At 63.7% G+C, this 54,494-nt stretch carries 61 protein-coding genes and 1 riboswitch (1 of these 62 running past the window's edge); of the genes, 30 read left to right on the top strand and 31 right to left on the bottom strand.

Features of this window, described 5'->3' with window-relative positions; translation table 11 throughout:
• The 3 genes in view from JQ609_RS12120 to JQ609_RS12110 are tightly spaced (at most 20 nt apart) and all read left to right on the top strand, a layout consistent with a single transcriptional unit that may run on beyond the window.
• On the top strand, positions 1-1,174 hold the 3' portion of the coding sequence (locus JQ609_RS12120) for a M20 family metallopeptidase (RefSeq protein WP_212273591.1). The gene continues 245 nt to the left of window position 1, outside the view; only the last 1,174 of its 1,419 coding nucleotides appear in the window; the start codon falls outside the window, past its left edge; it ends in the stop codon at positions 1,172-1,174.
• Positions 1,175-1,194: 20 nt separating this feature from the next.
• Positions 1,195-1,479, top strand: a complete 285-nt coding sequence (locus JQ609_RS12115) for a hypothetical protein (protein ID WP_212273590.1) — start codon at positions 1,195-1,197, stop codon at positions 1,477-1,479.
• 1 nt (position 1,480) lies between these two features.
• Positions 1,481-3,049 carry a GMC family oxidoreductase gene (locus JQ609_RS12110; RefSeq protein ID WP_212273589.1) on the top strand — a complete coding sequence of 523 codons (1,569 nt, stop codon included), beginning with the start codon at positions 1,481-1,483 and terminating at the stop codon, positions 3,047-3,049.
• A 16-nt stretch (positions 3,050-3,065) separates the two neighbouring features.
• On the opposite strand, the gene JQ609_RS12105 is transcribed toward JQ609_RS12110, so the two are convergent.
• The 9 genes from JQ609_RS12105 to JQ609_RS12065 form a co-directional block, all read right to left on the bottom strand.
• Entirely contained in the window at positions 3,066-3,266 is a 201-nt protein-coding gene (locus tag JQ609_RS12105; protein ID WP_212273588.1) for a hypothetical protein, read from the bottom strand.
• A gap of 40 nt (positions 3,267-3,306) precedes the next feature.
• A complete protein-coding gene (locus JQ609_RS12100) occupies positions 3,307-3,636 on the bottom strand; it encodes a hypothetical protein (RefSeq protein ID WP_212273587.1) in 330 nt (109 codons plus the stop codon).
• Positions 3,637-3,699: 63 nt separating this feature from the next.
• Positions 3,700-4,257: an HNH endonuclease gene (locus tag JQ609_RS12095; RefSeq protein ID WP_211994154.1), complete on the bottom strand. Its 558-nt coding sequence runs from the start codon at positions 4,255-4,257 to the stop codon at positions 3,700-3,702.
• A 228-nt stretch (positions 4,258-4,485) separates the two neighbouring features.
• Complete coding sequence (locus JQ609_RS12090) at positions 4,486-5,454, bottom strand: peptidyl-alpha-hydroxyglycine alpha-amidating lyase family protein (protein WP_212213461.1); 969 nt, start codon at positions 5,452-5,454, stop codon at positions 4,486-4,488.
• Positions 5,455-5,483: 29 nt separating this feature from the next.
• Positions 5,484-7,265 (bottom strand): NAD(P)/FAD-dependent oxidoreductase, encoded by a 1,782-nt coding sequence (locus JQ609_RS12085; RefSeq protein WP_212273586.1) that lies wholly within the window; start codon positions 7,263-7,265, stop codon positions 5,484-5,486.
• Between the two features lie 103 nt (positions 7,266-7,368).
• Positions 7,369-8,454 (bottom strand): DUF2855 family protein, encoded by a 1,086-nt coding sequence (locus tag JQ609_RS12080; protein ID WP_212273585.1) that lies wholly within the window; start codon positions 8,452-8,454, stop codon positions 7,369-7,371.
• A 133-nt stretch (positions 8,455-8,587) separates the two neighbouring features.
• Complete coding sequence (locus tag JQ609_RS12075; protein ID WP_212273687.1) at positions 8,588-10,114, bottom strand: acyl-CoA synthetase; 1,527 nt, start codon at positions 10,112-10,114, stop codon at positions 8,588-8,590.
• A 241-nt stretch (positions 10,115-10,355) separates the two neighbouring features.
• Positions 10,356-11,513 carry an ABC transporter substrate-binding protein gene (locus tag JQ609_RS12070; RefSeq protein WP_249127917.1) on the bottom strand — a complete coding sequence of 386 codons (1,158 nt, stop codon included), beginning with the start codon at positions 11,511-11,513 and terminating at the stop codon, positions 10,356-10,358.
• Between the two features lie 77 nt (positions 11,514-11,590).
• Positions 11,591-12,565 carry a nitronate monooxygenase family protein gene (locus JQ609_RS12065; RefSeq protein ID WP_212273583.1) on the bottom strand — a complete coding sequence of 325 codons (975 nt, stop codon included), beginning with the start codon at positions 12,563-12,565 and terminating at the stop codon, positions 11,591-11,593.
• 149 nt (positions 12,566-12,714) lie between these two features.
• Here JQ609_RS12065 and JQ609_RS12060 point away from each other — a divergent pair, with 149 nt between their 5' ends.
• Positions 12,715-13,602, top strand: coding sequence for a LysR family transcriptional regulator (locus JQ609_RS12060; RefSeq protein WP_212273582.1), 888 nt, complete (start codon positions 12,715-12,717; stop codon positions 13,600-13,602).
• A gap of 84 nt (positions 13,603-13,686) precedes the next feature.
• Here JQ609_RS12060 and JQ609_RS12055 read toward each other — a convergent pair whose 3' ends face one another.
• Complete coding sequence (locus JQ609_RS12055) at positions 13,687-14,334, bottom strand: DNA-3-methyladenine glycosylase (protein ID WP_212273581.1); 648 nt, start codon at positions 14,332-14,334, stop codon at positions 13,687-13,689.
• A gap of 37 nt (positions 14,335-14,371) precedes the next feature.
• Between JQ609_RS12055 and gluQRS the strand changes: the two genes are divergently transcribed.
• Together gluQRS and JQ609_RS12045 are read left to right on the top strand one after the other, a co-directional pair.
• Complete coding sequence (gene gluQRS / locus JQ609_RS12050; protein ID WP_212273580.1) at positions 14,372-15,256, top strand: tRNA glutamyl-Q(34) synthetase GluQRS; 885 nt, start codon at positions 14,372-14,374, stop codon at positions 15,254-15,256.
• 82 nt (positions 15,257-15,338) lie between these two features.
• On the top strand, positions 15,339-16,589 hold the full coding sequence (locus tag JQ609_RS12045; RefSeq protein ID WP_212273579.1) for an ATP-binding protein: 1,251 nt from the start codon (positions 15,339-15,341) through the stop codon (positions 16,587-16,589).
• Here JQ609_RS12045 and JQ609_RS12040 read toward each other — a convergent pair.
• Complete coding sequence (locus JQ609_RS12040; protein ID WP_212213503.1) at positions 16,525-17,409, bottom strand: YihY/virulence factor BrkB family protein; 885 nt, start codon at positions 17,407-17,409, stop codon at positions 16,525-16,527. The two genes, JQ609_RS12045 and JQ609_RS12040, sit on opposite strands and share 65 nt — an antisense overlap.
• Before the next feature lie 201 nt (positions 17,410-17,610).
• On the opposite strand from JQ609_RS12040, the gene JQ609_RS12035 reads away from it, so the two are divergent.
• The 6 genes from JQ609_RS12035 (at position 17,611) to JQ609_RS12010 (ending at position 21,545) form a co-directional block, all read left to right on the top strand.
• Entirely contained in the window at positions 17,611-17,805 is a 195-nt protein-coding gene (locus tag JQ609_RS12035; RefSeq protein ID WP_212213505.1) for a twin transmembrane helix small protein, read from the top strand.
• Positions 17,806-17,827: 22 nt separating this feature from the next.
• Entirely contained in the window at positions 17,828-18,400 is a 573-nt protein-coding gene (locus JQ609_RS12030; protein ID WP_212273578.1) for a cob(I)yrinic acid a,c-diamide adenosyltransferase, read from the top strand.
• 126 nt (positions 18,401-18,526) lie between these two features.
• On the top strand, positions 18,527-19,276 hold the full coding sequence (locus JQ609_RS12025; RefSeq protein WP_209840907.1) for an electron transfer flavoprotein subunit beta/FixA family protein: 750 nt from the start codon (positions 18,527-18,529) through the stop codon (positions 19,274-19,276).
• Positions 19,276-20,226 carry an electron transfer flavoprotein subunit alpha/FixB family protein gene (locus JQ609_RS12020; RefSeq protein ID WP_212033032.1) on the top strand — a complete coding sequence of 317 codons (951 nt, stop codon included), beginning with the start codon at positions 19,276-19,278 and terminating at the stop codon, positions 20,224-20,226. The genes JQ609_RS12025 and JQ609_RS12020 overlap by 1 nt, the downstream gene beginning before the upstream one ends.
• Before the next feature lie 188 nt (positions 20,227-20,414).
• Positions 20,415-21,296, top strand: a complete 882-nt coding sequence (locus JQ609_RS12015; protein WP_212213525.1) for a 3-hydroxybutyryl-CoA dehydrogenase — start codon at positions 20,415-20,417, stop codon at positions 21,294-21,296.
• A 60-nt stretch (positions 21,297-21,356) separates the two neighbouring features.
• On the top strand, positions 21,357-21,545 hold the full coding sequence (locus JQ609_RS12010) for a hypothetical protein (protein WP_212273577.1): 189 nt from the start codon (positions 21,357-21,359) through the stop codon (positions 21,543-21,545).
• Between the two features lie 155 nt (positions 21,546-21,700).
• On the opposite strand, the gene tlpA is transcribed toward JQ609_RS12010, so the two are convergent.
• Positions 21,701-22,390 carry a thiol:disulfide interchange protein TlpA gene (gene tlpA, locus JQ609_RS12005; protein WP_409411173.1) on the bottom strand — a complete coding sequence of 230 codons (690 nt, stop codon included), beginning with the start codon at positions 22,388-22,390 and terminating at the stop codon, positions 21,701-21,703.
• Between the two features lie 128 nt (positions 22,391-22,518).
• On the opposite strand from tlpA, the gene argH reads away from it, so the two are divergent.
• From argH to JQ609_RS11985, 4 genes are all read left to right on the top strand, one after another.
• Positions 22,519-23,916 carry an argininosuccinate lyase gene (gene argH, locus JQ609_RS12000; RefSeq protein WP_212273575.1) on the top strand — a complete coding sequence of 466 codons (1,398 nt, stop codon included), beginning with the start codon at positions 22,519-22,521 and terminating at the stop codon, positions 23,914-23,916.
• Positions 23,917-24,030: 114 nt separating this feature from the next.
• Positions 24,031-24,303, top strand: a complete 273-nt coding sequence (lptM, locus tag JQ609_RS11995; protein ID WP_192738311.1) for an LPS translocon maturation chaperone LptM — start codon at positions 24,031-24,033, stop codon at positions 24,301-24,303.
• A gap of 7 nt (positions 24,304-24,310) precedes the next feature.
• Positions 24,311-25,576 (top strand): diaminopimelate decarboxylase, encoded by a 1,266-nt coding sequence (gene lysA, locus JQ609_RS11990; RefSeq protein WP_212273574.1) that lies wholly within the window; start codon positions 24,311-24,313, stop codon positions 25,574-25,576.
• Between the two features lie 57 nt (positions 25,577-25,633).
• Positions 25,634-25,891 carry a DUF3551 domain-containing protein gene (locus JQ609_RS11985; RefSeq protein WP_212213537.1) on the top strand — a complete coding sequence of 86 codons (258 nt, stop codon included), beginning with the start codon at positions 25,634-25,636 and terminating at the stop codon, positions 25,889-25,891.
• Positions 25,892-25,948: 57 nt separating this feature from the next.
• Here the strand turns inward: JQ609_RS11985 and JQ609_RS11980 are convergent, their stop codons facing one another.
• Positions 25,949-26,860: an NAD(P)-dependent oxidoreductase gene (locus JQ609_RS11980; RefSeq protein ID WP_212213539.1), complete on the bottom strand. Its 912-nt coding sequence runs from the start codon at positions 26,858-26,860 to the stop codon at positions 25,949-25,951.
• Between the two features lie 141 nt (positions 26,861-27,001).
• Positions 27,002-27,382 carry a carboxymuconolactone decarboxylase family protein gene (locus tag JQ609_RS11975; protein ID WP_192738307.1) on the bottom strand — a complete coding sequence of 127 codons (381 nt, stop codon included), beginning with the start codon at positions 27,380-27,382 and terminating at the stop codon, positions 27,002-27,004.
• 175 nt (positions 27,383-27,557) lie between these two features.
• Between JQ609_RS11975 and JQ609_RS11970 the strand changes: the two genes are divergently transcribed.
• On the top strand, positions 27,558-30,206 hold the full coding sequence (locus JQ609_RS11970) for a TIGR02302 family protein (RefSeq protein WP_212273573.1): 2,649 nt from the start codon (positions 27,558-27,560) through the stop codon (positions 30,204-30,206).
• A gap of 130 nt (positions 30,207-30,336) precedes the next feature.
• Here JQ609_RS11970 and JQ609_RS11965 read toward each other — a convergent pair whose 3' ends face one another.
• A complete protein-coding gene (locus tag JQ609_RS11965; RefSeq protein WP_192738305.1) occupies positions 30,337-30,711 on the bottom strand; it encodes a response regulator in 375 nt (124 codons plus the stop codon).
• Positions 30,712-30,749: 38 nt separating this feature from the next.
• Complete coding sequence (locus JQ609_RS11960; protein ID WP_212273572.1) at positions 30,750-31,625, bottom strand: MJ0042-type zinc finger domain-containing protein; 876 nt, start codon at positions 31,623-31,625, stop codon at positions 30,750-30,752.
• 225 nt (positions 31,626-31,850) lie between these two features.
• On the opposite strand from JQ609_RS11960, the gene ftsE reads away from it, so the two are divergent.
• From ftsE to JQ609_RS11945, 3 genes are all read left to right on the top strand, one after another.
• Positions 31,851-32,510, top strand: a complete 660-nt coding sequence (gene ftsE, locus JQ609_RS11955) for a cell division ATP-binding protein FtsE (RefSeq protein ID WP_192738303.1) — start codon at positions 31,851-31,853, stop codon at positions 32,508-32,510.
• Positions 32,503-33,474 (top strand): ABC transporter permease, encoded by a 972-nt coding sequence (locus JQ609_RS11950; protein WP_212273571.1) that lies wholly within the window; start codon positions 32,503-32,505, stop codon positions 33,472-33,474. The genes ftsE and JQ609_RS11950 overlap by 8 nt, the downstream gene beginning before the upstream one ends.
• 116 nt (positions 33,475-33,590) lie before the next feature.
• The gene (locus JQ609_RS11945) at positions 33,591-34,304 is read left to right on the top strand and encodes a YdcF family protein (protein ID WP_212213551.1); all 714 of its coding nucleotides are present in this window, start codon (positions 33,591-33,593) and stop codon (positions 34,302-34,304) included.
• Positions 34,305-34,317: 13 nt separating this feature from the next.
• On the opposite strand, the gene JQ609_RS11940 is transcribed toward JQ609_RS11945, so the two are convergent.
• Together JQ609_RS11940 and JQ609_RS11935 are read right to left on the bottom strand one after the other, a co-directional pair.
• A complete protein-coding gene (locus tag JQ609_RS11940; RefSeq protein ID WP_212273570.1) occupies positions 34,318-35,040 on the bottom strand; it encodes a hypothetical protein in 723 nt (240 codons plus the stop codon).
• Between the two features lie 83 nt (positions 35,041-35,123).
• On the bottom strand, positions 35,124-35,720 hold the full coding sequence (locus JQ609_RS11935) for a gamma-glutamylcyclotransferase (RefSeq protein WP_212213573.1): 597 nt from the start codon (positions 35,718-35,720) through the stop codon (positions 35,124-35,126).
• A 186-nt stretch (positions 35,721-35,906) separates the two neighbouring features.
• Between JQ609_RS11935 and JQ609_RS11930 the strand changes: the two genes are divergently transcribed.
• The 4 genes from JQ609_RS11930 to JQ609_RS11915 all read left to right on the top strand — a co-directional run bounded on the left by JQ609_RS11930 (position 35,907) and on the right by JQ609_RS11915 (position 38,509).
• Complete coding sequence (locus tag JQ609_RS11930) at positions 35,907-37,094, top strand: DUF2125 domain-containing protein (RefSeq protein WP_212273569.1); 1,188 nt, start codon at positions 35,907-35,909, stop codon at positions 37,092-37,094.
• Between the two features lie 235 nt (positions 37,095-37,329).
• On the top strand, positions 37,330-37,554 hold the full coding sequence (locus JQ609_RS11925; protein ID WP_212213579.1) for a hypothetical protein: 225 nt from the start codon (positions 37,330-37,332) through the stop codon (positions 37,552-37,554).
• A gap of 429 nt (positions 37,555-37,983) precedes the next feature.
• On the top strand, positions 37,984-38,238 hold the full coding sequence (locus tag JQ609_RS11920) for a hypothetical protein (protein ID WP_212213582.1): 255 nt from the start codon (positions 37,984-37,986) through the stop codon (positions 38,236-38,238).
• Complete coding sequence (locus JQ609_RS11915; RefSeq protein WP_249119135.1) at positions 38,231-38,509, top strand: hypothetical protein; 279 nt, start codon at positions 38,231-38,233, stop codon at positions 38,507-38,509. Before JQ609_RS11920 ends, JQ609_RS11915 begins: the two co-directional genes overlap by 8 nt.
• Positions 38,510-39,517: 1,008 nt before the next feature.
• On the opposite strand, the gene JQ609_RS11910 is transcribed toward JQ609_RS11915, so the two are convergent.
• From JQ609_RS11910 to JQ609_RS11870, 9 genes are all read right to left on the bottom strand, one after another.
• Entirely contained in the window at positions 39,518-39,664 is a 147-nt protein-coding gene (locus JQ609_RS11910) for a hypothetical protein (RefSeq protein WP_212273568.1), read from the bottom strand.
• A gap of 81 nt (positions 39,665-39,745) precedes the next feature.
• Complete coding sequence (locus JQ609_RS11905; protein ID WP_212213587.1) at positions 39,746-39,904, bottom strand: hypothetical protein; 159 nt, start codon at positions 39,902-39,904, stop codon at positions 39,746-39,748.
• A gap of 131 nt (positions 39,905-40,035) precedes the next feature.
• A complete protein-coding gene (locus JQ609_RS11900; protein ID WP_212213590.1) occupies positions 40,036-40,932 on the bottom strand; it encodes a L,D-transpeptidase in 897 nt (298 codons plus the stop codon).
• Positions 40,933-40,950: 18 nt separating this feature from the next.
• A complete protein-coding gene (locus JQ609_RS11895) occupies positions 40,951-41,985 on the bottom strand; it encodes an amino acid ABC transporter substrate-binding protein (RefSeq protein WP_212273567.1) in 1,035 nt (344 codons plus the stop codon).
• Positions 41,986-42,139: 154 nt separating this feature from the next.
• Positions 42,140-42,757, bottom strand: coding sequence for a HutD family protein (locus JQ609_RS11890; protein ID WP_212273566.1), 618 nt, complete (start codon positions 42,755-42,757; stop codon positions 42,140-42,142).
• A gap of 21 nt (positions 42,758-42,778) precedes the next feature.
• Positions 42,779-43,828: a malate/lactate/ureidoglycolate dehydrogenase gene (locus tag JQ609_RS11885; RefSeq protein WP_212213599.1), complete on the bottom strand. Its 1,050-nt coding sequence runs from the start codon at positions 43,826-43,828 to the stop codon at positions 42,779-42,781.
• A 23-nt stretch (positions 43,829-43,851) separates the two neighbouring features.
• Positions 43,852-44,793: a prephenate/arogenate dehydrogenase family protein gene (locus JQ609_RS11880; protein WP_212273565.1), complete on the bottom strand. Its 942-nt coding sequence runs from the start codon at positions 44,791-44,793 to the stop codon at positions 43,852-43,854.
• Positions 44,794-44,800: 7 nt separating this feature from the next.
• On the bottom strand, positions 44,801-45,898 hold the full coding sequence (hisC, locus tag JQ609_RS11875) for a histidinol-phosphate transaminase (RefSeq protein WP_212273564.1): 1,098 nt from the start codon (positions 45,896-45,898) through the stop codon (positions 44,801-44,803).
• Positions 45,899-45,928: 30 nt separating this feature from the next.
• Complete coding sequence (locus JQ609_RS11870) at positions 45,929-46,777, bottom strand: chorismate mutase (protein ID WP_212273563.1); 849 nt, start codon at positions 46,775-46,777, stop codon at positions 45,929-45,931.
• 163 nt (positions 46,778-46,940) lie between these two features.
• Positions 46,941-47,020, top strand: a riboswitch (SAM riboswitch).
• Positions 47,021-47,107: 87 nt separating this feature from the next.
• Between JQ609_RS11870 and JQ609_RS11865 the strand changes: the two genes are divergently transcribed.
• The gene (locus JQ609_RS11865) at positions 47,108-48,310 is read left to right on the top strand and encodes a homoserine O-acetyltransferase (protein ID WP_212213626.1); all 1,203 of its coding nucleotides are present in this window, start codon (positions 47,108-47,110) and stop codon (positions 48,308-48,310) included.
• Position 48,311: 1 nt separating this feature from the next.
• Complete coding sequence (metW, locus tag JQ609_RS11860) at positions 48,312-48,980, top strand: methionine biosynthesis protein MetW (protein ID WP_212213628.1); 669 nt, start codon at positions 48,312-48,314, stop codon at positions 48,978-48,980.
• Between the two features lie 93 nt (positions 48,981-49,073).
• Here the strand turns inward: metW and JQ609_RS11855 are convergent, their stop codons facing one another.
• Positions 49,074-49,943 carry an alpha/beta fold hydrolase gene (locus JQ609_RS11855; protein ID WP_212273562.1) on the bottom strand — a complete coding sequence of 290 codons (870 nt, stop codon included), beginning with the start codon at positions 49,941-49,943 and terminating at the stop codon, positions 49,074-49,076.
• A gap of 241 nt (positions 49,944-50,184) precedes the next feature.
• Between JQ609_RS11855 and JQ609_RS11850 the strand changes: the two genes are divergently transcribed.
• The 3 genes from JQ609_RS11850 to JQ609_RS11840 all read left to right on the top strand — a co-directional run bounded on the left by JQ609_RS11850 (position 50,185) and on the right by JQ609_RS11840 (position 52,169).
• Positions 50,185-50,874: a TIGR02594 family protein gene (locus JQ609_RS11850; protein ID WP_212213632.1), complete on the top strand. Its 690-nt coding sequence runs from the start codon at positions 50,185-50,187 to the stop codon at positions 50,872-50,874.
• A 161-nt stretch (positions 50,875-51,035) separates the two neighbouring features.
• Positions 51,036-51,515 (top strand): Crp/Fnr family transcriptional regulator, encoded by a 480-nt coding sequence (locus JQ609_RS11845; protein ID WP_212273561.1) that lies wholly within the window; start codon positions 51,036-51,038, stop codon positions 51,513-51,515.
• 282 nt (positions 51,516-51,797) lie between these two features.
• Positions 51,798-52,169 carry a hypothetical protein gene (locus JQ609_RS11840; protein WP_212213636.1) on the top strand — a complete coding sequence of 124 codons (372 nt, stop codon included), beginning with the start codon at positions 51,798-51,800 and terminating at the stop codon, positions 52,167-52,169.
• Positions 52,170-52,362: 193 nt separating this feature from the next.
• On the opposite strand, the gene JQ609_RS11835 is transcribed toward JQ609_RS11840, so the two are convergent.
• Entirely contained in the window at positions 52,363-52,596 is a 234-nt protein-coding gene (locus JQ609_RS11835) for a hypothetical protein (RefSeq protein ID WP_212213638.1), read from the bottom strand.
• Between the two features lie 11 nt (positions 52,597-52,607).
• On the bottom strand, positions 52,608-52,910 hold the full coding sequence (locus JQ609_RS11830) for a plasmid stabilization protein (RefSeq protein ID WP_212213648.1): 303 nt from the start codon (positions 52,908-52,910) through the stop codon (positions 52,608-52,610).
• Between the two features lie 483 nt (positions 52,911-53,393).
• On the opposite strand from JQ609_RS11830, the gene JQ609_RS11825 reads away from it, so the two are divergent.
• Positions 53,394-53,609 carry a hypothetical protein gene (locus JQ609_RS11825; RefSeq protein ID WP_212273560.1) on the top strand — a complete coding sequence of 72 codons (216 nt, stop codon included), beginning with the start codon at positions 53,394-53,396 and terminating at the stop codon, positions 53,607-53,609.
• Between the two features lie 357 nt (positions 53,610-53,966).
• Here JQ609_RS11825 and JQ609_RS35525 read toward each other — a convergent pair whose 3' ends face one another.
• Complete coding sequence (locus tag JQ609_RS35525; protein ID WP_283813689.1) at positions 53,967-54,101, bottom strand: hypothetical protein; 135 nt, start codon at positions 54,099-54,101, stop codon at positions 53,967-53,969.
• Positions 54,102-54,494 lie beyond the last annotated feature (393 nt).

The following is a 54,494-nucleotide window of genomic DNA, read 5'->3' as shown; positions in this document are numbered from 1 at the left end:
TGCGCTGCCCGGCCTCAGCCAGGAGGCGGGCGTCGCGGAACACCGCCCCATCGAGGCCGGCGGCCATGGCCATGGCTGCGGCCACAACCTGTTGGGCTCGGCGGCACTGCTCGCCGCTACCGCCGTGAAGGATTGGCTTGCCGCGAGCAAGATTCCGGGCCGCGTGCGCTATTACGGCTGCCCCGCCGAAGAAGGTGGTGCGGCGAAAACCTTCATGGTGCGCTCGGGCGCCTTCGATGATGCCGACATCGCCATCACCTGGCACCCCAACAGTTTCTGGGAGGTCGCGGTGACGCCGTCGCTTGCCAACACGCGCGCCGATTTCATCTTCACCGGGCGCGCGTCGCATGCCGCGGTCTCGCCGCATCTTGGCCGCAGCGCGCTCGATGCGGTGGAACTGATGAATGTCGGCGTCAACTACATGCGCGAGCACATGCCGAGCGAAGCCCGCGTGCATTATGCGCTGCTCGACACCGGCGGCATTGCCCCCAACGTGGTGCAGGCCCACGCCCGCGTGCGCTATTCGATCCGCGACCGCGATCTGCCCGGGATGAACGCGTTGGTAGGGCGCGTGCACAAGATCGCGCAAGGCGCCGCGCTGATGACCGAAACGAGTGTGGAGATGCGGATCATTTCCGCCGTCTCCAATGTTCTGGACAACACCCCGCTCGAGCAAACCCTGCACCGCATCATGGAAGAACTTGGTCCCCCGCATTTCGACGAAGCGGACAAGGAATTCGCCACGAAGATCCGCGCCACTTTGACCGACAAGGACATCGCCTCCGTCTATCATTCGATCGGCATGGATCCGACCGACCGCCCACTGGCCGATTTCATCGTGCCGCTAAATGCAAAACGCAATCCGCAGATCGGCTCGACCGATGTCGGCGATGTCAGCTGGGTGGTCCCGACCGTTCAGGTCCATGCCCCCACGGTCGCCATCGGAACGCCGTTTCACACCTGGCAGATCGTCGCCCAGGGCAAGAGCCCGCATGCCCACAAGGCCATGGTGCAGGCCGCCAAGGCGATGGCCGCGCTCGGCGTCCAGGCGCTGGGCGAGCCGGAGCTGATCGCCGCCGCGAAAGCCGACCTCAAGAAGCGCACCGCCCGCACGCCCTATGTCTGTCCGTTGCCGGATAACGTCGCGCCGCCGCTGGATATGTCGCTGGGCTGAGTTGGGACGAGGTACAGCACATGGGTGAACTCGCGACCATCAATATTGACCGTGCGGTCGCGACGGCAGCCGCCAACCGCGCTAAACAGCAGGGTTTGACGACCGAAGAATATGTGTCGCAGCTCCTCCTTCGGGATATGGAACGCGAACCCGGCGAAATGAGCATTCTCGCCTACAATCATGTCGACCTCGAAGCTGAGTTCGTTCTCGATCGGGAGGAAGGGGAGAGCGACGTAAGCTACGACGACCGCTCAGCTCATTTCAGCAAATTGTTTAAGCGCGAAAAGATCGGAACAACCTCGTAGCATGATTGATTCCGAGTACGACACGATCATCATCGGCGGCGGCTCCGCCGGTGCCACGCTGGCCGCGCGCCTCAGCGAGGATCCCTTGCACCGCGTGCTGCTGCTCGAGGCCGGGCAGGATTTTCGCACCGCCGACACGCCGGAGCACATCCAGATCCCGAACCCGATGCGCGCCATCGGCGATGACAATTTCCGCTGGCCCAAGCTCTTGGCAAGGCGAACCGAGCGGCAGGCGCCGCGCCTGCTGTGGCGCGGGCGTGCCATGGGCGGCAGTTCCACGATCAACGGCCAGATCGCCATCCGCGCGGTGCCCGACGATCTCGACCGCTGGGAGAGAAGCGGCTGCGAGGGGTGGGGCTGGGACGCGATGCTGCCCTGGTTCTGCAAGCTCGAGACCGACAAGAATTTTCCCGACGCGCCCTATCACGGCGATCGCGGCCCGATCCCGGTGTATCGCGCGCCGGTGCCGGATTGGGGAAATGTGGACCGGGCGCTGCGCCAGTCCGCGCTCGGGCTCGGCTATGGCTGGTGCGACGACCACAACGCGCCTGATGGCACCGGTGTGTCGCCCTACGCCATCAACAGCGAGGCCGGGCGCCGCGTCTCCACCAATGACGGCTATCTGGAGCCGGCGCGCGGCCGCGAGAATCTGCGGATCGTCGGTGATGCCCTGGTCGAAGGAATCGAGTTCGAAGGCAACCGGCTGCACGCCCGCGCGGTCCGGGTGCGCATCGGCGGCAAATCATATGCACCCGCGGCGAAGCATGAGGTGATCCTCTGCGCCGGTGCCATTCACTCGCCCGCGATTCTGCAGCGCTCCGGCATCGGTCCTGCGCCATTGCTGGAAGGGTTGGGCATCCCTGTTCTGGCCGACCTGCCGGTGGGCGAAAACCTGCTCGATCATCCGATCATGGATGCGCTGCTGCACTTACGCGAGCACGGCCAGGTCAACACGCTGATGCACCGGCACACCAATTGCTGCCTGCGCTACAGCTCCGGCCTCGCAGACGCCGGTGAGAACGATATGATCATGATCGCCGGCAACCTCGCTCGCGACGTCAATCAGACGGCCAGCACCGCGCGCGGCCGCATCGCGGTGTCGGTCTATCAGGCGTTCAGCCAGGGCCACGTCCGCATCACCACGACAGACCCGACCATCGATCCGGCGGTGGAGGAGCGCATGCTGTCCGATCGCAGCGATCTCATTCGGATGCGCGACGGCGTGCGCCGCCTGCGCGAGATCTGCCTGCAGCCCGCCATCACCGACATCGCCCACCGGGTCGAGTATGGCGCGACCGGACGCTCGATGGACGAGGCGCTCAGCGCCACTGAGCTCGACGACTGGCTGTTCACTGAGTGCAGCGACGCCCAGCACGCCAGCGGCACCTGCCGCATGGGCGCCGCCGACGACCCTCGCGCCGTGGTTGATCCCGAATGCCGCGTGATCGGCTGCACTGGTTTGCGCGTCATCGACGCCTCCATCATGCCCGAAGTCCCGCGCGCCAACACGCATCTGACGACGGTCGCGATCGCCGAGCGAATGGCGGATCGGTTGAGGGCGCAGTGGTGAGGGAGGGCAGTCACTATCACCGCAGGCCGGGTTCGACACATAACCGTTTGGATTGGTCGATCAGCGGAGGACGGCTGAAATGCCGCGCGAGGCGCCTTTCGCTGCCCCAGCCATACTTCCTCGCGAGTGGCGCAAATGCCGAATGCAACACCCTGAGCCCAATCAGCGCCAGCAAAAGATGGAGGGCGAAGCGCACATAGAGGAACATCGCGGCCAAAAATACCACCGCACAGAGCAAGGATCGAACGGTTGGTCGGTTAGCTGCCATGGTTGTCGCTCGTAATGAAGCGATGAAACTCCCGCATCGTTGCATCGCGAGGTAAACCGAAGGTGCTGAGAAGCTGAACGCCGGTGTAGTAGAAGACGGCCGCCGCCAATGATGCGGTCATGAAAGCGATCAGCATCGCATCGGCTAAGCCCGTGCTCGCTGGCGCAAAGAGAAAGAGCGAACATAACGGGGTTAAGGTCGCGCCGATCAGGGCGAGCCCGCTCGGAAGCGTATATGCGTCGAACAACGGACTGATCTTGTGCATGCGGCCCAGCATATGGCGGCTTGCGTTGGAATCCGATGCCTGGAGCTCGCGCATGCCAAAGCAGGGTAAATTGAACATAAATCCGAAAGTTGTGATTCGATGCGCTGCCGCCCAATCCTACGGATCGAGCTCGGTGTCCCAATACAAATAATCCAGCCAGCTATCGTGCAGATAGTTCGGCGGGAACAGGCGGCCGTTGCGGTGCAGTTGATGCACGGTCGGCGCGAACGGGTGTTGCCGCGGGAACATCCGCGCCTGCTGTGGCGTCAGATTGCCCTTGCGCAGATTGCACGGCGAGCAGGCCGCGACGACGTTCTCCCAGGTGGTCTGGCCGCCCTTGCTGCGCGGGATGATGTGATCGAAGGTGAGGTCGTCATGCGCCAGGCAATATTGGCAGCTGAACCGGTCGCGCAGGAAGACGTTGAACCGGGTGAAGGCGGGATGCGTGGTCGGCTTGACGAAGGATTTGAGCGACACCACGCTCGGCAGCTGGATCTCGAAGCTCGGGCTGTGCACCGCGCGGTCGTAATGCTCGACGATGTTGACGCGGTCGAGGAACACCGCCTTGATCGCGTCCTGCCACGACCAGAGAGACAGCGGGTAGTAACTCAGCGGCCGGAAATCCGCGTTCAGCACCAGTACCGGCCATCCGCCTTGCGAGACGTGTGCGTTCAAGAAACGCTCCTGACTCCCATGTTAGCTGCGAAGCAGCATGCGCCCTGCATACTACAGGCAGCGTGACGGGATTGTGAAGAGCGTTCCGGGCCTTATCCAGCATATGCCGCCCACGAATCGCCATGATTTCGCGGGCCTCCAGGGCATCTCCAAGGCACCTGCAGGGGCGGGCATCCGCGGTCAATCCATCGTGATCGGGCGTGCCACCCCCGAGCCGCGCGGCCGCCGCTAAACCTTCTCCAGCTTCTGCAGACAGCGGCCGACACCGACCTCTGAGGGCATCGGCGTGTCGGGAAAGCTGGTCTTCCAGTTGGTGACGCCGACCTCGCCGACATAGATGTCGCCTCTGGAATCCAGCGCCAGGCCGTGGGGCGCGAGGAATTTGCCGGTGTCTATCCCCGGGCCGTCCTCGCCACCGAGCCGGGCGATCCGCTGGCCCTTGGCGTCGACGATGGAGAGCCGCGGCCCGAGATTCGGCACGTTCAGGTTGACCGGCATGCCCGGGCCGAGCTCGCCGACGATGAAATGCGGCTGCTTGCCGCCGCAGCAATGCAGCGCGCAGGGCCGGTGCAGATTGTTCCACTGGGTCTCGTATTTGCCGTTGCCGTCGAACACCTGCACGCGATGGTTCTCGCGGTCGGCGACGTAGACGAAGCCGTCGACATCGGTAGCGATATTGTGGACGATGTTGAACTGGCCGGGATCGGAACCCGGCTCGCCCCAGCTCTTCAGCAGCTTGCCGTCGGGCGTGTATTTATGGACGCAGGCATTGCCGTAGCCGTCCGAGACGTAGATCTCGCCCTTCGGCGACAGCGCGGTGTGGGTGCAGCGGTGGAACGGCTCGCCGCTCATATATGGCTTCGGGCGGTTCGGGATGCCGATCGTGAGCAGCACCTTGCCGTCGACCGAGCACTTGCGCACGGTGTGGTCGCCGTCATCGGTGCAATAGAGATTGTCGTCGGCGTCGATGTGCAGCCCATGGGCGCGGTTGAACAGGCCTTCGCCCCAGCTCCTGAGGAAATTCCCCTCGCGATCCAGCACCACCATCGGATGGGCGCCGCGGTTGAAGACGTAGATGCGGTCGCGGCTGTCGACCGCGACGGAAGCGACGTCGGAGAGGCTCCAGCCATCGGGCAGCTTCGCCCAGTTCTCCACCACGCGATAGCGATGTTCGCCCGAGCCGAGAATGGACGGCATGTTTATTCCCCCATGATGTTAGCTGTGATTCACGCGACGGCCGCCGCCGGCTTCGCGCCGCGCGGCAGCAACCCTTCCTCGATCGCCTTGATCTGCAGCGCCAGATGCTTCGATCCGATGCGGCATTGCGCAAGGCCGCCGGCGATGAACCACAGGCCGGGCTGGCCGGTGCGGGTGTACATGTTGCGCAGTTCCTGGCCCTCGCCAAAACCCCAGATGGTGCCGACGCGGTTCATGACGGCTTCGCCGAACAACAACCGCACCAGCTCTTCCTGTCGCTTGTAGCCGGTCGCCAGCACGACGAGATCGGCGGCGATGGTCTCGCCGTCCTTCATCTTGACACCGTCAGTTACAAAACCATCGACATCGGCGAATTGCTTCAGAGCGATATCGCCTTTGACGATCAAATCGGAGCAGCCGACGTTGAAGTAATAACCGCCGCCACGGGTGAGGTACTTGAACTGCCAGCCGGTATTGTCCTCGCCGAAATCGAGCTTGAAGCCGGCGCGTTGCAGCCCGTCGAGCAGGTCCTTGTCGAGCTCTTTCGACTTCGCGCAGGTCAGCGCGTGGCTCTTCCGCGCGACTTGCAACGGCATCGAGGTCGCGATCAGATCGTTGTCCTCGAGCGTGCCCTCATTATAGGGCGCGTACACCAGCTGCGCCGAGGGTTCGATGCTGACGACCAGCGTCGATGAGCGCTGAAACAGCGTGACATGGGCGCCGCTCGAATGCAGGTCTTGCGCGATGTCGTGGCCGCTGTTGCCGGTGCCGACCACGATCGCGCGCTTGCCCTTCCAGTTCTCGCCGTCGTCGTACTGGCTGGAGTGCATCACGCTGCCCTTGAAATCCTTCAGGCCGGCAATGTCGGGCTTGCTCGGAATGCCGCTGACGCCGGTCGCAAGCACCACGTGGCGCGGCTGCATGGTGCGCGTGCTGCCGTCGGCGCGGCGCAGCGTCACGGTCCAGCGCTGCTCCTTCTCGTCGTAGCTGCCGCCCTCGAATTCCGTCTCGGTCCAGAAGTTCAACTCCATGGCTTCGACATAGGCCTCGAACCAGTTGGCGAGCTTGTCCTTCGGGATGTAGGTCGGCCAGTTCGGCGGGAAAAGCATGTAGGGCAGGTGGTTGACCTGCACTTGATTATGCAGCGTCAGCGCGTGGTAGCGCTTGCGCCAGTTGTCGCCGATGCGTTTCTCGCGATCGACGATCAGCGTATCGACGTTCAATTGCTTCAGCCGCGCCGCGATCGAGAGGCCGGATTGTCCGCCGCCGATCACCAGCACGGTCGGATCGTGTTCGGCATAGCCGGCGGAGGCCTTGCGCAGGTCGAGCCAGTTGGGGCCGCGGAAATCGCGCGAATAGGCGTTGCCACGTGGCCGCGCGACGCCGATCTGCTCCTCAAAACCCTTGAGCTCGCCAAGCTCGGTCAGCAGCGTCCAGGCCTTCAGGACATTGTCGGCATCCGGAATCAGGCGGATGATGCCGCTGCCGCGCCCGACCCTGGTCTCGAACTTGAAGATTGCCTCGATTGCGTTGGTGCCCGCGCGCATCACCTTGCGGGGGGCGGCGCGGTTGGGATCGACCGCAAATCCAACAGGGCCAGCGGCCGGCGCGTGAAGCGCGAACTCTTTCAGGATCGCGTCCGCGCCGTTGACGGTCTGGATGTTCCAGCTCAACGCCAGCACGTCGCGCCAATGGCTGTCGGCATGGAACAGCGCCTTCAGCAGGCCGCTATCGGATTTCGCCAGCGCCTCTTCGAACTGCGCCAGCCAGTTGTCGGCGGCCACCGAAATATCGTCCGTCTTGTCGAGCATGCGCGTTTCTCGTCACCGGCCGTCTGTGCGGCGTTTCCCTGTTCCGCGAGCCTATACCCATTCGGGAGGCTGCAGAAAGGGCGCGAGGAGATAGCGGTTATCTCTAAATCGACAGGATATGCCCCTGGTCCGGCGGCACACGGCCGTTGAGGGTGTCGAGATAGACCCGTTGCACCGCCGCCGGGCCGCGGCCTTCGATCACGGTGAGCCACCCGTCCAGCTTCGGCGCAAAACCCGACCATGCCGCGCCGAACCGCGTGCCGACGCCGCCCGAGCCCCATTCCTTCGCGCGTTTGCGAATCTGGACGGGCGCGGAGTACCAGGTGGGCTTGGCGCCGGGCAATTCCGGCTCGTCGGGCGACGAACTGCGATGGGTAAGTCCGATGCGTCCGGAATATTTCATCTGGTCGCCGAAATGGTTATGCAGCGTCGCGCGCAATTCGCTGTTCCCCGCCATGTCCACCAACGCGACAGGTGAATCCGGCGGCAACGATGTCACGGCGTCATAGGTCACGACCTCGTCGTAACAGCCGAGCGATTTCACGAAGTCGACATTGGGTGCCGAGGTGAGCCCGATTACCTTGATTCCATTGCGCCTTGTGTGCAGCAGATGCGCAAGCCCGAACGCGGTCTTGCTGGAGGCCGAGGAGAGCATCACGCTCTGCGCGCCGAAGAAATCGTTCTCGGCGAGGAAATCATCGACCAGAAAGGACAGCATGAACAGCGGTCGTAGCAGCGCCTGAAAATCGCCCCGACGTCCGGCGAAGGAGGGATCGCCGCTGACACGGGCATAGGCGTTGTAGACCGGCGCAGCGACTTGTCGATGCGCGGCGGCATCGCGCAGGCCGTGCTTGCTAACGTCAGCCGCTTCGATCACCACGTGCGTCGCCATCGGGAAATAGCCGAACAGGCGTTCGCCCTCGGCAATATCAGGATGCTTCGACGCGATCACGTCGCCGAATCCCCACACCGGAATATTGCCGAAACCCTTTGGCGCAGGAAACAGCTGCCAGTAATTGAACTGGTCGCCAAGCACGGCGTAGGTGATGTTGTTGGCGGTGAAGGCGAAACTGACAACTTTGACCAGCAACGACTCACCCGGCAATGTGCCCGCGTTGGGTAGCTCTGTCTCGATCACTTTGTATTGCTGCAGATCATGGCGGGCGACGATAAAATCAGTGGCGTGCATGTGTCAGGTCCCTACGCTTGATATGCCCTGATCTTTGCGCTCTCCAATGACCATTTTGCAACAGCAAGTATGTTCAACAAGGACGTTTAAAACACTGTCCGTTTGAAACGCCGTTTGCTTTTCTGCGCCGCCGTCACCTGGCCGCGCGCAGGCGGCCTTCCGCATGCAGATCGCGCAGCTTGCGCTTGAAAATCTTGCCGGTGGCCTCGCGCGGCATCGCGTCCATGAACTGGATGTCCTTTGGCACCTTGAAATTGGCGAGGCGGGTGCGCAAGAATTCCCGCACTGCCGCCGGCGAAAGCGTGGCATCGGTGTCGGGCTCGATGCAGGCAAACAGCCGCTCGCCGAATTCGTCGTCGGGAATGCCGAACACCGCGCAGTCGCGCACGCCGTCCATGCCGATCAGCGCGTTCTCGATTTCGGCGGGATAGATGTTGACGCCGCCTGATATCACCATGTCGCGTTTGCGGTCGCACAGGAACAGATAGCCGTCTTCGTCGAGATAGCCGACGTCACCGACGCTGACGAGGCCGTCGCGCCCGGCCTCGGCGCGCGCCTCGGCCTTGCCGTGGTAATCGAAGTCCGGCACCGACATCTGTCGCATGAAGATCTCGCCGGGTTCGTTGACGCCGCACAGTTCGCCGTCGGGGCGGAAGATCTTGACGACGCCGCCTTCGATGGCGCGGCCGACGGTGCCGGGCTTGGCCAGCGCCTCCCCGGCCGAATGCCACACCGGGATTCCAGTTTCAGTCGAGCCGAAATATTCGCTGATGACCGGTCCCCACCAGTCGATCATGGCGCGCTTGACCTGCGGCGGGCAGGGGGCCGCGCCGTGGACGACGAAGCGCAGCGACGACAGGTCGTAACGTTGCTTCACCTCGTCCGGCAGGCGCAGCAGCCGCACGAACATCGTCGGCACCATATGCATGTGGGTGACGCGATGGCGCGCGATCAGTTGCAGCATGTCCTCGGGATCGAAACGCGGTTCGAGCACGATTGTGCAGCCGCTCCGAAACGCCAGCATGCCGTAGGAGCTTGGCGCCGAATGATACATCGGGCCGTTCATCAGGATGACTTGATCCTCGTTGGGTTTGACGCCATAGGCGATGCCACCGACTCGTGCCGAGGCCGCCTGCTGCTCCGGCTTCATCGGCTTGCGCCGCACGCCCTTGGGCAGGCCCGTGGTGCCTGACGTATAGAACATCGGCGCGCTCCCGATCGGCGGCTCCTGCGATGGCGCATGGGTGTCGCGCCAGACGTCCCAGTCGGTCATGCCGTCCGGAACCTTCGTCAGCGCAGCCGGAACATTGAACGCCGTGGCGATCTCCAGCGGTGTGGTTACGATCAGCAGCTTGATATGGGCTGGTAGCCCGTCCCTGATCTGCGGCAACAGGTCCGCATGGCAGACCAGGATCTCGGCGCCGCTGTCAGCGAGGATATAGGCGACCTCCTCGGCCTTCAGGTGCCAGTTGATCGGCACCACCGGGCTGCCAAGCGCCGCGGCTGCGCCGGTAACTTCGAACAACGCAAAATCATTGCGCAGCATCATCGCGACCGGCGTGCCGCCACCAAGGCCGAGGCTTTGAAATCCGGTCGCCGCGCGTGCGATGCGGTCATGGATTTCCGGATAGGTAATTGTGCGTTCGCCGCCGATGATCACCGTCACGTGCTCCCTAAAGCATGATGAGTTAGTTTGAAGCTGCCAGCTCGCACCCTATCGCGTCATCCTGAGGTGCGAGCCTCTTCGGCGAGCCTCGAAGGATGAGAAGCGCCCGTGGTCCATCCTTCGAGGCTCGCCCAGCGGTGCAAGTGCACCGCAAGGCTCGCACCTCCAGCGACAACGGCAAAGCCGTTACGCGGGGATGACGTCTGCCGATTTGGTTCGTACTCACCACACTCCCTTATCGGTCGTCCAGGATTTCACCGAAACCGACCCAGCTCTTGCCGTCGAAGCGCCGCAGCCGCAATTGCTGGAACGGCAGATAATCCTCGGCATCGGTCGACACCGTTATATCAGGCAACAGCAGCGGCAGCGAAACCTGGCGCAGCGAAGCGGCCTGCCGCATGATATTCTCCCGGCTGAGATCGTCCTTGCAGGCCGTCAGCACCTTCGTCATCAGGTTGGCATAATGATAGCTCGCCGCGTAATTCGAATTGTTCAGGTCGGCATTGGGCAGATACTTCTTCATGAACGCGAAATACTCCTTCACGCCGGCATCATTGGCCCATTGCGCGTCCATCGTGTCCTTCTGGTTGCTCGACGAAATCAGCCCGACCGCGTTTTCCAGTCCGCCGGGCTCCAGGAACGAGATCGATGACGCCGATGTCGGCACGAACAACAGGTCCGGCTTCCAGTTCAGTTCGGCAACGCCCTTGATCATCTGCGAGGTGAACTTCCCGAGCACGACGCCGAACATCACATTGGCGCCGGAGGCTTTCAGCGTCGCAAGCTGCGAAGCGATGGTCGGCGCGCTGGTCTCATAGCTCGCCTCGGAGACGATCATGGTCGCGGCCTTGTCTCCCAGCGCGCGCTTGAAGCCGGCGACATAGTCGCGGCCGAAATCATCGTTTTGCGCCAGGATGGCGATCTTCGCGTCCGGCTTGGTCTGCAAGATGTACTTGGCATAGACGACGCCCTCGGACTGATAGGTCGCCATGCCCGGCATGGTCCATGGGTAATGCTTCGGGTCGGCCCACTTGGTGGCGCCGCTCAGCACGAACAGCTGCGGAACCTTCTTGTTGTTAAGGTAGCGGTGCACGGCGTTGTTGGTTGCGGTGCCCAGCGAGCCGAACATGACAAGCACTTCTTCCTGCTCGACCAGCTTTCGGGTCTGCTCGACGGTCTTGGGCGGCGAGTAGGCATCGTCGAGAGTGATGAACTTGACCTTGCGGCCGTTGATGCCGCCGTCCGCGTTGACCTTGTCGAAATAGGCCTCTTGCGCCCGGCCGATGGTGCCGAAGCCGGACACCGGCCCGCTATAGGGCAGCGTCTGGCCGATGCGGATTTCGCCCTTGTCATCGGCGGCGACGGCTGCGGTCGCCATCAATGCGAACACCATGCTCAATGCAGTGCGTGACACGCTCATCGTTCCCATCTCTCTGTTTTCATTTGTTGTCGAAGCCGAGAGTGCGCCGCCTAAGCGCGCGCTCGCCTGAGAAAGTCGCTGCCGGCGTCGTCGAATTCGGCTTTCAGGCGCGTTACGAGTTCGGCGACCGGCGGTGCATCATTGATCTGGCCGATGCCCTGGCCCGAGCCCCAGATGTCGCGCCATGCCTTGGACTTGGTGTTGCCGCCGGAGCCGAAATTCATCTTGGTCTTGTCAGCGACCGGCAAATTGTCGGGATCGAGGCCCGCGGCCACGATCGACGGGCCGAGATAATTGCCGTGCACGCCGGTGAACAGGTTCGAATAGACGATGTCATGGGCGGCGTGCTCGGTCAGCGCCTTCTTGTAGGCGAGGTCGGCATTCGCCTCTTCGGTGGCGATGAAGCGCGTCCCCATGTAGGCGAGGTCGGCGCCGAGCGCGAGCGCGGAGGCAATGCTCCAGCCGTCGGAGATCGCACCCGACAGCAGGATGGTGCCCTTGAACCATTGCTTGACCTCGCGCAGCAGCGCGAACGGCGACAGCGTGCCGGCATGCCCGCCGGCGCCGGCGCAGACCAGAATGAGCCCGTCGACGCCCTGTTCGGCGGCCTTGCGTGCATGCTTGACGTTGATCACGTCGTGGAACACGACGCCGCCATAGGAATGCGCGGCTTCGACGATCTCCAGCGGCGGCCGCAGCGAGGTGATGATGATCGGAACCTGGTGCTTGACGCAGGTTTCCATGTCCTTCATCAGCCGGTCGTTGGAAGCGTGGCAGATCTGGTTGACCGCATAGGGCGCGACCTTCTTCGTGGGGTGCAGCGCCTTGTACTCGCCGAGTTCATTCTTGATCCGGCTCAGCCATTCGTCGAGTTTTTCGACCGGCCGCGCGTTCAGCGCCGGAAACGATCCGACGATGCCGGCCTTGCACTGGGCGATCACGAGTTCCGGCCCGGACACGATGAAGAGCGGCGAGCCGACCACGGGCAGTTCAAGCGAATTGGCAAGCGACGCGGGCAACGGCATTCAATCCTCCCTCTGGGTTTCGTGCCGGCGAGCGGTTCCGCTCCAGCCGGCTTGCTTATGCGCTGCATTATAGGGCTGGACGGGTCGTCTCCGACGTTCAATATTGAACAGCTGACTATTCAATAATGAACATACGGGCCTGATCGCCAATGGACTGGGACCTGTGCAAGACCTTCGTCGCGGTGGCCGAAACCGGCAGCTTCGCCGCGGCCGCGCGCCAGCTCCGCTCCAGCCATCCGACGGTCGGCCGCAAGATCGCCGAACTGGAAGGCCAGCTCGGCATACCCCTGTTCGCGCGCTCCAACGAAGGCCTGTCGCTGACCGCGCAGGGCCGCAAATTCCGTGAGCATGTCGACGCCATGGCGGCGGCGGCGCTGCGCGCCGAGGCCGCGGTCTCCGCGACCGGTGCGGACGCCCGCGGCGTGGTCAAGCTCTCGATCGGAGCGACCTTTGCCTCGCACTGGCTGATGCCGCGGCTGGGTCCGTTCCTGCGCGCGCACGACCACATCCAGATCGAGATCATCACCCATCCGTTTCCGGCCAGCGTGCGCCGCCGCGAGGCTGATGTCGTGCTGCGTCCGGTGGACAGTGGCGAGGAGAATTTGATCGGCCGCCGGATCGGCCGGCTCGGCACCGGCTTTTACGCTTCGCGCGCCTATGCGGCGCGGCGTCGTTTGCCGGAGCGGCGCGACGAATGGAAGGGGCACAGCGTGATCGGCTTTGCCGACCGGGCCTCGAACGAACGCTTGGCGCGCTGGAGCGATCTCATCACCCGCCAGGGATCGGTGGTGCTGCGCTGTTCGTCGCAGGGCGACATGCTGGCCGCGGCGAAGGCCGGCCTCGGAATCTCGGCGCTGTCCTGCTTCGTCGCCGCCAGCGACCCCGATCTGGTGCGGGTCGCGCCGCAAAAACTCGTCAGCGTGGCCGATCTCTGGCTGCTGGCGCATCCGGATCTGGTCGAACTCCCCGCGGTGCGCGCGGTGATCGACTTCGTCACGGCATGCGCGCGCGAGGATCGGGTCAGGCTGCGGGGCTGACTTGTCTCGGTCTGCGTTCCCCGGATGCTGCGCAGCGCGAAGCGGTGCGCTGCTGATCCGGGATCCATGCCTCCGAGACAATGTCTACTTCGCGATCACGCCCTCGCGATTCTTCACGACGCGATAGTAGCTCCACCAAAGATGCGCTGCGGCACCGCGCATGGGGCGCCACGGCTCCGCCAGCGGCGCCATCTGCTTGGCGGTCGGACGCGCCTTCAGGCCGAGCCCGACCTTGATCGCCTCCTGGATCGCGATGTCGCCGGCCGGCCAGGCATCGCCATGGCCGAGGCAGAACAGCAGATAGACGTCGGCGGTCCACGGGCCGATACCATGCAGCGCGGTCAACGTGTGGTGTGCGGCGTCGGCGTCCTCTTCTGCCAGTACCTCGAGGTTCAATCGTTCGGCGGCCAGTTCGCGCGCGATGTTTTTCAGCGTCTTGATCTTGGCGGCCGAAAGGCCGAGCCGTCCGAGGCGTTCGGCGCGGGCCTTGCGGATGGGCTCGGGATCGAACGGATCGAACGCGGCGGTGAGGCGTCCCCAGATCGCCCCGGCGCTCGCGGTGGACAATTGCTGACCGCACACGATATGCGCCAGCCCGGCAAAGCCCGGTTCGCGCTGGCGCAGCGCCGGCATGCCCGTGAGTTCGAGAATCGGTTTGAGCCGCTTGTCCTGTACGACGAGGGCCGCAATCGCGTCTTCGAGGTCGGCCTGGGAGTTGAGGTGAATGGTCATTGCCCGTTAAAACCATCATGTCCCGCGAAAGAGATCAATGCCGTCACCTGTGTTCCGATTTGCGCCAAGCCCCAATGGCTACCTCCATCTCGGCCACGCTTTTTCGGCGCTGTTGAATTTCGAGCTGGCGCGCGCGAGCGGTGGAAGATTTCTGCTCCGCATCGAGGATATCGACGCGACGCGGTGCCGGCCGGAATTCGAGGCTGCGATATTTGAAGACCTCGAATGGCTCGGCCTGTCCTGGGAAGCGCCGGTGCGGCGGCAGTCCGAACACCTTTCCGATTTTCGCGAAGCGGTGGAAAAACTGTCAGGCCGAGGCCTGATCTATCCCGCCTTCGAAAGCCGCGCGGAAATCGCCCGCATGGTCGCCGAACGGGAATCCGCCGCGAAGGCCGGAGCGCCCTGGCCGCGTGATCCCGATGGCGCGCCGCTCTATCCCGGCGCCGCGAAGTCGTTTTCCGCGCCGGCGCGGCGGCGATTGATCGACCAGGGCCTGCCTTACGCGTTGCGGCTCGATATGGCGGCGGCCATGGCACAGGCGCCCGATCTCGCCTGGGTCGAGCACGGCGAGGGCGCAGGCGGCGAAACCGGGCTCGTGGCCGCCCGACCGGAAGCCTGGGGCGACGTCATCCTGGCGCGTAAGGAGACGCCGACCAGCTATCATCTGTCGGTTGTGATCGACGATGCCTTGCAGGGCGTCACCGACGTGGTGCGCGGCCAGGACCTGTTCTGGTCGACCAGCGTGCACCGGCTGCTGCAATCGCTGCTTGGTATTCCGCAACCGGCCTACCGGCATCACCGGCTGGTCCTCGACGACGCCGGACAGAAACTGTCGAAGTCGACCAAGGCCACCGCCTTGCGCGAATTGCGTGGGCAGGGCGCCACGCCGGCCGACATCCGCCGTCTGGCAGGACTTGCGTAATTACTGAGGGTTGCCCCAAAGGCCATCGTGACTCCGGCTGCCGTGGCATGCCATGCTTGGTTCCAGGATGGGTCAGGGGATCATGGCGGCATCACCGCGTTCACGGCGTACAACACGGCTGACCAGGAAGCAGCCGAAGAAGAAGCGCGTATCGCGCGTTGGCGCGAAGAAACGCGGTTCGCCGAAAGCTAAGGCCGGGCCCGGCGTGGTCGAAGTGGCATTGGCGGCCTTTGCCCACGAGGTGCGCACGCCGCTGACCGGCATTCTGGCGATCAGCAACCTCCTGGCGACATCCGACCTCGACGAGCGCGAACGGCGCTGGGTCGACACCATCAAGGCCGGCGCGGAACATCTGGCGAGCCTTGCGACCTTGTTCGTCGATGCCGCGCGCAGCAGCGGTCCCGGGCTCACCGTGCGCCACGATTTCTTCGATCTGCGCACGCTGGCGCGCAACGCCGGCGATTCGCTGACCGGGCGGGCGGCGGCGAAGGGTCTGCAGTCGTCGGTCGAGATTTCCGAAAAGCTGCCGGCATTCGCCGTCGGCGATCCCGTACGGCTGCGGGCGGCGCTGGAGAACCTGATCGACAATGCGGTGAAATTCACCGAACAGGGCAGCGTCACGCTTGTCGTGTCGCCGCTGCGCGCTCCAAGGGGTAAAATCGGCGTCGCCTTTGCGGTTTCCGACAGCGGCATCGGCCTCACGCTCAGCGAGATCAAGCGCCTGTTCCGCCCGTTCTCGCAGGCCAATGTCTCGATCGCCTCAAAGTTCGGCGGCACCGGGCTTGGGCTGTCGTCGGTCAAGCAACTCGCGCGCGCCATGGGCGGCGACATCGTGGTGACGCAACGGCGCGGCGGCGGCACCACCTTCACGCTCAGCGTCGTGATGTCGCCGGCCAAGGGCCCGATTACGATCATGACGGGGGCCGATGGCGAGCCGTCGACCGGGGCGCTGCGGTCCTTGCGCCTGCTCAGCGTCGAGGACAATCCGTTCGGCCGCGTCGTGCTGAACGCCATCCTGACCGAGCTCGGCCACCAGACCGAGTTCATCGGCCAGGGCGAGGCCGCGCCGGAGCGGATCGCGCAGGGCAGTTTCGACGCGGTGCTGATGGACATGGTGCTGCCGGGCATCGACGGCATCGAGGCTATCCGGCGCATTCGGGCGCTCGATCCGCCGCTCGGCCGCATCGCCATCATCGGCGTGTCGGGGCGCGGCGAGGACGAGGCGGCCTCGCGCGCTGCGGGGGCCGACGCCTTCCTGATCAAGCCTGTCAGTCCACGTGCGCTAGCGACTGCGCTGCTTGAAGCGACACGCCGCGCGGCAGCCGCGACTTGATGATCGCCGCGTTGAGTTCGCCGCCATAGACGAAGATCGCGGCGAGGAAATACAAAAACACCAGCGCGATGATGACCGATGCGAGGCCGGCATACATCGTCACGTAATTATTGGCGAAGCGCGCCAGATACTGGCCGAACACGATGCCCGATACCAGCGACGCCACCATGGTGAAGATGATGCCCGGCAGGATCTGCAGAAACCCCCTGCGTCCCGCCGGCAGCCAGGCGTGCAGGATGAACAGCGCCACGATCAGCGCGCCGATCGTGATGCTGTAGCGGGTGATGTTGAGGAAGTGTTCGTTGGTCTCGACGAAAAACGGAATGTGGCGCCGTGCCGCCTCCAGCATCAGGGGGAACAGCACGATCAGGAACGCCATCGCCAGCGCCGTGAAGGCGGCGACCAGCGTGTAGCCGATCGACTCCAGCCGCAGCCAGTACCAGCTGCGCGGCTCGATCACGGAATAGGCGCGGTTCAGCGCCACGCGCAGCGCCTCGACGCCGTTCGAGGCGAAATAAAGTGCCAGCACCGCGCCGATGGTCAAGATATCGCCGCGGGACGTGGTCAGCACGTCGTGGATTTCGCCTGACAGCGTGTCGGCGACCTGTTGCGGCCACACCTGGAGCAATAGGCTGACTGATTGGTCGGCGAGTTGCTTGGAGCCGAAAAAGCCGGCCAGCGACGTCAGCACGATCAGGAACGGAAACAGCGCCATCAGCGTCGACAACGCGATATGGCTGGCGATCGCCCAGCCATCGTCGACGAGGAACTCGTAAAAGGCATCCACCACGACGTGATAGACGTACTTGACCTGCCTCACATGCCACCCTGGCTGGCGATTGACGGTTCGATGCGAGATACTAGAGCGTTTTCAAGCGAAGTGGGACCGGTTCGCGTGAATAAAACGCGTCAAAACAAGAATCTGATATTATTATTGGGCTAAGAGCCAGATCGATCAGGCATCTGTGCGGCTGTCTGTGAACGTATAGCGGCCGGCCCGGCGCGGTGTTATGTAGCGCCGATGGCATCCTTTTTTGGTTCGATTGTTCTGCCCATCGCGGTCGCTGCCGTTGCGATCGTTCTGTTTTTGGGTCTCATCAACATGATGCGGGGCGGCTCGCCCAGCCGCTCGCAGAATCTGATGCGGCTGCGGGTGTTGCTGCAATTCATCGCCATCGTCATCACGATGGCCGTGGTCTGGGCGATGGGCAAATAGGGCAAGCAGGAGGGACCCGCCAATGGTCGTGCTTAATCGAATCTACACGCGGACCGGCGATGACGGCACCACCGCGCTCGGCAGCGGCGAACGCCGCCCGAAATATGATCTGCGCATCAGCGCCTATGGAACCGTGGACGAGACCAACGCCGCGATCGGCGTGGCGCGGCTGCATCTGGCGCAGGCGCGCGAACTCGATGCGATGCTGGGCCTGATCCAGAACGACCTGTTCGATCTCGGCGCCGATCTCGCCGTGCCCCAGCGCGAGGGCAAGGCGGAGCGGCTGCGCATGCTGTCCAGCCAGGTGGAACGGCTCGAGCGCGATATCGATACGGTCAACGCCCATCTGGCGCCCCTGACCTCCTTTGTGCTGCCCGGCGGCACCCCCGCTGCGGCATACCTGCATCTCGCCCGCACCATATGTCGCAGAGCGGAACGGATCATGGTGGAACTGGCGGCCAGGCCGGACGAGCCGGTCAGCGAGCCTGCCGTACACTATATGAACCGGCTGTCGGATTTCCTGTTCGTCGCCAGCCGCGCCATGAACGATAATGGCGCCGGGGACGTGTTGTGGGTGCCCGGCCAGAACCGCTAAAGTGGTCGTCTGAAGGGCGCGATTTTTGGCTTTCGCGCGTTGACCGCCGATAGCGGGACCTTTAGGTTCCGCGCCCAAGCTAATAGAGAGCTCACCAAACCCCAGAATTCAAGCGAAAGAGGATCGATGAAGGTTCTTGTGCCGGTAAAACGGGTGGTCGATTACAACGTTAAGGTCCGCGTCAAGAGCGACGGAACGGGCGTGGAACTCGCCAACGTGAAGATGTCGATGAATCCGTTCGACGAAATCGCCGTCGAGGAAGCGCTGCGGCTGAAGGAAGCCGGCAAGGCGACCGAAGTGGTGGTGGTATCGATCGGGCCCGCACAGGCCTCCGAGACGATCCGGACTGGACTTGCGATGGGCGCCGACCGCGGCATCCTGGTCAAGGCCGAAGGCAATGTCGAACCGCTGGCGGTCGCCAAGATTCTCAAAGCCATTGTCGACGAAGAGAAGCCCGGCCTCGTCATCCTCGGCAAGCAGGCGATCGACGACGACTCGAACCAGACCGGCCAGATGCTGGCCGCACTGCTCGGCTGGTCGCAGGCGACCTTTGCCTCCAAGCTCGAAGTCGACGGCTCCGATTTCAAGGTGACGCGCGAAGTCGACGGCGGCCTGCAGACCCTGAAGCTGAAGGGACCGGCCATCGTCACCACCGATCTGCGCCTCAACGAGCCGCGCTACGCCTCGCTGCCCAACATCATGAAGGCGAAGAAGAAGCCGATCGCCGACAAGAGCGCGGCCGACTACGGCGTCGATCTCACGCCGCATCTCGAAGTGCTGAAAACTACCGAACCGCCGGGCCGCAAGGGAGGCGTCAAGGTCAAGGACGTCGCCGAACTGATTTCGAAGCTCAAGACCGAAGCCGGGGTTCTCTGATGACCACGCTGTTGATTGCCGAACACGACCACGAGGCCCTCAAGGACTCCACCAACAAGGCGCTGACCGCGGCCACCCAGCTGGGTGCCGAGGTTCACGTGCTGGTCGCCGGTGGCGGCCAGGGCACCAAGGCGGCGGCCGAGGCGGCGGCGAAGCTCGCCGGCGTCACCAAGGTGCTGGTTGCCGAGGGTGACGCCTATGCCCACGACCTCGCCGAGCCGCTGGCGGCGCTGATCGTGGCGCTGGCGCCGTCCTACGACGCCTTCGTCGCGCCCGCGACTTCGCGCTTCAAGAACGTGATGCCGCGCGTCGCCGCCTTGCTCGACGTGATGCAGGTGTCCGAGATCATCAAGGTGGTCTCGCCGGATACGTTCGAGCGGCCGATCTATGCCGGCAACGCGATCCAGACCGTGAAGTCCAAGGACGCCAAGAAGGTCATCACGGTGCGGACCTCGACCTTCGCCGCGGCAGGCGACGGCGGCAGTGCTGCGATCGAGAACGCCGCCTCCGCGGCCGATCCGGGCCTCTCCACCTTCGTCGGTGAGGAAGTGGCCAAAAGCGACCGCCCCGAACTGACGTCCGCAAAAATCATCGTCTCCGGCGGCCGTGCCATGCAGAGCCGCGAGAACTTTGCCAAGTACATCGAGCCGCTCGCCGACAAGTTAGGCGCCGGCGTCGGCGCCTCGCGCGCCGCCGTCGATGCCGGCTATGCGCCGAACGACTGGCAGGTCGGGCAGACCGGCAAGGTGGTGGCGCCGGAGCTCTATGTCGCGATCGGCATTTCCGGCGCGATCCAGCATCTCGCCGGCATGAAGGATTCCAAGGTGATCGTTGCGATCAACAAGGATGAGGACGCGCCGATTTTCCAGGTTGCCGATTACGGCCTGGTTGCGGATTTGTACCAGGCGGTTCCGGAATTGACCGAGGCGCTCGGCAAGCTCGGAAAATAACGGCAGTCAAACAGCGGCCGGACGCGTAAGCTCCGGCCGGTGTTAATCTAGGGACAGCGTTTTCAAGCGAAGTGGCTACCGGGTTCGCTTGAAGAAAACGCGTCGAAAACAGGTTTAAGCCTCGGTTCGGACCGGGGCCTAACGGGATGAACTGGCGCGAGATGCGTGCCGTTCGGGTGGATGACAAGATGGCGGTGACAATCAAGAAGGTCGGCGTGATCGGCTCGGGCCAGATGGGCAATGGCATCGCCCATGTGGCGGCGCTGGCCGGCCTCGACGTGGTGCTCAACGACGTGTCCGCTGACCGGTTGAAATCGGCGATGGCGACCATCAACGGCCATTTGTCGCGCCAGGTCGCCAAGAAGGGTATCACCGAGGACGCCCGCAAGCAGGCGCTTGAGCGCATCACCACAAGCGAGACGCTCGACGGCCTGTCGGACTGCGATCTCGTCATCGAGACCGCGGTTGAAAAGGAAGAGACCAAGCGCAAGATCTTCCACGACGTCTGCGCGGTGCTGAAACCCGAGGCGATCGTCGCCACCAATTCCTCGTCGATTTCGATCACGCGGCTCGCCGCCTCGACCGACCGCCCCGAGAAATTCATCGGTATTCATTTCATGAATCCGGTGCCGGCGATGGAACTGGTCGAACTGATCCGCGGCATCGCCACCGATGACGAGACCTTCGATACCGCCAAGGCCTTTGTCACCAAGGTCGGCAAGCAGATTGCGGTGTCCGAGGATTTCCCGGCTTTCATCGTCAACCGCATCCTGCTGCCGATGATCAACGAGGCGATCTACACGCTGTATGAAGGCGTCGGCAATGTCGAAGCGATCGATGCGGCGATGAAGCTCGGCGCGCACCATCCGATGGGCCCGCTGGAGCTGGCCGATTTCATTGGTCTCGATACCTGCCTGTCGATCATGCAGGTGCTGCATGAGGGGCTGGCGGATTCGAAATACCGGCCGTGCCCGCTGTTGGTGAAATACGTCGAGGCCGGTTGGCTCGGCCGCAAGACCCAGCGCGGTTTCTACGACTACCGCGGCGACAAGCCGGTGCCGACGCGCTAGCCTCAATTTCTCGTTAACCAGCCTCCGCTAGGGTCGCCCGGCGTTTCGGGAGTCTTGCGTATGGACATGATGGCTATGGTGTCGAGCATGCTCGCCATGCAGGCGGGTGGTCTGCAGCAGCAGATTCAGACCTCGATCATCAAACAGAACAACGACGCCGAGAAATTCGCGGTCCAGACCCTGCTCGGCATCCCGTCGACGGCCAACCTGGCGCCGGGCGTCGGCGGCAATCTGAACGCGATCGCCTAGACTTTACCAACGGGTCACTTTTCGTCATGGCCGGGCATAGCCGTCCGAAGGACGGCGTCGCTTCCGCTCGCCTATGCCCGGCCATCCACGTCTTTGTTGCGACGTGAGGAATACGTGGATGCCCGGCACAAGCCGGGCATGACGAGACCTAGATGCTAAAACCCCGCCGCCACCGGCTTCACAGCCGCCTTGATCAGCTTGATCGCGTCGTCGCTGGCCCATTCGGCGGGACCGGCCAGATTGGCGATTTCGCAGCCCTGGCCGTCGACCAGAATAGAGGTCGGCATCCCCAGCGCCTTGCCTATGCCCTTAAGGTCTTGAAAAACCTTGGCTTTCGCGTCGCTGAAATAGGCCAGTCTGGTCAGATTGGCTTCTTTCAGGAAGTTTTTGGGCTTTTCGGGGTCGCGGGTGTCGATGTTGATCGCGACCACCTCGAAATCCTTGCCGCCGAGTTTGGTCTGCAGGCTGTCGAGCGCCGGCATCTCTTTCCGGCAGGGCACGCACCAGGTGGCCCACAGATTGACCAGCACGGTCTTGCCGCGCCAGTCGGAGAGTTTTCGGGGCTTGCCCTCGGCATCCTCGAACGCGAGGTCAGGGAGCCGGAGCGGGCTGGTGGCCATGGTCAGCGCGGCGACCTCGCCATGCGCCAGAGGTCCGATCTTGCGCGCCAGCTCGACCGCGCCTGCACAGGCGGCATCGCCGCCCGCGCCGCGCTTGAAGCCGCCGAACCCGTAGACCCCGGCAAAGCCGATCGCAGCCCCGATCAGGACCGCGCCGACGGCGATGGGGATCCGGCGCGTGGCAGCCGGGCGAGGGGCGGGCGTTTCGGGCATATCGTTTGTCATCCTGTATCAGATACGGCTATGCAGTGCTCACGTTACGGGCGAAACCGGCACGGCGTTTCGCCGGTTTCGACGATAAATGCCAGACCTGAATAGCCAGCACCTGAATAAGAAGTCGTGAGCGAGAAGTCATGAGCAACAAGATGTGGGGCGGTCGGTTCACCGAGCGTCCCGATGCGATCATGGAGGAAATCAACGTCTCCATCGACGTCGATCGTCACATGTATTCCCAGGACATCGCCGCGTCCAAGGCCCACGCCGCGATGCTCGCTGCGCAGGGCATTATCACGGCCGGTGATGCGAAAAATATCGGCAAAGGTCTAGACACGATTCTGTCAGAAATCGAAAACGGCTCGTTCGATTTCAAGCGCGCGCTCGAAGACATCCATATGAACGTCGAGAGCCGGTTGACCGATCTGATCGGGCCCGCCGCCGGCCGGCTGCACACCGCGCGTTCGCGCAACGACCAGGTCGCGACCGATTTTCGTCTGTTTGTGCGCGACACCATCGATGAGCTAGATGCGGCGCTGGCCGCGTTTCAATATGTCCTGGTGGAGCGGGCGCTGGAACATGCCGGCACGGTCATGCCGGGCTTCACCCATCTGCAGACCGCCCAGCCCGTGACGCTCGGGCATCATCTCCTGGCCTATGTCGAGATGGCCGCGCGCGACCGCGGCCGCTTTGCGGATGCGCGCAAGCGGTTGAACGAATCGCCGCTGGGCGCGGCCGCGCTCGCCGGCACCTCGTTTCCGATCGACCGTCACGCCACCGCCAAGGCGCTCGGCTTCGACCGGCCGATGGCCAACTCGTTGGACGCGGTATCGGACCGCGACTTCGTTTTGGAAACCCTGTCGGCGGCGTCGATCGCAGCGGTGCATATGTCGCGCTTCGCCGAGGAGATCGTGATCTGGACCTCGCCGCTGGTCGGCCTCATCAGGCTGAGCGACAAGTTCACCACCGGATCCTCGATCATGCCGCAAAAGCGCAACCCCGATGCGGCCGAACTGGTGCGCGCCAAGACCGGGCGGGTGATCGGGGCGCTGACGGCGCTCCTGATCGTGATGAAGGGGCTGCCGCTCGCCTATCAAAAGGACATGCAGGAGGACAAGCAGGGCGCGATGGAAGCGTTCGCAGCCCTCTCGCTGGCGATCCGGGCGATGACCGGCATGGTTGCCGACCTCGTACCGGACGAGAGCAGGATGAAGGCGGCCGCGGGCGAGGGCTATGCCACCGCCACCGATCTTGCCGACTGGCTGGTGCGGACGCTGAAAATGCCGTTCCGCGACGCCCATCACGTCACCGGACGCATCGTCGGGCTTGCCTCGAAACAGGGCGTGGCGCTGCACGAACTGCCGCTGCAGGCGATGCAGGAGGTCGAGCCGAAGATTACGGCCGAGGCGCTGCGCGTGCTGTCGGTGGAAGCGTCGGTCAAGAGCCGCACCAGCTATGGCGGCACCGCGCCGAAGAATGTGGCGGCTCAGGCCAAGTCCTGGCTGAAGCGGTTGGAAAAAGAGCGAAAATTGGGCTGAGGCCAAGAATTTCGCTGCAATTTCTTGGGTTTTTCTTGGGTTTCATGGGGGCGTCGGGCCTCGCCATCGCAAGGCAATCTTTGTATGGTGCGGCGCGTATTGGGGATTTTCGTCGTGACACGTAACTACCGGCCGACATCGTCGGGATGGGCCATCATCCTGCTGAGCGTGAGCGCGCTTGCGCTCGGCGGCTGCGGCCGCAAGGGCGGCCTCGATCTGCCGCCGAACGCCTCGAATGCGTCGGCGCAATCCGCGGCCACCGATTCGGAGGCCGAGCGCGCGGCCCAGCCGGGCGTATACAATCCGGGCTTCGGGTCCGACGCCCAGCCGGAGGCGGCCAGGGGCAAAAAGAAACCGTTCATACTCGACCCGCTGCTGGGTAATTGAGCGCACCATGAATCACTTCGACTATCGCAACGGCGTGCTTCACGCCGAGGCGGTCAATCTTTCCGATCTCGCGGATGCCGTGGGCACGCCGTTCTATTGCTATTCGACCGCGACGCTGGAGCGCCACTACCGGGTGTTCGCCGAGGCCTTCGCCGGCGAGAAGACGCTGGTCTGCTACGCCATGAAGGCCAATTCCAACCAGTCGGTGCTGCGCACGCTGGCGAAACTCGGCGCCGGCGCCGACGTGGTTTCCGGCGGCGAGTTGAAGCGGGCGCTGGCGGCGGGAATACCCGCAAACAAGATCCTGTTTTCCGGCGTCGGCAAGACCGAGGCGGAACTTCGCGCGGCACTGGCGGCGGATATCCTCTGCATCAACGTCGAGTCGGAGCCTGAACTGGAACTGTTGTCGCGGCTCGCGGTCGAAATGGGCCGGACCGCGCGGATTTCGGTGCGCGTCAATCCCGACGTCGATGCCGGCACCCACGCCAAGATCGCCACCGGGAAATCCGAGAACAAGTTCGGCGTGCCGATTGCGCGCGCCCGCGAGGTCTATGCCCGTGCCGCACGGCTGCCCGGGATCGAGGTCACGGGCACCGACATGCATATCGGCAGCCAGATCACGGATCTGAGCCGCATGGAGACCGCGTTCCGGATTCTCTCCGACTTCGTGCGGACCTTGCGCGCCGACGGCCACAACATCTCGCATATCGATTTCGGCGGCGGGCTCGGCATTCCCTATCACATGGACCGCGAAGCGCCGCCGCTGCCGTCAGCCTATGCCGCGATGGTCAAGCGGGTGACGCATAATCTCGGCTGCACGCTGATGTTCGAGCCGGGCCGGATGATCGTCGGCAATGCCGGCATCCTCGTTGCGCGCGTGATCTATGTGAAGCCGGGTGACGCCAAGAATTTCGTCGTCATCGATGCCGCGATGAACGATCTGATCCGCCCCACGCTGTATGAGGCCCATCACGACATCCTGCCGGTCCGCGAAGCTATGCCAGGCACGCCGACGATTACCGCCGATGTGGTCGGGCCGGTCTGCGAAACCGGTGATTATTTGGCACTCGACCGCCAGATCCCCGAGCCCAAGGCCGGCGATCTCCTGGCGATCATGACCGCCGGCGCCTATGGCGCGGTGCAGTCAGGCTATTACAACACCCGCGCGCTGGTGCCGGAAGTGCTGGTCAAGGACGATCAATTCGCGGTGGTGCGTCCGCGTATCGAAGTCGACGAACTGATCGCGATGGACCGGCAGGCGCCGTGGCTGTAACCCAAGGCATATCTGTCAGCGCGCGCTGACACTGTGCCGATTTCAAAGGAGATTCCGATGCGCATTCTGGCTTTGGCTGTCTTGACGATGGCGGCGGTTTCGGCGACGTCGCCGGCGCGCGCCCAGACCTATAATCCGAGGTATCCAGTCTGCATCAAGCAGATCCAGACTTTCGGTGGTGAACGCATTGAGTGCGCCTACACCTCGCTGGAGCAGTGCAACGCGACGGCACTGGGCCTTCCTGCCCAGTGCATCGAGAATCCGTATTACGGCGGTCGGCCGGAAGGCGGCCGGCGTTACCGCCAGGGCTATTGAGCGGATCGGGCGCGTAGGTGGGTGGAGCAGGTCGCTCCACCTATCCCACGCGATGCCTCACTTCGCGGCGTGGCTGCCGCCCTTTGCGCCGCCGACGATCACACCCGCGGCCTTTTCGATCGGCTTGATCGCCTCGGTGAAATCCGACTCCGCGCCCTGATCGCGGATCACGACTTCCCACAGGCGCCCGACCGCTTCGGCGACTTCCATCGACAGCCCCAGCGACTTCATCTCGTCCAGCGCGAGCCGCACGTCTTTCACCATCAGTCCGGTGGCGAAGCCGAAGTCGAACGTCCGCGGCAATACCGCACGCGGAAACTTGTCGCGGCTTGCGGTGTTGAGCCCCGAGCCGGCGTTGATCACGTCGACCATCACGGCCGGATCAAGACCCGATTTGACGCCCATCACCACCGCTTCCGACGTCGCCACCATCGCGGTGGCTGACAGGAAATTATTGGCGAGCTTCATGGTCTGAGCGGAACCCGGTTTCTCGCCAATGAAGAACACCTTGCCGATGACACCGAGCGCGGGCTTCAACATGTCGCAATCGGCGCGCGGGCCCGACACCATCACGGCGAGCGTGCCCTTTTCGGCACCGCCGACGCCGCCGCTGACGGGGGAGTCTATCTGCACGATGTTCTTCGCGGCCAGGAGGCCGTGGATCCGCGTTGCCATTTGCGAGCCGACGGTGGAGAGGTCGACGAAGCGTTTGACGCGTTTGCCTTCGATCACGCCGCCGGTGCCGGTTGCGACGTCGAGCGAGGCCTGCAGTGACGGCAGGCTCGCCAGCACCGTTTCGCAGCGATCGGCGATATCCTTTGGCGATGACGCCACTTGCGCGCCGAGCGCCACAAGCTTGTCGGTGGCTTCCGTCCGCGTATCGAACACGGTGAGCTGGTGGCCTGCCTCGATCAGGCGGCGCGCCATCGGGAAGCCCATCTTGCCGAGGCCGATGAATCCGATTTCCATGGTGTTGTTTTCCTGAGTTTCTGGAGACGCTCCTCATCCTGAGGAGCGCGTCTTCGCGCGTCTCGAAGGATGAGTTTGTTGATTAATCTTTCGGGCCTCATGGTTCGAGACGGCGCAAGCGCGCCTCCTCACCATGAGACTTCAACCCTTGTCCATTTCCGCGAACACTTCGCGCGCGATGCGAAAGCTGTCGACGCCGGCGGGCGCGCCGGCATAGATCGCGACCTGCATGAAGATTTCGCGGATCTCGTCTTTGGTCACGCCGTTGGTCAGCGCGCCCTTGATGTGGGTGCGCAACTCATGCGGCCGGTTCAGGATCGAGATCATGGCGAGGTTGAGCATGCTTCGGGTCTTGCGCGGCAGTTCCTCGCGGCCCCACACCGCGCCCCAGCAATATTCGGTGAGCAGTTCCTGGAACGGGCGGTTGAAATCGTCGACGTTCTTCAGGGCGTTGTCGACATAGGCCTCGCCGAGCACGGCTTTGCGCACTTCCAGGCCCTTGTCGTAGGTCTTCTTGTCCATGACGTTTCCTCCGGCATTCTTGCGGTATTTTGCGGGTTCGGGCGGACGTTAGGGGGTCGAAGCCCTGCAGTCACGCCTTCGTGTTATGCGTATTTCCGGGTGGGTTGGCCCTGGAAACGGGTGCCTCATTGCCGCCGCTGTGCTAGGCTGATTTGTCGGCAACCCGGAGAGTTTATTGAACGGCGCCAACCCTGACCCCACGGAGCCAGCGCGCGAGCCTGATGCGGTGGCGCGGCTTCAACTGACGCAGGCCCTGCAGCGGGCCCAGTATGCGATCGCGTGGGAGCGCGGGTGGCCGATTCTGGCCCGGCTGTTGACCGTCGTCGGACTGTTTCTGGTGGCGTCCTGGGCCGGATTGTGGCTGGCGCTGCCCTTTGTCGCCCGTGTCGTCGGCATCGCCTTGTTCGCAGGCCTGGCGCTCGGCGCGTTGTACCCGATCTTGCGCTATCGCTGGCCGACCCGTGAAGAGAGCCTGGGCCGGCTCGACCGCGGCACCGGCATTCGCCATCGCCCGGCGACCGCGCTCACCGACACGCTGGCCAGCAAGGATCCGATCGCGCTGGCCCTCTGGAACGAGCAGCGCGAGCGGACGCTGGCCTCGATCAAGCGGATCCGCGCCGGCCTGCCGTCGCCGCGGCTGCCGATCCACGATCCCTGGGCGCTACGTGCGCTGGTCATGGTAATGGCGGTGGCGGCCTATTTTGCCGCCGGTGACGAACGCGCGATGCGCATCGCCGCGGCGTTCGACTGGAACGGCGTGCTGGCGCCGGCCAATGTCCGGGTCGATGCCTGGGTGACACCGCCGGTCTACACCAGCAAGCCGCCGATCATTCTGTCCGCCGCGAACAAGGACGCTGGACCCAATAGCGGGCCGCTGGCGGTTCCGGCCGGCAGTACGCTGCTGGTGCGCTCCAGCGGCGGTTCGATCGATGTCGTGGTGGGCGGCGGCGTCACGGAAGTCGCGCCCAGCGAACAGGCGCCGAAGGGCACCAACGAGCGCCATTTCAAGATCGCCGGCGACGGCACAGCCCATGTCCGCGCACCGGCCGGCCCGCCGCAATGGCGGTTCGCCGCGACGCCCGACCGTACCCCGACCATTTCGCTGGCGAAGGATCCCGAGCGCCAGGCCCGCGGCTCGCTGCAGATGTCCTACAAGCTCGAGGATGATTACGGCGTTACCGAAGCGCGCGCCTCGTTCGCGGTCCGGCCCGCCGATCCCGGCAAGGAAGCAGTCAAAGAAATCGGCAAGGAAGCGGCAAGGGGCGCCAAAGGCGGAGACAAGGCCGCCGAGAAGACTGCCGAAAAAACGGCCGAGGCGCGGCCGTTGTTCCCGGCGCCGCAGTTTCCGCTGGCCCTGCCGAACGCGCGGACCCGCAATGGTGTCGGCCAGACCGTCAAGGATCTCAGCGAGGATCCCTATGCCGGTGCCGACGTCACGCTGACGCTGACGGCCAAGGACGAGGCCGGCAATGAAGGCCGCAGCGAGCCGTTCAACATGCGGCTGCCGGAGCGGCTGTTCACCAAGCCCTTAGCGCGCGCGCTGATCGAGCAGCGCCGTATCCTGGCGCTCGACGCCAACCAGAATGGCCAGGTCTATGCCGCGCTTGCCGCGCTGATGATCGCGCCGGAACTGTTTACGCCGCAGGCCGGCCATTATCTCGGCCTCTACAGCGTCTCGCGCCAGCTCGAGGCGGCGCGCACCGACGACGCCATGCGAGAGGTGGTGGCGAGCCTGTGGTCGCTCGCGGTCACGATCGAGGACGGCAACATCACCGATGTCGACAAGGCGTTGCGCGCGGCGCAGGAGGCGCTGAAGCAGGCGCTGGAGCGCGGGGCCAGCGACGAGGAGATCAAGAAGCTCACCGACAATCTGCGCGCCGCGCTGGATAATTTCCTGCGCCAGCTCGCCGAACAGCTCAAGAACAATCCGCAGCAACTGGCGCGGCCGCTCGATCCCAATACCAAGATGCTGAGCCAGCAGGATCTCAAGAGCATGCTCGACCGGATGGAGCGGCTGTCACGCTCCGGCGACAAGGATGCGGCAAAGCAATTGCTGGAACAGCTGCAGCAGATGCTGGAAAACCTGCAGATGGCGCAGCCCGGCCAGTCCGGCGACGGCGACATGGAGCAGGCGCTGAACGAGCTCGGCGACATGATCCGCAAGCAGCAGCAATTGCGCGACAAGACCTACAAGCAGGGCCAGGATTCGCGGCGCGATCGCATGCGCGGCAAGCAGGGCGAGCAGAGCATGGGCGACCTGCAGCAGGACCAGCAGGGCCTGCGCGACCGCTTGAAGAAATTGCAGGAAGAACTCGCCAAGCGCGGCATGGGTCCGGGTCAGCGCGGCGAGAAGGGCCAGCGCGGCGAAAAAGGTCAGCAGGGTCAGCAAGGCCAGCCGGGCGGCGACCAAGGCGACGGCGAGGACGGGCTGGAGCAGGCCGATGGCGCGATGGGTGACGCCTCAGGCCGGCTCGGCGAAGGCAACGCCGATGGCGCGGTGGATTCGCAAGGCCGCGCGCTGGATGCGCTGCGCAAGGGCGCGCAGAGTCTCGCCGAGGCGATGCAGCAGGGCGATGGCGACCAGCCGGGCGACGGCCCGGGCAATCCGAACGGCCGGCAGCAGGGCGCGCAAAGGAATACCGATCCGCTCGGGCGGCCGATGCGCAACAACGAGTTCAACGACGATTATTCAGTGAAGATCCCCGGCGAGATCGACGTACAGCGCGTGCGCCGCATTCTGGAAGAACTGCGCCGGCGCCTCGCCGATCCGGCCCGCCCGCAGATCGAACTCGATTACATCGAGCGGCTGCTGAAGGATTATTGAGCCGTCGCGCTCAGTCGTCATCGCATAATACACTTGTCATACGCGGGCTTGACCCGCGTATCCATCTTCTTCGCGAGAGTCTTTCGAGCGGGATGGATGGCCGGGTCAAGCCCGGCCATGACAGGTTAAACTACCCCTTCCGCGCCGCCAGCGCATCGGCGACTGCGGTGCGGATATCGGCCACCGAAAACGGCTTTGTCACCACGTCGTGCACGATCGCATTGAGGCCGGAGGCGCGTTCGCGCTGATCGGCAAAGCCGGTCATCAGCAAGATCTTCAGGTCGGGAAAATCGCGTGCCGCCGCCAGCGCCAGCGCGATCCCGTCCATTACGGGCATCTGGATGTCGGTGAGCAGCAGGTCGAACGCACCCTTTTCGCGCGCCAGGATATCAAGCGCCTCGGCGCCGTCCTCGGCGGTTACGGTGTCATGGCCGTCCATGGCGATGGCGCGCGCCACCAGGGAGCGCATCGAGTCTTCGTCGTCGGCAATCAATACACGCGGCATGGCAACAGCTCATTTGCGAGCGGGACGTCCGGCCAATTTTACGCGCGGCCGGCGGCCAGATCCCGCTTGTTGAAGAAGCGTACATCAATATTGCGGCCTTCGGGCGGCGGCGACGCCAGCCGCGACTTGAAGTAGGCGCGCTCGCCCGGCTTCAGCACCGGCTGCTCGAGCACCGCGTTCCAGGCATAGATCTCCGCGCCCTGTTCGTCGCGAACGCTAAAGCGCAGCCGCGGCAATTCGACCGGCTTCCTGGTCTCGCCGACGATCACGCCTTCGATGACCAGCACCGGCTTGCCGTCGACGGTCTCGTTGGTGATCTTGATGTCCTTGAACGACAGCCCGCGCAAATTCACATCTAACCCGACCATCCTGTAGAACGTCGCGGTCTGCGGCAGCAGGCGCACCACGTCGGTGCGCCAGAACATCAGCGCCACGACCACTGCGCCCATCGCGGCGCAGGCGACGGGAGCGCTGACGGACGGCATCCGCATGGACGGCAGTTTGGGCAGCCGGAACAGCTTGGCCAACCGCGAGCGGTGGGTGGAAAGCGCCTCCTGATGCGCCTCGGCATCCTGCTGGGCGACCGACGGCCAGTCGGCTTCATTTCCCCGGGAACCTTCGCCTTCGGCCGGCCAATCGGCCGAAATCGACGGGCTGTCGACCACGGGGGGCTCCTGGGCCTCTTCCTGGCGGGCCATGGCCTCCCACTCGGCGACGGCGTCCGCCTCGGCATTTCCGGTTCCCTGGCCGGCTTCCGCCATCGCCGGCACGGCAGGTGCCATCTCGACCGCGTCCTCGGGGCGCGCCAGCCAGGTTTCCTTGCAGCGGGAACAACGGACGGTCCGGCCGGCGGCACCCAGGGTGGCCAGCTTGATCGCGTAGGATGTTGTACAATGGGGGCAGACGATGTGCATGGAGCCCGTTTCCACAGTGTCTTTGGGCCGATGCTACCTAGCGACCGTTAACGAATCGGAAACCATAACGGTCGCACAACCGTTTTGTCCGGCTCGCGCCCAAAAACTGGGCTGCGAGCCCAAGGGTACTGTCAAGGGTACTGGTAGGTACGGGTTTCCGGTCGAGGCCCAGGCAAACGTCGAAGCCGAGGCAGAAGCCGAGGCCCATCTCGAGCGGAGCTGAGCTTGGTTCGGTTCGAAAATGTTGGATTGCGCTACGGGCTCGGCCCGGAGATTTTGCGCGACCTGTCGTTCCTGATCCCGGCCCATTCCTTCCAGTTCCTCACCGGCCCGTCGGGCGCCGGCAAGACCTCGCTGCTGCGGCTGTTGTTCCTGTCGATGCGGCCGACGCGCGGTCTGGTCAATCTGTTCGGCCACGACGTCTCGCTGCTCGGCAAGGACCAGATTGCGGATTTGCGCAAACGCATCGGCATCGTGCTGCAGGATTTCCGCCTGCTCGATCACATGACGACCTATGAGAACGTGGCGCTGCCGTTCCGCGTCATGGGGCGGGATGAATCCAGCTACCGGCGCGAAGTGATCGATCTGTTGAAATGGGTCGGGCTCGGAGAGCGCATGGATGCGCTGCCGCCGATCCTGTCCGGCGGTGAAAAACAACGCGCGGCGATCGCGCGCGCGGTGATCTCGCGGCCGCAATTATTGCTCGCGGACGAGCCGACCGGCAGCGTCGATCCGACGCTGGGCCGAAGGTTGTTGCGGCTGTTCATCGAGCTCAACAAGTCGGGCACCGCCGTGATCATCGCGACCCACGACATCACGCTGATGGATCAGTACGAGGCGCGGCGTCTGGTGCTGCATCAGGGACGGCTGCATATCTATGAGTAGATCCGGTGACGAGCATGGTCCGCTGGTCGATCTCGGGCACGAACGCCCGCAGGTCCCGGCGCGGGCGCGCAACATGTCGCCGATCGTGCCGCGCGCCTCGATCTCCGGCCGCGCGCTGGTCGCGGTGGTCGCGATCATGACGTTCCTCGCCTCGATCACCACGGGCACCGTGCTGCTGGTGAGCGCGTCGGCGGCGGAGTGGCAATCGGAAGTCGCCAGCGAAATCACCATCCAGGTGCGCCCCTCGGCAGGCCGCGATCTCGACCGCGATGCGATCGCGGCCGTTGAGGCGATGCGGGCGCAGCCCGGCATCGTCGAGGTCCGGCCCTTCACCAAGGACGAGTCGGCCAGATTGCTGGAGCCGTGGCTCGGCACCGGACTGTCGATCGAGCAACTGCCGGTGCCGCGCGTCATCGTCGCGCGCGTCCAGCCCGGCGCCACGCCCGACCTTGCTGCGTTGCGCGCCCGGATCATGCAGGTGGCGCCGTCAGCCAGCGTCGACGATCACCGCGCATGGATCGAGCGCATGCGCTCGATGACCGGGGCGACGGTATTCGCCGGCATCGGCATCCTGGCGCTGGTGATCGTAGCAACCATCATTTCGGTGTCGTTTGCGACGCGTGGCGCGATGGCGGCGAACCGCCCGATCGTCGAGGTGCTGCATTTCGTCGGCGCCGGCGACAGCTACATCGCCAACCGCTTCCTGCGGCATTTCCTCAGGCTCGGCCTCGAGGGCGGGTTGATCGGCGGCGGCGCTGCAATGCTGGGTTTTGGTTTCTCGGAATCGATCGCGAGCTGGTTCTCGGGCACGCCGGTCGGCGATCAATTTGCCGCGCTGCTCGGCACGTTCTCGCTGCGTCCGTCCGGCTATCTGGCGCTGGCGGCGCAGGCGGTGCTGATCGCGGCGATCACGGCCTGGGCCTCGCGGCGGACGCTGTTCGCGACGCTGGACGACATTGATTGAAGCGTTTTCGAGCGAAGCAATGGCCGGGGACTTGATCCGGGGGAGGGCACCGGACCAGACTCCACTTCGCCCAAAAAACTTCTAGAATTGCGCGGGGAGAGGACAGCAAGAACTGCATGCGTGTGCAACCCGACGATACGTCGCGACAAGCGCCGGCCGTGCGGCCGCGAGGGTGGCTGCGTGCGACCATCGTCGCCACGCTGGCGCTCGGCTTCGTCGGCGCGGCAGTGGGCTTCATCGGCTTCCTGTCGCAACTGCGCGGCGTCGAAATCAAGCCGGCCCGCAATGCCGACGGCATCGTGGTGCTGACAGGCGGCTCGTCGCGGGTGTCCGATGCGATGGAATTGCTGGCCGGCGGCTATGGCAAGCGGCTCTTGATTTCGGGCGTGCACCCGACCAACGCCGCCAGCGACATTTCCCGCACGCTGCCCGACAACCATTCGCTGCTGCGCTGCTGCGTCGATCTCGACCGCTCGGCCGTCAATACGCGAAGCAACGCGGCGGAGACGCGGCGCTGGGTGAAAGACCGCGGTTTCAAGTCGCTGATCGTGGTGACTTCGAACTACCATATGCCGCGGGCGATCGTCGAATTGTCGCATGCGATGCCTGATATCGCGCTGATCCCGTTTGCGGTGGTCGGCGAAAAATGGCGCGACGAGCCATGGTGGACCTCAGGTACGACCTTCCGTCTGCTGCTGTCGGAATATGTGAAATACGTTGCGGCGGAGGTGCGGGTCCGGCTCGCCGATATCGGCATCGAAGTTTTGCCCGACGATCAGCCGCCCGGTTCGACGGCACCGCGCCGGCCGGCCACCGCGCAGGCGAATTGACCGCAGGCGCTGCCTAAGCCGCGCAGATCAGTTTCAGCTCGGCTTCGAACCGGATGCTTCGCTTGCCCGCAAGCGCAGTCCCCTCGAGGGTGCCGCCCTCCGCATCGCATGTCCCGGAAAACCCGATTCCGATTTCATGCCCGCCAAAGACCGGGTCTTCACCCCGCGCCGGGGTGTGTTCCTGATTGACCATCTGGCCTTTCCAGCGGCCGCCGGCTGATGAATACGACCCGAGGTAATAGAAGAAGGCATCGCCGCCGAGGATGCGGCCGTTGCTGAGCAGCATGACGCCGGTCAAGCCGCCGGGCATGCCGTCCAGGATTTTGAGGTGAATCGAGTACAGCCCGTTGGAAATGCCGCCTGCGCCGATCGTGCCGGGGGCCGCGAGTTCGCTCTCGTCGAGCGGCGTCATCACGGATCGAAACGTCGCGCTGGGCATCTGCGGTGAGCCGCCCTCGAAACAAAACGCGTTTCCGACCGCCCGTCCGGTGACCGCAATGGTCGAAACGTCGGAGCCGAGCAGCGATTGGTGAGCGGCACCAAAATTGTGCCGGCGGCTGGTCACCTCGACGGCGATCTCCTCGCCGTCGAAACGATAGGTGCCGATATGGGCGAACCCCGAATTGCCCCCCAGGAGCTTGCCGTCCCGGACGTAGCTGACGCTGCGTCCGACGGCTTCGTTGACCCTGAATTCGCTTTTGAAGAAGCCGTCGAAACGGCGTGATGTCGTGCCCATGCGGGACACCTAGCCCAGAACGCCATTTGCGTCACCCCGTTTTCCACCCTGTCAATGCAGGGGGGCGAAAATGCCGCAAATGCCTATTCCGCAGGCGGTTTCCGATGCACCACCGGGTGCGAATCGTGCAGCATCAGTGCCAGCTGGTGCAATTGCGTATCGCGAAAGCCTTCGGCCTCGATCGCTTTCACGGTCGCCAGCACATAGTCGCGGTTGACGCCGGACTGGCCGTGACCCTGCAGCACGTGACGCAACTGGTCCGCCAGCGATAGCCGTCCGGCGTACTGCACATGGCCGCGATCGACCACATAGGCCAGCGCGCTGACGCGCTGCCGCGCCTCGTTCTCCAGCCACAGCGAGCGCTTCACCTCGCGGTAGACGGACGTCACCTGTTCGCGCTCGCGTAGGTAGGCGACGGTGGCGGCGCGGTTCTGCTCCGCGACCCGGAATGCGATGCCGCGGCAGGCGCCGCCGCGATCGAGCCCGAGCACCAGGCCGGGCTTTTCCGGGGTGCCGCGATGGACAAACGAATAGACGCAGAGCGCGCGATGCTCGCCGATCAGCCGGGCCGGCACCCGTTCGACGAATTCGAAGCCCGGCCGCCACATCAGCGAGCCATAGCCGAACACCCAGAGGTCGCCGCTGGAGAATTCCGAATCTTGCAGGGTCATTGCGGACATCGGCACAAGCGTTTTCGAGCGAGCATGCCCTCGGACTTGATCCGGGGGAGAGACCGGTTCGCGTAAAGAAAACGCGTCCAAACGAGGAACGGCTACCAGAAGGGGAGAAGCGAAGCAAATTCAGCGGCTTTTGCCGGGGCCGGTACCCGCTTACATTTGACAAAATCATCAGCCAAAGGTCGCCGCATGGCTGACATCACCCCTGCGCCGCGCCGGCGCCCGCTTTGGCGCCTTTTCATCTTGCCCGCATTGCTGGTGGTCGCAGCCATCGCCTGGAGCGGTTTCTGGTTCTATGCGGCGTCCGAGGTCGGCGTGCGCGCCGATGCGTGGCGCGCGCAGGAAGCGAAGGCCGGCCGGATCTATGATTGCGGCAAGCGCTCGGTCGCGGGCTATCCGTTCCGCCTCGAAGTCCGCTGCGAGGACGCCAGCGTGACGCTGGTCTCGCAGACCGCGGGCGCGGGCGCGCCGTTCACGGCGCGGCTCGGCGAGATCATGGTGATCGCCTCGATCTACCAGCCGAAACTCCTGATCGCCGAATTCAAGGCGCCGGCGACGATTGCCGATCGCGGCCAGCCGCCGTCGCTGAAGGTGAGCTGGAGCGTTGGCCGCAGCAGCGTGGCGGGGCTGCCGGCCGTTCCGGAGCGCGCCTCGATCGTATTCGAGAATCCCTCGATTGAGCGCGTCAACGGACCGGTGCAGACGCCGCTGGCGCGCGCCAACCGTGTTGAACTGCACGGCAGGCTCGCGGAGGGATCATCGATTGCAGATCCGGTGATCCAGACCGCGCTGCAGATATCAGGGGGCAGCATTCAGGAATTGCATCCGCTGCTGGCGACGCCGTTCGAATCCGATGTGCAGACCAAGCTCAGCGGCCTGAAGGATTTCTCGCCGAAGCCGTGGCCCGAGCGCTTCCGCGAAATGCAGGCCGCCGGCGGCAAGGTCGAGATCGTGCGCTCGCGGATTCAGCAGGGCGAGCTGGTCGCCGTGGCCGCGGGAACGCTGGGCCTCAACGCGCAGGGGCAGATCGAGGGCGAGTTGCAGATGACGGTGACGGGTCTGGAGCGGGTGATTCCGGCGCTGGGTATCGACAAGATGCTGGAGCAGGGCGTACCGCAGGCCACGCTCGATCGCGTGGCGCCCGGCGTCAAGAGCCAGGACCTCACCAATCTGTTCGGCGCGCTCGACAAGGCTATTCCGGGTCTAGGCAAGGTCGTCAAGCAGAACACCAATGTCGGCGTCGCCGTCGGCATCAATTCGCTCGGCACCGCAGCCGAACTTGAAGGCAAGAAGGCCCGCAGCTTCCCGCTGCGCTTCGTCGACGGCGCGGTGTTCCTGGGGCCCCTGAAGGTGGGCCAGATTCCGCCGCTGTTTTGATTCCGCTTTGCCCATCCCCGTCGTCATCCCCGAGTGAACGCTAGCGTCCATCCGAGGTGCGCGTTCTTGCGTGTCCGATTTTCGATCGAATAGTTCCTCCTCTGGAACAACCTTCAATCATCGAGGTGAAGTTCACGATGCGTGATTTCTGTCACGGCGATCGCTGAACCGTTCGGACATCCTGACGGTGGTTGCGGGATGATCCCGCACCTCAACAGATGGATGGAGAACTGGAATGACGAACGTCACGAAAAACGATGCAGCCAATCATGAGCTTTCGATCGATGAACTCGACGCTGCGGCTGGCGGCTTCTGGAAGGAACTGGGCGTCGCGATGGGTGCCGGCGGCGTGACCGGCGGCATGGGCGGTGCGGCGGTCGGCGGCATCGGCGCGGTGCCGGGCGCCATTGGCGGCGCGCTCCTCGGCGGCATCGGATATTGCATCAGCGCACTCTTTTGAGCTGATTGCGCAAGGCAAGGCGAGACTGTCGGATCGTTCTCGATTCAGCAGTCTCGCCTTGGCGATGGCCTTCGCGACGTCATGAGAGGGCGTCGCTTTTTTTGACGCGGCCGCCGGTTTGCATCGGCGCGCCACGTCGGTGCGCTGAGCCGGGATCGAGCTGGCGAAAAATGACCTCGCATCATTAATCGCCTTGGATATATATCGTTCAAGTGATCTGCTCGGCGCAAATGGAGTACTCCGTGAAAGGAGTGCTTTACCCCCGAGGAAATGTTGCGCCCGGAAGCACTTTGGTGCTCGGCTAAGGCAGCTTCCGAAATCGAGTCCAGGGAGAGGTAAGGCCCGTGACGGCCGCCAGACGTCTCTAACAGCATGGCAAATTGCAAGTTCGGAACTCACCACAAGAGAGGTTGTCCGCAGGAGGAGCAGATGACGCAGCGCCCCTCAGGAGCAATGAAAATCTTGGGTGATCAAAGCCCACCGACAGGCAACTCGGTGAGAGCGTATGAATGGGAGCTGTCGCTGCTGAAATTTCATCGCCAGGCAGAAAGCGATGCGCTCTCAATACCTGATCCCGGTCCAGCGGGCTTTGACTTCGTCCTGCCGGACGACCCCGAGGCCGAAACGCTGTGGGCTCTGGCCAAAGATGTCATGTGGCGGCGAGCTTTGATGAAAGATGGCTAGTAGCGAACGACTGCTGATGGCCCTGCAATTCCACCGTGCCGTCGATAGTTTGGAAATCTGGAGCGCGAGCAGCGACGGCTTTTCGTTCGTGATCACCCACGAGAGCCGTGCCGGCCCCGGCTTTCACGGACGGCCCGGCTACGTAGCGTCGTGGCGTCCGCTTTATCAGGGCAGCGGGGCGATCAAGATCGGCGGATCGCCTTTTGCAACGTTCGAGGAGACCGAGGAAGCGTGCAACCAGATGCTGAAGCATCTGACGAGTGAAAGCTGATGTGGAGGCTTTAGATAAATTACGATGAGGCCGGTCGCTAAACCGTTCCGGATCTCATGAGGCTTCCAAACAGGTGGGGTGGTCAGAATTGACCAGCCTCCAGGACGCAAATGTCGTTTGGTAATGTACGAGCGTTGCGCCAGGGCCGCCCCTGCGCCGCGCTCAAGACGGCCCCAGTGCTCTCCAGCCCCCGCGCTGGGGCCGTTCATTTCCAGGCCGCTAACCCGGTCGCAGGCGGGTTCAGTCCTGAGCAGTGGTCGTTGCGCCACCGCATTTTCGCCTAACAATGATGGGTATGTGAACGCAGGGCAGGGTTAAAAAGCCGGAGCCCTGTCATGTTGAGACTAGTATTTGTTGCGTCCGTACTCGTTGCCATTTCTTCAACCGCATCCGAAGCACGTCCGCCCCGCATCGTTGCTCAAGCGCCGGGATGCAACGTAACCATGCCGTGCGACTTTTCGAATTCGCCAACACGACGCGTTGGTCCGAACGCTTACGGCCGGGAATCGCAGAGCACAGAACGGCCGGCAATTCTGCCGCGTAATGCAAGGGCGGAAGCAAATAGCGGGCGTGGTCAGATCGTCGGTGGGCGCCCAGCCGGTTGTCCCCGCTCTTTCTGCGGCTGCGGCGCATCCATGCGGGTGTTCGGCCGTATCGTGCCCGGATTAAATCTTGCCTCCAACTGGCTGCGGTTCCCGCGGACGGCGCCGGCGCCGGGAATGGTTGCCGCGCGACGCGGGCACGTCTTCGTCCTGGAGCAGCATGTCGGAGGTGATATGTGGATGGCGTACGACGCCAACTCGGGTGGCCGCGCAACGAGAATCCATGCGCGCTCGTTGCGCGGGTACACAGTCGTCAATCCGCGCGCGTAATCCAACAACTCTTGTGTCGACAAAATGAAGTTCGCGGGCTGTTGCCCGCGATACCTCGATTCAGAGGTCCGTTGCGCCACCGTCTGCAAAGTGTCTTCCGGAAAACAGAACTTTCCGAAAGGGGCTTGCAGTACTTTCAACGGGTGATCTTGTGAACCAGCGACTCGATCGCAACGCGGAAGGCAATGGCGACCACGATGAGCGGCTGGTAGAGAGTGCCGCCCGAAGCCGCATCGAGTTCGTCGACGGTCAGTTCGTGCTCTTCGGCGTTCAGCTTTTCCATTCTAGTCTCTCCAGTTGCAACGAGACGTATTGCGAGCGCCTTCCGAAGAAATCATGACTTTCCGAAAGGCGCTCCGAGACTTTACTTGGTGACTTTTTCGACGATCTTGTCGATGCCCATTCGGATCCCGGTGCCGACAAAAAATGAACCCACAACGACGGGAATCCAGATGAAGCCGCCCGAGACGGCGTCAAGCTCGTTGGTCTTCAGTTCGTCGGCTTTGGTGTTCAGCTGTTCCATTTGAGTCTCTCCTGTTGTCGGGGGGAGGGAAAATTCCCGCCATCCGTCGAGGAGGTGTATGCGCTGCAGGTTCAGTTGGCTGTGATGATCGTCACATCCGGACGTCGTCGGTCCGAAATCTCGACGCGCGCCTAACTGACGAACACCACCCGCGTCTCCAGCGAAACCCGGCGGTACAGATCCTCGACGTCGTCATTGACGAGCCGGATGCATCCGGAAGCCACGAGGTGGCCGATGGTCTTGGGCGAGTTGGTGCCGTGGATCAGCAGCCCGGGCTTGTCCAATAGCAGCGCGCGGGCGCCGAGCGGGCTGCCGGGCCGGCCGGCGGAGGCGGCCAGCGCGTCGGCGTCCCGGGCGTTTTGCGCCGAAGACCGCCAGTCCGGCCATTCCAGCTTGTTGGTGACGCGGAAGAAGCTGCCGCCCTTGAGGCATTCCTGCGCAATCCCGATGCCGTAGCGGCGCGCGGAATTGTTGGAATCGATCAGATAAAGAAAGCGGTTTTCCCGGTCGATCACGATCGAGCCGGGAACCACGGTGGTGCGGTAGAACACCACTTGCCGCTGCAGCGAGAACGGCAGGCCTTCGCCGGTGGAGCCGCCGTCCTCGCCGGCCTTCAGATCGGCCATCACGACGTCCTCGCGCGTGCGTGCCGCTTTCGGCGGTGGCGGCGCAGTCACGCTGGTGGCGATGTTGGCCGGGCCTTTGGTCGCGACATATCCGTACATGAAGGCCGCCAAAGCGATGGCGAGTGCAAGCGCACCGGCGCCGAACGCCCATGGCTTCCAGTTCGCGCCCTCCGACAACACTTCGTTGATTTGAGCGGCGTCGCGGCCTTCCTCGATGGCGACCTCATCCTCGATGCGCCGGATCGCGGCCTCAAGGGCGGCGACGTTTGAGGCGGCGGCTTCGCGGGTGAGGTGGGACGACCTCGTTATGAGGTCATAGGCGTCCTTGTAGATCTTGTCGCGGCCGAGGGTGTCCTTGCCGGCAACGGCCTTGGTCAGCAATGCATAATAATCCACGGTCATGGCCTGACCCCTGAAGAATTATCTGACGGGAGGCGCGTACTGGATGCCGCCCTGGGTCCAGAGCGCATTCAGCCCGCGCGGAATGCTGAGTTGCGACTGCGTGCCGACGTTTCTCTCATAGACCTCGCCGTAATTGCCGACGGCGCGCACGGCGCGCGCGGCCCAGTCATTGGCAACGCCCAACTGCGCGCCGAACTCGCCCTCGGTGCCGAGCAGGCGCTTTATGTTGGGATTGGCTGATTTCACCGCATCGTCGATGCCAGCCTGTTTGACGCCAAGCTCCTCGGCATTGATCAATGAATAGAGCGTCCACTTGACCAGGTTGAACCATTGGTCGTCGCCTTGCCGCACCGCGGGTCCCAGCGGCTCCTTTGAGATGACTTCCGGCAGGATGATGTGGCTGTCGGGCGCAGAAAGTTTTAGACGCTCGGCGTAAAGCTGCGAGACGTCGCTGGTCAGCACGTCGCATTTGCGATCGTCATAGGCCTTGAGGCTTTCCTCGGCGGTGGCGAGCGCCAGCACCTTGAGCGGCATATCGTTGGCGCGGAAATAATCCGCCAGATTCAGCTCGGTCGTGGTGCCGGTCTGGGTGCACACGGTCTTGCCGCCGAGCTGCAGGGCGGTGTCGATTTTGGCGTCGCGGCGCAGCAGAAAGCCCTGGCCGTCGTAATAGGCGACGCCGGCAAACATCAGGCCGAGCGAACTTTCCCGCGACATCGTCCAGGTCGAGTTGCGCGACAGCACGTCGATCGTCTTCGACTGCAGCGCGGAAAAGCGCGTGGCGGCATCGAGCGGCGTGAACGTCACTTTTGCAGGGTCGCCGAAGATCGCAGCGGCCACGGCGCGGCAGATATCGACGTCGAAGCCGCTCCAGACGTTCTTGTCGTCCATGCTGGAAAAGCCGAGCAGTCCCTGGCCGACGCCGCAATTCAGCGTGCCGCGTTCCTTGACGGCAGTAAGTGTCTGGGCCCGTGCCGGATCGCCGCTCGCAAACAGCAGGGCCAGCAACGCGATGACGGGAAAGATGATGGGTCGCTTCTTGGAGCCGGACATTTCTTCCCCGCGATCGGTGGCTGCAGCTTCTTCAAGTGGCGGCAAGTTCTTTGGCGGAAGTGATGTTGGCAAGCTAACACAAGTGGCAGCGTTACCAATGTGTTTCCGGAATGGGGGAACTGCGCCGGCGACCGTCATCGTGACGCGTTCCGGATCAGCCGGATGTCCGTGCCACGGGAATAACGCTGGCGACGATGGCGGTGCCAAGCCGGTTTGCGACCGCAAAACTTTCTCCGGCATCGATGCGCATGGCGTGGCCGGCCGAGATCTCGCGGGCCTTGTCGTCGATCGACAGTTCGCAAGAACCTGTCGCGGCATAGATGATGTGAACGCCGGCCGGGCAGGCGTGTGTTGCGTCGCCCAAAAGGCAGCAAAGGTCAATCGCCACGCGCGAGCGGTCGCCGATCAGATTGACGACTTCGACGGGGCCGGCTTCGAGCCGGCTGACAATACTGGTTTCTCCGGTAAACCGGACCGGCCTGAACGGCTGCCGGACGTCGATCTCTCCAACGGGTGTCCCGAGCACGAGCCCCTGGCCGGAAACCAGCACCAGCTGGCGGTCATAGCCGCTGAGGTCCGAGAACGCGCCCGGCGTCACGATGGCGGTCCGGCTGAAACGCCAGATGATTCCTTCCCAACTGCCCGGTGCGAATCCAGGGAGCATGGATGCGGCGATATCGATCGTGACTCCGCCGCCGTTCTTCCAGGGCATATGCCGGTAGCCGGCGGGATCGAGCGCCGTTAGCTGAATCCCGCCGGCAGAGGATGTCATTGCATTCCCCCGAACGGTTGCTCAGCTATCGATCCGGATCTGATAGCGCTGGGCGATATCGGACAATTGGCCCCAGGTCGTGTCGTCGATCTCGATACCCTCGGCGATCCGCGCAGCCCGCGCCAGCCGCTCGGGCTCACCGGCGACCAGCACCGGCAAATCCTGCTCGGCGGGCTTGGCGGACTTTACCCACGAAATCATGTCGTCGATCTCGGCCATCATGCTGTCGCGCGTCGATAGCCTGATAGGGTCGATCACGATGCTCAGCATGCCGTTGATGATGCCGCGCTCGGGCGGCGTCGATGTGGTGACGCTTGGCGAGCCGACGATAGCGCCGGCCAGGAGTTCGCACACCAGCGCCAGACCGGAGCCCTTGTGCTCGCCGAACGGCAACACCACGCCGCGCGGGTCGGTGTACATGACGGAAGGGTCGGTGGTGGGCTGGCCCGCATGGTCGAGCAACGCGCCGTCGAGCATCGGCTTGCCGGCATTATGCGCCACGCGCACTTTTCCCAGCGCCACGCGGCTGGTGGCGAAATCGAGCAGGATCGGCTCGTTGTTGTCGGTGCCGGGAATCGCAATGCAGACCGGGTTGGTCAGGAATCTTCCTTCGCGGCCCCGGAACGGCGCAACGCCGGGCGAACCCGAAGCGACATTCACAAAATGCAGCGCCACCATGCCGGCGCGGGCGGCGATCTCGCCATAGGTGCCGACGCGGCCGATATGGTGCGCGTTGCGCAAGCCGTTGACGGCGACGCCATGTTTCCTGGCCGCCTCGATCGCCCATTCCACCGCCTGGCGCGCGACCACCTGGCCGTAGCCGGCGCGGGCATCCCATACCGAGATGGTGCCGGTGTCGGAGACGATCTCGGGCGCCTGGTTGATCCTGAGCGTGCCGGCGTCGAGGTCGCGCACATAGGCGACCAGCATGCCGACGCCATGGCTGTCATGGCCGCGCAGATTGGCCTCGACCAGATGCTCGGCCACGATGGCCGCTTCCGTCGGCGAACTGCCGCCAGCCGTGACAATTCGGTTGGTAAGGGCAAGCAGCTTCGAATGGTCGATGATCATGCTTCACTCCGTCGTGAGCCGGTCTACTCCGGCTTCTTCGTTAAATTCGCGTGCGGGCGGCCGAAGTCGGGCGCCGCTGAATCCTGGCCGATCTCGACGATGCCGCGGCGGATGGCGCGGGTGCGGGTAAAATGCTCGAACAGCGCCTCGCCGTCGTTGCGGCGGATCGCCCGCGTGAGTTTTGAGAGGTCCTCGTTGAAGGTGCCGAGCATTTCCAGCACCGCTTCCTTGTTGGCGAGGAACACGTCGCGCCACATCGTCGGGTCCGAGGCCGCGATGCGGGTGAAATCGCGAAAACCGCCGGCGGAGAACTTTATGACTTCCGACGACGTCACCTGCGCCAGTTCGTCGGCGGTGCCGACGATGGTGTAGGCGATCAGATGCGGCAGATGGCTGGTGATCGCGAGCACGAGGTCGTGATGATCCGGCGTCATGATCTCGACCTTGGCGCCGAGGCCGGCCCAGAACTCGCGCAGCTTTTCCACCGCCGCCGCATCCGTGCCTTCCGGCGGCGTGAGAATGCACCAGCGGTTGATAAAGAGTTCGGCGAAGCCGGAATCGGGACCGGAGTGCTCGGTGCCGGCGACGGGATGGGCGGGAACGAAGTGGACGCCCGGCGGGATATGCGGGCCCATGTCGCGCGCGATGGCGCCCTTGACCGAGCCGACGTCGGAGACGATCGCGCCTTGTTCGAGGAACGGCGCGATCTCCTCGGCGACCGGTCCGCAGGCGCCGACGGGGATGCAGAGGATCACGAGGTCGGCGCCCTTGACCGCTTCTGCGTTGGTCTCCAGCACGCGATCGACCACGCGCAATTCTTCCACCCGCGCGCGGGTCTTGGCCGAACGCGCCGTGGTGACGATCTCGCCCGCGAGACCCTGCGCGCGCGCGGCGCGGGCGATCGAACCGCCGATCAGGCCGAAGCCGATCAGCGCGACGCGTTTGAAGAGAGGTTCAGTACTCACTTGATGCTCACTTGCCCGCCATAAAGTCTTTGAGGCCATCGACGACGAGGCGATTGGCCTCTTCGGTGCCGATCGTCATCCGCAGCGCATGCGGCAGGCCGTAATTGTTCAGCGCCCGCAGCACCAGCCCGCGCCTGGTCAGATACGCATCGGCGTCCGCCGAGGTCTTGCCCCTCTCCTGCGGGAAATGGATCAGCACGAAATTCGCCACGCTCGGCGTCACCTTCAGGCCGAGCTTGGAAATTTCTTCGGTCAGCCAGTTGCGCCAGTGCTCCGTGAATGTCTTCGACATCTGGACATGCGCGGTGTCCTCGATCGCGGCGACCGCCGCCAGCATCGCCGGCGTCGAGACGTTGAAGGGCCCGCGAATCCGGTTGACGGCGTCGACGATGTTGGCCGGGCCGAACATCCAGCCGATCCGCAACGACGCCAACCCGTGAATCTTGGAGAACGTATGCGTCACCACGGTGTTTTCGGTGGTCGCCACCAGCTCGATGCCGAGCTCGTAATCGTTGCGCGAGACGTAATCGGCATAGGCGGCGTCGAGCACCAGCAACACGTGATCAGGCAAGCCGGCGCGCAGCCGCTTGACCTCGTCGAACGGAATGTAGGTTCCGGTCGGGTTGTTCGGATTGGCGAGCCACACCATCTTGGTGCGCGGCGTTACCAGCTTCAGGATCGCATCGACATCGGCGGTGAAATTGGTCTCGGGCGCCACGACATTTTTGGCGCCGTTCGCCATGGTCGCGATCGGGTACACCAGGAAGCCGTGGCTGGTCGAGATCGCCTCGTCGCCCTGCTTGAGATAGGTGTGCGCCAGCAAATTGAGGATTTCGTCCGAACCGGCGCCGCAGATGATGCGGTTCGGATCGAGCCCGAAGACGCGGCCGATCGCCTCGCGCAGCACGCGCGACGTGCCTTCCGGATAGTCCTCCAGATGCCCAGCCGCTTCCCTGTAGACCGCCATCGCCTTCGGCGACGGGCCGAACGGCGTCTCGTTGGCGGACAGCTTGAACACCTTGCGGCCGGGCTCGGCCACCGGGCTCTTGCCGGGGGTGTAGGGCGCAATATCGAGAATGCCGGGGTTCGGCACGGGGCGGGACATCTTCTGGCTCCGGATCGTAGGGCGTCTATTTTAGGATTTGGCCGCCCCGTTCGGGGGCACCGTATAGCGTGTTGCGTGGCTGCCGACGAGGGCTGCGGAGCGCACCGACGCGCCGGTCTCGATCAGGGCGGTTTTGATCTTCTCAAGTCCGATGCCTGATATCGACACCAGCAGCGCGGCGCCGTCGAAGGCGGTATCGGGTACGGCGACGATGTCGGCAAGCGGCGCCAGCGCGCGCGCAATCTCGGCGTTCCAGCCGGAGACGCGCACGCTCCAGGTCTCGACTTCGGTCACCATGGCGTTGTCGGCGACGCGCGAGACGACGAACACCGGCAACGCCGCCGGATGGTCGGCGCGTTCGAGGAACGGCACCCGCGCGATGATCTTCGGCGCGCCGGCAGCCTCGAGTTCGATCCACCACGGCGTGCGGCTCGACGTCGCCGAGACCAGCGCCAGGTCGCCCTTCGATTTCGCCACCGCTTCAACCGCGGCCTGCGCGCTGAAATGCGCGACGTATGGCACCACGAAGCCGAAATGAAACCGCGCCGAATCCCGCATCGCGGATTCGCCTACCGAGACGTCCGCATGCACCGAGAACGGCGCCTGGACGTAGGTGAAGGTCGAGATGATGACGCGCCAGATGCTCTCGATGGTGTCGATCGGGAGGATGCCGCGGTGACGCTCCACCAGCCGCCGCATCATGTCGGCCTCGCGCGCCGGGCGGAACGCAGAGCCGACCTCCTGGGTCTCTTTCACCTGGATCAGCCGATCGATGATGTCGCCACGCGCCATCAGCAGGCGGTGAACCTGCTCGTCGATGCTGTCGATCTCCTGGCGCAGCACCGCGAGCGAGGGCGGGGCGGGGGGTGCTTTGGACATGTTCTAGCCTTTAGCGCCGGGGGGCGAAATCACCGGCAAATACAAGGACATTGATTAGGAAAGACAGCCGCCGAAAGCAAAGAGAAACATCGCCATTGGCGGGCTCGCGGGCGGGTTAACCTTGGGGCCTGCCTTGACGAAAAGCTCCCTTCGGACTAGCTTTAGCCCATTCCGTGGTCATTTGAGCCGGCCGGCTTGCAGCCACGTTAAACAACTCGCTAAACAGGCCGGGGACAGAAGTGATCCCGGTCGAACCTTTGTTCAGGCCGGGTTTTTTTATGGCCTGATTTCTGTCCGGGAGGACCTCAGCTTTCGAGGTCGGTGGCCGAGATGACAAACGTTCAGTCGATACCAAGCCCCTCGATCCACAATGAGGATCGGGCCCATGAGGCGGATCATCCGACCTCGCAGGTCGCGAAGTTCGGCGCTGACCAGCCGCTCAAGCTCGATTGCGGCGTCGACCTGGCGCCGTTCCAGATCGCCTACCAGACCTATGGCGAGCTGAATGCGGACCGCTCCAACGCCATCCTGGTTTGCCATGCGCTGACCGGCGATCAGCATGTCAACAATGCGCACCCGGTCACCGGCAAGCATGGCTGGTGGGACACCATGGTCGGCCCCGGCAAGCCGCTAGACACCAACCTCTACTTCATCATTTGCAGCAACGTGATCGGCGGCTGCATGGGCTCGACCGGCCCGGCCTCGACCAACCCGGCGTCAGGCAAATTGTGGGGCCTCGATTTCCCGATCATCACCCTTCCCGATATGGTGCGCGCGCAGACCATGCTGATCGATCGTCTCGGCATCGAGACGCTGTTCTGCGTGGTCGGCGGCTCGATGGGCGGCATGCAGGCGCTGCAATGGACCGCGGCGTATCCGGCGCGCGTGTTCTCGACACTGGCGATCGCATGTTCGACGCGCCACTCGGCGCAGAACATCGCATTCCATGAGCTTGGCCGGCAGGCCGTGATGGCCGATCCGGATTGGCGCGGCGGCCGCTATTTCGAACATGGCACGCATCCGCATCGCGGCCTCGGCGTCGCGCGGATGGCCGCGCATATCACCTATCTCTCCGACGCCGCCCTGCACCGCAAGTTCGGGCGGCGGATGCAGGACCGCGAGCTGCCGACGTTTTCGTTCGACGCGGATTTCCAGGTCGAAAGCTATCTGCGCTATCAAGGCTCGTCGTTCGTCGAGCGCTTCGACGCCAACTCCTATCTCTATCTGACGCGCGCGATGGATTATTTCGACATCGCCGCCGACCATGGCGGCGTGCTGGCCAAAGCGTTCAGCGGCATCCAGACCCGCTTCTGCGTGGTGTCGTTCACGTCGGACTGGCTGTTCCCGACCGCGGAATCGCGCGCGCTGGTGCATGCGCTCAACGCGTCGAGCGCGCGGGTGTCGTTCGCCGAAATCGAAACCGACCGCGGCCATGACGCCTTCCTGCTCGACGTGCCCGAATTCTTCGACATTTCCCGCGCTTTCCTGCGATCCGCAGGCACCGCGCGGGGCCTGAAAACGGCGGGTGGTTGATATGTCGCTGCAGCAACAGACGTTACCTTTCACCGGCGTGGAGCCGCATCGCACCGAAAACCTTCGCAGCGATCATTTGCTGGTCGCCGAGATGGTGCAGCGCGGCTCCAAAGTGCTCGACGTCGGCTGCGGCGATGGCGAACTGCTGCAGCTATTGGAAAGCCGCGGCATCGACGGGCGCGGCATCGAGCTGTCGCGCGAGGGCGTCAACCGCTGCGTCGCCAAGGGCCTTGCGGTGGTGCAGGGCGACGCCGACACCGACCTCGTCAATTATCCCGACGACGCCTTCGACTACGTGATCCTGTCGCAGACGCTGCAGGCGACCCGGCAACCGAAAGTGGTGCTGGAAAACCTGCTGCGGATCGGCCATCGCGCCATCGTCTCGTTCCCGAATTTCGGGTTCTGGCGGATGCGGCTGCAATTATTGGTCGGCGGCCACATGCCGCGCACCGAAAACCTGCCCGCGACCTGGTACGACACGCCGAACATCCATTTCTGCACCATCAAGGATTTCGTGCAGCTTTGCGACGAGATCAACGTCAAGATGGAGCGCGCGGTGGCGCTGGATCTCTACGGCCGCCCGCTGCGGCTGAATTTGCCGTGGTGGTTCTGGAACATGTTCGGCGAGCAGGGTGTGTTCTTGCTGAGCCGGGCGGAGAAGGGGAGATGACGCCGTAGGCGTCATCCCGGGATGGTCCGAAGGACCGGACCCGGGATCTCGAGATTCCGGGCCTTGATGCTTCGCATCGCCCCGGAATGACATTTACGTTTGAGGCACCATCGACCTCGCATCTCGCACCGGCCACCTCCCGGCCTCCACCAGCGCGATAAACCGCTCGACCATTTCGTTGAACAGCGCGGGCTCTTCCAGGTTGAGCACGTGGCCTGATTTCGGGAAGAACGTCAGCCCCGCCGCCGGCAAATGCTGCTTCAGGAACAGGCTCGGCTCGATGCAATTGTCGTCCTCGTCGCCGCAGATGATCAGCGCCGGTGTCGGCACGTTGCGGATCGCTTCCGTGAGGGTGTAGATCGAGGGCCGGCCGCCCTGAAAACTGCGCATGGTGTTGGCCGAGCCTTTGGCGTCATGGCGCGCCAGCGCGGCATAGAAATCGGCGTGGCCGCGCGGGTCTTTCACCAGGAACGGAATCCGGCTCGGCGCCTCGCGCGTCACCTTGGCGACCTCCACCGAGCCGATCCTTTCGTACTGCTCGGCATTGGCCAGGCATTGCTTGCGGAAGGCTTCGAGATTTTCGATTGCAGAGCCGGAGCCGACGCCGGCCAGTGTCATTGACAGCGCGCGCTCCGGGGCGTTGAGGCCGATCTGCAGCGACGAATAGGCGCCCATCGACAGGCCGATGAAATGTGCCTTTGCTATCCCGAGATGATCGAGCACGGCGAGCGCGTCGGTATAGAAATGCTCGTAGGTGTAGACGTCCGATGTCGGCGGCACGTCGGAAGGCGTATAGCCCCGCGCGGAATAGGCGATGCAGCGGTGGCCGCGCGAGAAGTAGCGCATCTGCGGCTCCCAATTGGTGTGGTCGGCCGCGAATTCATGCAGGAAGATGATCGGCGTCCCGGAGCCCGCCTCTTCGAAATACAGGCGGACATTATCGCTGGTGACGGCATAGGGCATTTGAGGTTCCTCTTGGTTTTGGCGCGTTCTCCGGCCCCGAAAATTGCAGTTAATGCTCTGGGCCGCAATGCGGCAGCCCGGTTGGTTTTTGGCCATAAAATGACCGCGGAATCACCCCGGAATCGTTTCCGCACCGCCGCATGAAATCTTCCTCTCGCCACAGCCAAAAATTCAAACCGGTCGCCGCGTTCGTTTGTCTACGAACGTTGCGGGATTTCGGGTCTGTCATCGAGGATCAAAGATGCTTCAGTTGTTTGCGTTCCGCCGGTCGCTCCGTGTCCTTGCGCTGGCGTTGTGTTCGGTCTCCATCGCCGTCATTGCCACGCCGGCCTCCGCCCGGCCCCACCATGGCGCAGGGCGCCACGTCCGCGGCTACCACGCCGGGCACCATGCACGGCATTACGCCCGCCACCATCACCGGAAGATCGCGCGCCTGTCGCGCTGGGAACGCAGCGTCGCGAAAATGCAGGCCGGCGGCTTTGCCGATGCCAACGCCAACGCTGATATCAACGTCACTTTCACGGATCAGAACTCAACCCTCACGCCCCCCGGCGGCGTGATGGCGCCGGTGAGCTTCGGCTCTTCCAATGTCGTCGCTGAGGCGCGCCGGTATCTTGGCGGCAATCCGACCGGGCGCGGCAGCCTGTGGTGCGCCCGCTTCATGAACATGGTGCTGCAACATTCCGGCTATCGCGGCACCGGCTCGGACATGGCGAAATCGTTCGCCAGCTACGGCCAGCGCGTCTCAGGCCCGCAGGTCGGCGCCATCGCCGTGATGACAAGGGGCCGCGGCGGCGGCCATGTCGGAGTCATCACCGGCATCGACGCCAAGGGCAACCCGATCATGATCTCCGGCAACAACGGCAACCGGGTCCGGGAAGCGCCGGTCTCGCGCGGCCGGATCTACGCCTACGTGATGCCGACGAGCTGAAGTCGCCATTGGGAACGAACCACCGGATGGGCACAGGCGCGTCGGCGCCGTGCCCATCATGGCCTCGCCGAAGCAAGCCGGCGGACCGCCTCCGCCCTCGCTGAGCAGCCCGTCGGGCCTGGCCCGCTTGCCGCCGCCGGGCGCGCGGGTATATTGGCCCGATGGCTGTCAGCTCCCCAGATCTGAAAGCGTTCCTGCTCGCCACGCCTTTCTTCGGTGGCCTCTCGGACGCAAGCCTCGATCTCCTGATCTCAATGCTGGCCGAGCGCCGCTTCGACGCCGGCGCCACGGTGGTCGCGGAAGGCGAGCCGGGCCGCTCGATGTTCATCGTTCACGCCGGCCAGCTGGTGGTGAGCAAGCTGCTGGAGTCCGGGCGCGTCCTACGCATGACGGGTCTCGAGCCCGGGGACTTTTTCGGCGAAATGACGCTGATCGAAATGCAGAACCGCTCGGCCACCGTCGTCGCGGAGAGCCCGACCTTGCTGTACGAGCTCACGGCCCGGCAACTCTACGCGTGCTACAAGGCCGACATCCACGCCTATGTGATGGTGATACAGAATATCAACCGCGAGCTTTGCCGGCGGCTCCGCCGTGCCGACAGTCGCATTGCCGAGTTGCAGATGCTTCGCGCCAGTGAATGACGCAGCCTCGCGTGCATCAGGTGGGCTGAGCTAGCTACAGGGCGCAACATCAAGCCTGACGGTCAAATTAAGACTCTCATTTGGTCCGACGGGCAAATCAGGATCCTCGTTTTAGCCCGACGGGAACATCGGAACCTTCGGTCGATCAGAGCGGGAACCGGCGGGCTTGGGCCTGCGCATTGCAGCCGCATTGGTTTCACTGAATGGCCACATCGGAATCAGACCCCAACCAAACTTCGTGGATAAGGAGTCCCTTCAGTCAAACTGAAAAAAGGAGTGAGCATGCGCATCGTTACGGCATCCGTCATCATTGCCGCCCTCTCTCTGGGCGCGCCAGCTTTCGTGCAGGCACAGGGAAGCCCCTCGCAATCCCAGGCAAGCCCCTCGCAATCCGAGGCGCAGCCTTCGCAGTCCAGCACGGTCATCCGGAGCATCCAGGTCGTCGACGTCAAGGATCTGCAGCCGGCGGTGCGCTCGAAAGTCGATGAACTCGTGGCGCAGACCCGCGAGGAAGACATTCAGTCGCTTCGCAAGTCCATCGACGCGACGCCGGAAGCGGCATCTGTGCTCAAGGCCAAGGGCCTGACTTCGTCACAAGTCGTGGCCATCAACATCGCCGACGGCGTTCTCACGATGTTTGCCAAGACGGCCTGACCGAGACGATCTGCGTAGGATGGGTTGAGCACTTCGCGAAACCCATCAACTGCACTAACGCAGTTTGCGAGTAGGTGATGGATTTCGCTGCGCTCTACCCATCCTACGAACTCGAACTCGCGCCCTGAGAAAGCCCGCCGGGCGTGAATCCGGCGGGTTTAATGGCGCCATCCTGGTTGAAGCACGCCAGTTATCAAATACGGTCGCGCAACCCGGTGACCCCGTCGTTTTGAGCGCAATGGTCGCAGCAATAGAAGGTGCCGGCCTTTTCGAGTCCATGCCCGACGATGCGCGTTCCGCACCGCTTGCAGGTTGGTGCAAGGGCAAAAATGGCGCACTCAAAGCTATCGAAAGTGTGCGATTTGCCGTTCATCACGACCTGAAAAGCCTTGTCGTACGAATTTCCGCAGGTCTCGCAACTGGCCATCTCTCGCCTCCTTAAGCTGCACGTCGTTTACGGGTCTGTGCCGCCTTCTTCGCCGACCGGGAGCGTTCTGCCGCCGGGCGTTTCGCGGCGGCCTTTCCACCGAGCTTGCCGCCCTTGCGGGACGGGGCGTGGTCCACCTTCTTGCCCCGCCCGGACCCGCTCTTTTTGCCGCCATGGGTTTCCGCGTTCACGGTAGCCCAGGCCCGCCGCTCGGCTTCGTCGTGGGAAACGCCGCGCTGCTCGTAGCCGTCCTCGATGTGCTCGGCCTGACGCTTTTGCTTGTCGGTATAGGCAGATTTGTCGCCGCGAGGCATGAATCCCTCCTTCGTTGGTTGATGCAAAAACACCATCGGTGCTGGAGAGTTCCTATCGATGCTTCCGTGCTTAATGCCGCTTGAAGTACTGAACGTCGCGTTCATGCTTTTCAGCCGCGGCGCGGGACTTGAACGTGCCGAGATTTCGTCTCTTCCCGGTCTTGGGATTGATCTTGCGGGAATAGAGCCGGTATTCGCCCGAACTAATTTACGGATCATGACGTTTCTCCAGAGCCCCCAAAGCACACTTGTACGATGAACGCTTTGCGCACATGGCAACAAACGGCCTCCCGATCCCCCTGGTTCCCCGCTCGCTGTCCGCCAATCCGGCCGCAAAAAAAATCGGCCGGAAATAGGAACGACTTTTCTCCGGGCACGTTAATTGTTCGAGTGATACAACGAGGGAGAAATCCACCGGAAATATCATCTCAAAAGCCCCGTCAGTTACACCTGTAGCTGGCGGGGTTTTGGTTAGGAGGCCCGATGTATGCGCTGTTCGAAGGCGACAAGCAGGTCGGAAGTGCCTTCCCTACCGAGAAGGAGGTTTGGGAAGCCGCTCTGATAGAGGGGCTTGTGATGGACGTTCCGGTTGCGGATGAGGAAGGCGGCCAGGTGATTCCCAGCGGTTATCACGTCGCCAGGGTCGAAGAGCTCTGCGACCCGCGGCCCGATTGGAAACTTCCGCGCGATATTTCCTGACGCCGGCGCTTTGTGAAATCCACGAGAGCGTTTTCCAGCGAAGTGGACACCGGTTCGCGTAAAGAAAACGCGTCAAAACAAGAATCTGGAACCCCGTTCCGATTCCATCGGAACGGAAAAGGCTCTAGGCTCTACGCAATCCAGTAGATTGCCATTCCGACAGCCACGAGGGCCATAACCCCAGCGGCCAACATCCCGTAGTTCCGCTCTGCCTCGCTCGGCAACGCTTCTCTCACGGCGTCCTCATGAATCAGATCGTGTTTCATAACGCACCTCCAGGTTAAAAACCGAAAGCACGAGTCGCTCCGGCCCTCGAAGCGGGCTAACCAGAAACTCCCACCCGACGGCCCAGGCCGTTCACGTCACCAGATCGACAAACACGTTGAGGATCGACACGATCAGCCCGGCTGAAGCAACCGCCGTGCCGAGGTCGACGACCTCGATGAGCGCCTGCCGCTGTTCGTCGTCCAACAGTGAGAAGACTTTGCGCATGATGGTCCTCCACCCCATGCCAACTTTCTGAGCGGCCGCCGGTTCCTTTTGGGAGGCACTATGCCCGCGAACGGGCAGAGCAGGCGACAGAACGAACCGACGGCCGCGCCCGGCGTAGCCTTGGCACCCTGTCCGCCGTAGCTCAGCGAGCGAAGGCGGAAGCCGGGACAGATCAATTCTGAGTTTCGGAAATCGTGTCAAGTAGAAAAATTCTGCAAATCAAAAATATTTCTATTGTCGGCCGACCCAAATCAGTGCGCATCTATCGCCATCCCGTCCTGGTCAGAAGGGCGTCGGCCGTCGTCACGGACGTTGGGCGGGTTGCGATGGACGCTTGTTTACGCTGAGACGATGGCGTGGATTAAGCGTACGGCAAAACCGTGTGGTCCTGGC

This window comes from Bradyrhizobium sp. AUGA SZCCT0169 (assembly GCF_018130085.1).
Lineage (GTDB): Bacteria > Pseudomonadota > Alphaproteobacteria > Rhizobiales > Xanthobacteraceae > Bradyrhizobium.
The sequence above is the reverse complement of the archived record's forward strand: the minus strand, read 5'-3'. Positions and strand labels throughout refer to the sequence as shown.

Excerpts from the sequence above, each read along its gene's own strand:
- JQ609_RS12085 (WP_212273586.1), bottom strand. The coding sequence starts at position 7,265 with ATGCTCGACAAGACGGACGATATTTCGGTGGCCGCCGACAACTGGCTG.
- JQ609_RS11925 (WP_212213579.1), top strand. The coding sequence starts at position 37,330 with ATGACGAACGTCACGAAAAACGATGCAGCCAATCATGAGCTTTCGATC.
- JQ609_RS11930 (WP_212273569.1), top strand. The coding sequence starts at position 35,907 with ATGGCTGACATCACCCCTGCGCCGCGCCGGCGCCCGCTTTGGCGCCTT.
- JQ609_RS11920 (WP_212213582.1), top strand. The coding sequence starts at position 37,984 with ATGACGCAGCGCCCCTCAGGAGCAATGAAAATCTTGGGTGATCAAAGC.
- JQ609_RS11915 (WP_249119135.1), top strand. The coding sequence starts at position 38,231 with ATGGCTAGTAGCGAACGACTGCTGATGGCCCTGCAATTCCACCGTGCC.
- JQ609_RS11980 (WP_212213539.1), bottom strand. The coding sequence starts at position 26,860 with ATGGAAATCGGATTCATCGGCCTCGGCAAGATGGGCTTCCCGATGGCG.
- JQ609_RS12100 (WP_212273587.1), bottom strand. The coding sequence starts at position 3,636 with ATGCGCGAGCTCCAGGCATCGGATTCCAACGCAAGCCGCCATATGCTG.
- JQ609_RS11950 (WP_212273571.1), top strand. The coding sequence starts at position 32,503 with ATGAGTAGATCCGGTGACGAGCATGGTCCGCTGGTCGATCTCGGGCAC.
- JQ609_RS12055 (WP_212273581.1), bottom strand. The coding sequence starts at position 14,334 with ATGACCATTCACCTCAACTCCCAGGCCGACCTCGAAGACGCGATTGCG.
- JQ609_RS11960 (WP_212273572.1), bottom strand. The coding sequence starts at position 31,625 with ATGCACATCGTCTGCCCCCATTGTACAACATCCTACGCGATCAAGCTG.
- JQ609_RS11865 (WP_212213626.1), top strand. The coding sequence starts at position 47,108 with ATGACAAACGTTCAGTCGATACCAAGCCCCTCGATCCACAATGAGGAT.
- JQ609_RS11905 (WP_212213587.1), bottom strand. The coding sequence starts at position 39,904 with ATGGAACAGCTGAACACCAAAGCCGACGAACTGAAGACCAACGAGCTT.
- gluQRS (WP_212273580.1), top strand. The coding sequence starts at position 14,372 with ATGCCGTCACCTGTGTTCCGATTTGCGCCAAGCCCCAATGGCTACCTC.
- JQ609_RS11850 (WP_212213632.1), top strand. The coding sequence starts at position 50,185 with ATGCTTCAGTTGTTTGCGTTCCGCCGGTCGCTCCGTGTCCTTGCGCTG.
- JQ609_RS12010 (WP_212273577.1), top strand. The coding sequence starts at position 21,357 with ATGGACATGATGGCTATGGTGTCGAGCATGCTCGCCATGCAGGCGGGT.
- JQ609_RS12065 (WP_212273583.1), bottom strand. The coding sequence starts at position 12,565 with ATGCCGTTGCCCGCGTCGCTTGCCAATTCGCTTGAACTGCCCGTGGTC.
- JQ609_RS11840 (WP_212213636.1), top strand. The coding sequence starts at position 51,798 with ATGCGCATCGTTACGGCATCCGTCATCATTGCCGCCCTCTCTCTGGGC.
- JQ609_RS12090 (WP_212213461.1), bottom strand. The coding sequence starts at position 5,454 with ATGCCGTCCATTCTCGGCTCGGGCGAACATCGCTATCGCGTGGTGGAG.
- JQ609_RS12045 (WP_212273579.1), top strand. The coding sequence starts at position 15,339 with ATGGCGGCATCACCGCGTTCACGGCGTACAACACGGCTGACCAGGAAG.
- JQ609_RS12110 (WP_212273589.1), top strand. The coding sequence starts at position 1,481 with ATGATTGATTCCGAGTACGACACGATCATCATCGGCGGCGGCTCCGCC.
- JQ609_RS11985 (WP_212213537.1), top strand. The coding sequence starts at position 25,634 with ATGCGCATTCTGGCTTTGGCTGTCTTGACGATGGCGGCGGTTTCGGCG.
- JQ609_RS12035 (WP_212213505.1), top strand. The coding sequence starts at position 17,611 with ATGGCATCCTTTTTTGGTTCGATTGTTCTGCCCATCGCGGTCGCTGCC.
- JQ609_RS12080 (WP_212273585.1), bottom strand. The coding sequence starts at position 8,454 with ATGCACGCCACTGATTTTATCGTCGCCCGCCATGATCTGCAGCAATAC.
- JQ609_RS11900 (WP_212213590.1), bottom strand. The coding sequence starts at position 40,932 with ATGACCGTGGATTATTATGCATTGCTGACCAAGGCCGTTGCCGGCAAG.
- JQ609_RS11830 (WP_212213648.1), bottom strand. The coding sequence starts at position 52,910 with ATGCCTCGCGGCGACAAATCTGCCTATACCGACAAGCAAAAGCGTCAG.
- JQ609_RS11835 (WP_212213638.1), bottom strand. The coding sequence starts at position 52,596 with ATGGCCAGTTGCGAGACCTGCGGAAATTCGTACGACAAGGCTTTTCAG.
- JQ609_RS12060 (WP_212273582.1), top strand. The coding sequence starts at position 12,715 with ATGGACTGGGACCTGTGCAAGACCTTCGTCGCGGTGGCCGAAACCGGC.
- JQ609_RS11845 (WP_212273561.1), top strand. The coding sequence starts at position 51,036 with ATGGCTGTCAGCTCCCCAGATCTGAAAGCGTTCCTGCTCGCCACGCCT.
- JQ609_RS11945 (WP_212213551.1), top strand. The coding sequence starts at position 33,591 with ATGCGTGTGCAACCCGACGATACGTCGCGACAAGCGCCGGCCGTGCGG.
- JQ609_RS11910 (WP_212273568.1), bottom strand. The coding sequence starts at position 39,664 with ATGGAAAAGCTGAACGCCGAAGAGCACGAACTGACCGTCGACGAACTC.
- JQ609_RS11940 (WP_212273570.1), bottom strand. The coding sequence starts at position 35,040 with ATGGGCACGACATCACGCCGTTTCGACGGCTTCTTCAAAAGCGAATTC.
- JQ609_RS12020 (WP_212033032.1), top strand. The coding sequence starts at position 19,276 with ATGACCACGCTGTTGATTGCCGAACACGACCACGAGGCCCTCAAGGAC.
- argH (WP_212273575.1), top strand. The coding sequence starts at position 22,519 with ATGAGCAACAAGATGTGGGGCGGTCGGTTCACCGAGCGTCCCGATGCG.
- JQ609_RS11895 (WP_212273567.1), bottom strand. The coding sequence starts at position 41,985 with ATGTCCGGCTCCAAGAAGCGACCCATCATCTTTCCCGTCATCGCGTTG.
- JQ609_RS11975 (WP_192738307.1), bottom strand. The coding sequence starts at position 27,382 with ATGGACAAGAAGACCTACGACAAGGGCCTGGAAGTGCGCAAAGCCGTG.
- JQ609_RS11890 (WP_212273566.1), bottom strand. The coding sequence starts at position 42,757 with ATGACATCCTCTGCCGGCGGGATTCAGCTAACGGCGCTCGATCCCGCC.
- JQ609_RS12015 (WP_212213525.1), top strand. The coding sequence starts at position 20,415 with ATGGCGGTGACAATCAAGAAGGTCGGCGTGATCGGCTCGGGCCAGATG.
- JQ609_RS12030 (WP_212273578.1), top strand. The coding sequence starts at position 17,828 with ATGGTCGTGCTTAATCGAATCTACACGCGGACCGGCGATGACGGCACC.
- JQ609_RS11870 (WP_212273563.1), bottom strand. The coding sequence starts at position 46,777 with ATGTCCAAAGCACCCCCCGCCCCGCCCTCGCTCGCGGTGCTGCGCCAG.
- JQ609_RS11935 (WP_212213573.1), bottom strand. The coding sequence starts at position 35,720 with ATGTCCGCAATGACCCTGCAAGATTCGGAATTCTCCAGCGGCGACCTC.
- JQ609_RS12115 (WP_212273590.1), top strand. The coding sequence starts at position 1,195 with ATGGGTGAACTCGCGACCATCAATATTGACCGTGCGGTCGCGACGGCA.
- JQ609_RS12025 (WP_209840907.1), top strand. The coding sequence starts at position 18,527 with ATGAAGGTTCTTGTGCCGGTAAAACGGGTGGTCGATTACAACGTTAAG.
- JQ609_RS11825 (WP_212273560.1), top strand. The coding sequence starts at position 53,394 with ATGTATGCGCTGTTCGAAGGCGACAAGCAGGTCGGAAGTGCCTTCCCT.
- metW (WP_212213628.1), top strand. The coding sequence starts at position 48,312 with ATGTCGCTGCAGCAACAGACGTTACCTTTCACCGGCGTGGAGCCGCAT.
- tlpA (WP_409411173.1), bottom strand. The coding sequence starts at position 22,390 with ATGACAAACGATATGCCCGAAACGCCCGCCCCTCGCCCGGCTGCCACG.
- JQ609_RS12070 (WP_249127917.1), bottom strand. The coding sequence starts at position 11,513 with ATGGTGTTCGCATTGATGGCGACCGCAGCCGTCGCCGCCGATGACAAG.
- hisC (WP_212273564.1), bottom strand. The coding sequence starts at position 45,898 with ATGTCCCGCCCCGTGCCGAACCCCGGCATTCTCGATATTGCGCCCTAC.
- JQ609_RS11885 (WP_212213599.1), bottom strand. The coding sequence starts at position 43,828 with ATGATCATCGACCATTCGAAGCTGCTTGCCCTTACCAACCGAATTGTC.
- JQ609_RS35525 (WP_283813689.1), bottom strand. The coding sequence starts at position 54,101 with ATGCGCAAAGTCTTCTCACTGTTGGACGACGAACAGCGGCAGGCGCTC.
- JQ609_RS11965 (WP_192738305.1), bottom strand. The coding sequence starts at position 30,711 with ATGCCGCGTGTATTGATTGCCGACGACGAAGACTCGATGCGCTCCCTG.
- lysA (WP_212273574.1), top strand. The coding sequence starts at position 24,311 with ATGAATCACTTCGACTATCGCAACGGCGTGCTTCACGCCGAGGCGGTC.
- JQ609_RS11855 (WP_212273562.1), bottom strand. The coding sequence starts at position 49,943 with ATGCCCTATGCCGTCACCAGCGATAATGTCCGCCTGTATTTCGAAGAG.